We start from the raw sequence: 57671 nt of genomic DNA on the forward strand, positions 1-57671 counted from the left end.
CGGTAGCCGCCACCGACGAACTCGCACTGGTTTCGCTGTTCGTTGCCTGAGTTGCATTGTTGGCGCTGGCCTTCAGCCGGGCAAACCACGCGGCGGAATCCCCACCCGTGTGCCACATGGCGAGCGCAATCACGGCAACGATCACCGCGGCAACGCCCCATAACCAGGACCGGCGTCGCGGCGAACTGCCAAGCGGGACCGACACGCGGCCGCGCGGCAAACCCGCACCTGACGATGCCGGCAACGACAAATTCTGCTCGACCGGACCATTCGCGTGTCGCAGCGCGGCGGTGAACGGAGCCGGATCGGCGCCCATGATTTTCGCGTAACTGCGCACAATGCCCGTCGCGAAATTCCGGTCGGGGAAAAGGCTGAGATCGCCGCTCTCGAGCGCACGCAGCTTCTGCGGCGATACCTTCAGCCGCGCGGATACGTCGTCCAGAGACCAGTTCTTCGCTTCGCGAAGCTGCGTAAGTCGCGCACCGACTGCTGCGACCGAATCAAGACTCGCTGCCTGCTGAATGCCGCCCGGCGTGGTACTGGCGGCGCTCGCGACGTTCTCGGGCTGGCTTCCGGGCAAAGCTCCGGCCTGACTGCCTGATTGGCCACCTTTATGAGCGCCGAAAGGCGTCGGGTGCTGCGGCTCACTCATCCCAAATTCCTCGCATTGATTCTTTTTTGTCGCTGTTCAGCTTCGTTGCTGACCTTAGCGTCACCGCGGACACAGCCGAGTCGGCGTTGCAGACGGCTTTATAACAAAATGCACGGCATTGTGCGCCGTCTTCTATCATTTATTGCCGAATTTTCCGGTTTTTCCGCTGAATGAGTCGCCGCAGGTCGGCAGCACGACCCTCCCGCCGGAAGCTCAGACAGCGCGAACCTCGATGACCTTCGCGGACTTGCCCATGCGCTGGGCCAGCCGCGTACGATCCTGAACCTCGCCGGCCAACTGGCCGCATGCCGCATCGATGTCGTCGCCGCGCGTCTTGCGCACAGTTGTCACAACGCCAGCGTCCATCAGCACCTGCGCGAATCGCTTGATCTGTTCGTTGCTCGAGCGCGTCAAACCCGACTCGGGGAACGGATTGAACGGAATCAGGTTGAATTTGCACGGCACATCACGCGTAAGCGCAACCAGCTCGCGCGCGTGCGCTTCGCTGTCGTTCACGCCGTCGAGCATGCAATATTCGAATGTGACGAAATCGCGCGGCGCGACCAACAGGTAACGCTGGCACGCAGCCATCAATTCACGCAGCGGATATTTCTTGTTCAACGGCACCAGCATGTCGCGAAGCGAATCAGTGGGCGCATGCAGCGACACGGCAAGCGCCACCGGCAGATCCGCGCCGAGACGGTCCATCATGGGAACGACACCCGATGTGGACAACGTCACGCGGCGACGCGACAGTCCGTATGCGTTGTCGTCGAGCATCAGCCGCATGGCCGGCACGACGGCGTCGTAGTTGAGCAGGGGTTCGCCCATGCCCATCATCACGACGTTGGTCACGACGCGATCGGCCTTGCCGTTATTCGGTGCGCCGTAACTATCGCTTTTCGAGGCCCGCAGCGCAAACTCGGCCATGCGCAACTGGCCGATGATCTCGCCCGTGCTCAGATTGCGCGAAAAACCCTGCTTGCCGGTGGAACAAAACCGGCAATTCACGGCGCAGCCCGCTTGCGACGAAACGCAAAGCGTGCCGCGATTTTCTTCCGGGATGTACACGGTTTCGACCGCGTTGCTGTTGCCCACGTCGATCAGCCACTTGCGTGTGCCGTCTGTGGACACGTGATCGCGGACGATGGCGGGCATATCCAGGCTTGCCCGCCCTTTCAATTTTTCACGCAGCGATTTCGCCAGGTCCGTCATGCCGTCGAAGTCGTCGGCACCGAACTGATGAATCCAGCGTTGCAATTGCTTGGCGCGAAACGGCTTTTCGCCCAGGCTGTCGCAATAAGCGACGAGCCCGGCGGCATCGAGGTCCAGAAGGTTGACTGTTGCAGCTGTCATTTCGATTCTGCCATTTCCTTGCTGAGCGAAAAATGGAACGCGTTCTGAGCCGCACTCCAGCTATTTCGCGCCAATTCCTGCGATAAATCTACTCCCGAATCAACGCGAATAGACGTTCACTTCGGGGAAGAAGAAAGCGATTTCCTGACGTGCGGTTTCAGCCGCGTCCGAACCGTGGACCGCGTTAGCGTCGATGCTGTCGGCGAAATCCGCGCGGATCGTGCCCTTGTCAGCCTTCTTCGGGTCGGTTGCGCCCATCAGGTCACGATTCGTCAGGATGGCGTTTTCGCCTTCCAGCGCCTGGATCATCACGGGGCCCGAGATCATGAATTCGACCAGGTCCTTGAAGAACGGGCGGGCAGCGTGAACTGCGTAGAACTTTTCCGCGTCAGCGCGCGACAGGTGGACCATGCGAGCTGCGATGATCTTGAGGCCAGCTTGCTCAAAACGGCTGTAGATCTGGCCGATCACATTCTTTGCCACTGCATCCGGTTTAATAATCGACAGGGTGCGCTCGATCGCCATGAAAAACTCCAAAAAATGAACGGGTTACGAATATAAATGAATCGACAATTGTAGCACGAAGCATTGTATGATTGCGATGGAAACCTTACGACTTCGTAAGCGTCAAAGCAAGGAATGAATTGCAGTGCGGATTGCAGCGTGGGTATGAAACGCGCGGTAATTTTCCCGGTCTTCGTACTGCACAGCAACATCGTTGATTTCGGCGCAAGATAGCGCCATATTTTGTGTGGGAAGGGCCGTCGTGTCCGAAGCGTACAATGCAGCTAAAGGTCTTCGCGGCCAATCGTCCAACCAGGCCGCCTGACTGACAAAAGCCGTGTTTTCGCACGGTAGCGCCGGCGTTTTACGGCAAATCAAGCCGGTGTTTTTGAACCAGATGGCTTTACACAAGTTTAGGCAAGGAGAAACCATGAACGAATCCCCTTACGGTTTTGGCCGCAGCGGTAGCGTCACGTCGTCCGAAACCCGCAACCGCGTACTCCGGAACACCTACTGGCTGCTCGCGCTGTCCATGGTCCCAACCGTATTGGGCGCGTGGGTCGGCGTAGCAACGGGCTTCTCCCTGTTCGCGGCTACCAGCCCCGCCATGAGCTTCATCGCATTCATGGCAATTGCGTTCGGCTTCATGTTCGCCATCGAGCGCACCAAGAACAGCAGCATCGGCGTGTTCGTGCTGCTCGGCTTTACGTTCTTCATGGGCCTGATGCTGTCGCGTTTGCTGAGCTTCATTCTCGGCTACACGAACGGGCCGCAGCTCATCATGATGGCGTTTGGTGGCACTGGTGTGATCTTCGCTGCCATGGCGACTATCGCGACGGTCAGCAAGCGCGACTTTTCCGGTCTTGGCAAGTGGCTCTTCATGGGCGTACTGGTATTGCTGCTGGCCGCGTTCGCGAACGTGTTCCTGCACCTGCCGGCCTTGATGCTGACGGTATCGGTGCTGGCTATCGTGATCTTCTCGGCGTACATGCTGTTCGACGTCCAGCGCGTGGTGAATGGCGGCGAAACGAATTACATCAGCGCCGCGCTCGCGATCTATCTGGATTTGTACAACGTGTTCACGAACCTGTTGATGTTGCTCGGTATCTTTGGTGGCAACCGGAACTGATTGCGCGTTGATCGTGCTTCGCTCGTAAAAACCGGCCTTTTCGAAGGCCGGTTTTTTTGTGCTCGTTTTTTGTGCTCAGAAAGCTTGGGGATTCAAAGCCTGGGATTCAGTCGCGCTCAAACAGCGCAATCGATTCGACGTGCGATGTATGCGGAAACATGTTCACTACTCCCGCGCCCTTCATGCGATAACCGGCATCGCGCACGAGCACGCCCGCGTCTCGGGCGAGTGTTGCCGGATTGCAGGAGACGTACACAATCCGCTTGGGCAACACGCCCTCGCCGCTCTGAGCAATTTCCCCCAACGCCTTCGATACCGCCAGCGCGCCCTCACGCGGTGGATCAATGAGGATCTTGTCGAAGGGACCTAGCGCGCGAAAATCGTCTGCTGTGATCTCGAAGAGGTTTCGGCATGCGAACGATGTATGCTCATGAACGCCATTTGTCCTGGCATTTTCCAGCGCACGTTCGGTCAGGCCCGCGCTTCCCTCGATACCCACCACTTCACGCGCCATCCGCGCGAGCGGCAATGTGAAATTGCCGATACCGCAAAACAGATCCAGTACCCGATCCGTGCGCTGCGCGGCCAGCAGCCGCAACGCGCGGCTGACGAGTACCCGGTTGATCTGATGATTGACCTGGGTGAAATCGGTTGGCTTGAACGGCATGCGGATGCCGAATTCCGGCAGCGTGTAAGCCAGTTCCTGCCCCAGAGGATAAAACGGGTAAGCCGTCTCCGGCCCCTTTGGCTGCAGCCAGAACTGGACGCCATGGGCATCGGCGAAAATACGCAGCAGCGCTTCGTCCGCCTGCGTCAGTGGTTCAAGAATTCGCAGCACCAGTGCGGTTATCTCGGCCCCAACGGCCACTTCGATCTGCGGCAGCCGGTCGCGAATGGATAAATCGCGGACGAGCGCGCGCAGCGGCATCAACAGCGCCGACACATTCGGATGCAGGACGTCGCAAGTTTCCATATCGGCGACAAAACTGCTCTTTTTCTCGTGGAATCCCACCAGCGCGCCACCCTTTCCCGCGATCAGCCGCACAGCCAGCCGCGCCCGATACCGGTATCCCCACGACGGCCCGTGAATGGGCCGGTAGATCGTTTCCGCGTGGAGCTTGCCGATGTGCTGCAGGTCATCCTCGAGGACGCGTTGCTTGACGGCGATCTGCGCCCGCACGTCGAGGTGCTGCATGGAGCAGCCGCCGCATTTACTGAAATAAGGGCATTTCGGCCGCGTGCGCATGACGCTTTCACGCAGGATTTTAATTAGCAGCGCCTGCTCGAATGCGGCCTTCTTGCGAAAACTCGCATACAACACGCGTTCACCCGGCAGCGCGCCTTCCACGAAAATAACCTTGCCGTCCGAGCCGTCCGAGCCGTCCTCGGCCGTCGCGCGGCCGACACCTTGGGCATCCATATCGAGCGATTTGATTTCGATCTCGAGCGGCGCGGCCGAAGGGTCCAGAGGAACGATCCGAGTCGGCGGATTCCAGCGATTACGCGATTTTTTTCGAGCGTGAGACACCTGCGGACTTCCTGGCTAATGTGAAAAGATGAACAATCGGGAAGTGGAAAACGAAACGAAAAGCGGGGCCAAGACCCCGGAAAAGAGCATTGAAAGCGAGATTGTAGACGATGCCGGGAGAGCCCCGGCGCGGTGCTCAGTCGTCGAACGCGGCCAGATATTCAGCCCAGTGGGACGCCGGCTCAAGCGCGAGCGCATTCTTTACGAAGCTGATCTCGTCGGCATACTCTTCTGCGGAAAACCCACCGCGCATCAGTTGAAAACGGCAATACATCAGGTACGTGTTGACCACGTCCGTCTCGCAATAATTGCGGATTTCTTCTATGCGCCCTTCCGAGTACGCCTGCCAGACCATGCCGCCGTCCATGCCCAGCTTGCCTGGAAAACCACACAGCTTGGCGAGCGCATCGAGCGGCGCGTTCGCGCGCGCCTGGTACATCGCGAGCACGTCCATCAGGTCAGTGTGGCGCGCGTGATAACGGCTGATGTAGTTGTTGTAGCGGAACTCGCGATCGTCGTTGCCCTGGTCCCAGTAGCGGGACGCGGCCACGCCATGCACCATCGCGCGGTAGTGCAGCACGGGCAGATCGAAACCGCCGCCATTCCATGAAACGAGTTGCGGCGTATATTTTTCGATCACCCGAAAAAACGACTGGATCAGCGACGCCTCCGAATCCGTCGTCGTGCCGAGCGAACGGACGCGAAAACCCGTGTTATCACGAAACACGCACGAAATGGCGGCTATGCGCTGCAGATGATGCGGCAGGAAGTCGTTGCCCACCTTTTCGCGGCGTGCGGCGAACGCATGCTCCGCTACCTCGATGTCGGTCAGCGTGGCGGGAAGAGAATCGAGACGGCGAATACCGTCGACATCGGGAATCGTCTCGATGTCGAATACGAGAATGGGTGTCATTATTTTTTTAAGGACAGCGTTGCAAGGACGGCGCCTCGCCTACTAGAGCACGGCGTCTTTTCGCACACCGTTCGATGCGAAGAAACGCTTGAGCCGCACCAGCGCTTCTTGCTGGATCTGGCGTACGCGTTCGCGCGTCAGGCCCATTTCGTCGGCGAGTTCTTCGAGTGTGGCAGGCTCAATATGGTTCAGGCCGAAGCGGCGCTCGATCACGTGCCGGTGTTTGTCGGAGAGACGGGAAAGCCACAGCTTCGTGAGCGTTTCCAGTTCGCGATGCTGAACTTCCGAATCCGGAGACTGGCTTGCGTCGTCGGACAGCAGATCGAGCAGGCTGCTCGCCGGATCCAGATCCAACGGCGCATCGAGCGAGGCCGTGTGTTCGTTGAGCGCGAGGATGTCCGTGACTTCCTCGGGCGTTTTGCCGGTGAGATGCGCGATGTCATCAATACTCGCATCGCGCCGGTCCGGCGCAATGGCCGCCGTCGAATTCGCCGAGCTTTTTTCGAGATGACGTTTCGCGCGCAGCACCTGATTGAGTTCTCGAATCACGTGAACAGGCAGGCGCACCGTGCGCGCCTGATTCATGATCGCGCGCTCGATGCTCTGCCGGATCCACCACGTGGCATACGTCGAAAACCGGAAACCACGCGTGGGATCGAATTTTTCGATAGCGTGCATCAAACCAAGATTGCCCTCCTCGATCAGATCGAGCAGCGGCACGCCACGATTCAAATACCCCTTCGCGATACTGACCACCAGCCGCAGATTGCGCTCGATCATGACCTGACGCGCTTCGAATTCGCCGGCTTTCGCCAGCCGCGAATAGCGTTGCTCTTCCTCGACTGTCAGCAGCGGCTTCACGCTGATTCGATTCAGGTAATGCTGGATTGTGTCGGCCGTGAGTTCGGCCTGCAAAATAGACTTGAAGTCGTCGACGTCGGGTACGGATTCAGCCGCAGCCTCGACGGCATCCTTGCCGTTCGCGCCATTGTCTTCGTCTGAATCGAGCTCGGCGTCGGCCGTTTCGCCTTCAGATTCGTCTGCCTGGCTCGAAGCGCCGTCTTCCACCGTTGTCTGCGTGGGTCGGCTGATTGTCTCAGTCTCGGCTTGCGGCGGTTGGCGCTTCGATTTAGGCATGATGGCTTCGCTTATTGCGGCGGCAAATACTTCAGAGGGTCGACAGGTTTGCCCTGCCGGCGGACTTCGAAATGCAACATCACGCGGTCCGAATCGCTGTTGCCCATCTCGGCGATTTTCTGCCCTTTTGTCACCGCGTCTCCCTCTTTTACCATCAAAGCACTGTTATGTGCGTACGCGGTAAGAAAAGTTGCGTCGTGCTTGATGATGACGAGATTGCCATATCCGCGCAGACCGTTGCCGGAGTAGACGACCCGTCCGTCGGCGGCCGCATTGACCGGATCTCCCGTTGCGCCGCCAATGTTCAAGCCTTTGTTCTTCGCGTCATCGAACGTCCCGAGAATCGGTCCGCGCGCCGGCCAGATGAACGCCGGCTGCGCAGACGGAACCGCGGCCGCGCCGTTGTCAACACCCGTTCCCGGTGGCTGCGTCATGGCAAGTCCTGGCGCCGCTGTGCCCGGCATTGCTCCCATGCCGGACGACGTGCCGTAATTCGGCGCCGCCGGCGTGCCGCCATTTGCGTAGCCATTGGTGCCGGGAGCCCCAGACGGATTCGCTCCGTACGTATTGTTGAGCGGCTGGGCCTGCACCCCGCCGCCAACAATCGGAGCGGTAGAAACGCCCGGCGTTGCAGCCGCGAGATTGGCGCCCGGAGGCGCCACGCGCAACAACTGGTCGACTTCGATCTGGTTCGGGTTCGTCATGTTGTTCCATGACGCGATATCCCGATAATTCTGGCCGTTTTCCAGTGCGATCCGGTATAGGGTGTCACCCGGCTTCACTCGGTAGTAACCCGGTGGCGGCGGACCCGGCGGCAACACGGCTCCATCCTGGGCAGCCTGCGTGCCGATAGCGGATCCAGTCCGGTCGACGACGGGCGCCTGATCCATCCGGGTCGCGCAGGCGGCCAATGCGGACAGCGCCACGACGCATAAACCGCGCTGAACCACCGACAGACCGGGGTTCGCGCTCACTTCTCGTTTAGCACGCAACATACTCATCGGTGTCAAATCACTCCGGATTTTAAGGGTACAAAGAAAACCCGATCGAGCTGCGACTCGCGCCATTGAGTGGGCGAAACGCGCTCGACGAGCGTCAGTATCTGCGCTTGCGCCGTCTGGGATCCGACGGGCGCAACAAGTCTGCCGCCTACAGCGAGTTGATCGAGCAACGCTTGCGGAACGTCGAGTCCGGCACAAGCAATCACGATGGCGTCAAACGGCGCGACCGCCGGCAGTCCGAGGCGGCCATCGCCGTAATGCAGACGGATGTTCGGCACGCGCAACGGCCGCAGGTTCAGCTTTGCGCGCTCTGATAACGGCCGGATCCGTTCAATGGAATACACGTCGGTTGCGACCTGCGACAACACAGCCGCCTGATACCCGCAGCCCGTGCCAATTTCCAGCACATTCCTGAGCGTCCGTCCGGCCGCGACCAGCTCGATCATCCGCGCGACCACCGACGGCTTCGAGATAGTCTGATGATGACCGATCGGCAGCGCCGCATCCTCATAAGCCTGGGTGGCAAGTCCGGGATCGACGAACATATGGCGCGGCACTGCGGCCATGGCAGCGAGCACGCGTGCGTCCGTGATGCCGTTGGCACGCAGCCGTTCGACCATGCGCTCACGCACTCGTTCCGATGTCAGCGCATGAGTGCTTTGCTGCCCGGCCTGGGATGCAGCCTTTCGGACGTTCGATTTGACGTCGGGCTGCGGCGCCGGTTGCAGCTTCGCTGGTTGTAAATTCGCCGGTTGTGAATTCGATTTTGCATCCGGCTTCAAGTGCGTCCTGGACCTTGGCTGGGCATCGCGCGTTTCGTTCGGACGCGCACCCGAACGCAGCGCGCCGGGCTGATGATGCGTGACGACGGTGGAAGGTTTCGATGCAGTATGCAATCTTGGAGCCGGACGATGCCCCTCTCCCGTCGATGTAGCCGGGCTGCCCGCCACGCCTCGCGCCGCCGTATTGCCCGCGAGCGCCTTCAATTCAGGTTTCGCCACTGCACTCACCTTCGTGCCGGGATGCATGCCAGCCGACGGTTTTACTGCCCTTCCGCCCGCCAGTTTCGGCGCAACCGCAGAGGCCTTGTGCGCACCCGCCGCGGATTTCTGAACACCGCCGCCCGAAATCGCCTTCAATGCCGGCTTGCTGCGCGCATCGGGACGCGCAGCCGTCTTGCGTGGCTCGCGCACCAGGTCGGCGAGCGCCAGCGGAAAGCGTTTCGCGCGTTCGTCCGTCATGAACGGCGGCTCCGTGCCTCGGCCCACTCGCGCGTAGCGGGCAGCAGCTTCGTATGCGTCAGATCGAGTTGCAGCGGCGTGATCGAGATATGGCCGTTCGCCACCGCGTGGAAGTCCGTGCCTTCGCTTGCATCGAGCGCGTCGCCGGACGGCCCGATCCACCAGATCGGGTTACCGCGCGGATCGATTTGCCGAACGACCGGCTGCGATGGATGGCGCTTGCCCAGCCGCGTAATGCGCCACTCGCCCATCTCGTCATACGGCAGACTCGGAATGTTCACGCTGAGCAGCGGATGGCCGGGCATGGGGTGCGCGAGAAAGTGCGCAACGATGTCCGCCGCCACGCGCGCCGCGTCCTCCAGATGCAGCCAGTCGCGCCCGACCAGCGAAAACGCGATGGCCGGCACGCCGAACATGAACCCTTCCGTGGCAGCGGCGACCGTACCGGAATACAACGTGTCCTCGCCCATGTTCTGGCCATTGTTGATGCCCGATACCACCAGATCCGGCTGCTCGGCCAGCATGCCCGTGAGCGCGATGTGCACCGAGTCCGTTGGCGTGCCGTTCACGTAGTTGAAACCATTCGCCGCAGTGTGAATGGTGAGCGGCCGCGACAGCGTCAGTGAGTTCGAAGCGCCGCTGCAGTTTTGCTCGGGCGCCATCACGGTGACTTCGCCAAGCGGCTGCATGGCCACGTGCAGCACGTTGAGGCCGCGGGCCAGATAACCGTCGTCGTTGCTGAGTAGAATTCGCATCCGACGATTGTAACCGAGGACGGAAGGCCCGCGGATCGACGGCGGGACACTCGGCCAAACGGTCTGCTATAGCGCTTTACTGCGGGCAAGTCGCACGCGTTTTATAGACCTTTCGGCCAACGAGACAGGGACAGGCGCACGCTCATGCAGCCCTGATCTACACTGCCAGATCACGGTAATTTCACCCGGAGACACCATGCGCGCCATTCGATGCAACCAGTACGGCCCACCGGACTCCCTCGTTCTGGAAACACTCCCCGACCTCCAGCCCGGGCCGGGCCAGGTAGTGATCGACGTACGCGCCGCCAGCGTGAACTTCCCTGACGTCCTCGTGATCCAGAACAAGTACCAGATGAAGCCCGAACTGCCGTTCACGCCCGGTTCCGAGTTCGCGGGTGTGGTGCGGGCTGTAGGCCCTGACGTCAAGCGGTTGAAGGCCGGCATGCGGGTCGCCGCCTACACGGCGCAAGGTGCGTTCGCCGAGCAGGCGCTGGCAAGCGAGGCGGCATGTATGCCATTGCCCGACGACATCGACTTCGCCAGCGCCGCGGCCATTACGCTCGCGTACGGCACCTCGCACCACGCCGTGGTCGACCGGGGCGCACTGAAGGCCGGCGAAACCATGCTCGTGCTGGGCGCTGCGGGCGGCGTCGGGCTGGCTGCGGTGGAAATTGGCAAGGCGCTTGGTGCGCGCGTGATTGCGGCGGCGTCGAGTCCGGAAAAGCTCGCGTTGTGCGTGGAACATGGCGCGGACGCCACCATCGACTACACGAGTGAAAACCTGCGCGAACGGATCAAGGTGCTGACGGACGGGAACGGGCCCGACGTCATCTACGACCCGGTCGGCGGCGAGTATGCGGAACCGGCTTTTCGCAGCATCGGGTGGCGCGGCCGGTATCTCGTGGTCGGGTTTGCGAACGGCGAGATTCCGAAGCTGCCGCTCAACCTCGCGCTGCTCAAGGGCGCGAGTATTGTTGGCGTGTTTTGGGGCCAGCATATCCAGCGCGAGCCCGACCTGGCGAGCGCCGCGTTGCAGCAGATTTTCGGCTGGATCAAGGACGGCCGGGTACGGCCGCACGTCACGAAGCGCTACGCCCTTGCGCAGACCGCCGAGGCATTGAACGACATGGCCAGCCGGCGCGTGTCGGGAAAGATCGTGATCGAACCTTGACGAATCGCGAGGCGGTGGCTGGCATAAACCAAGACCGTGGAAACTTAAATCGCCTTGTTCGCCCGAAGCCGCGCAATCTCGTCAGGCTCATACCCGAGCGATTGCAGGACGTCGTCCGTGTGTTCGCCGAGTTGCGGGCCAAGCCAGCGTGTCTCGCCCGGCGTCTCCGACAACTTCGGCGTGACGTTCGGCAGCGCGATCTCCCGGCCATCCTGCCAGGGAAAATGCTGGATCATCTGGCGCGCGATGTATTGCGGATCGGTGAACATATCGGCCACGCTATAGATCCGGCCGGCAGGAACATCCGCGGCGTTCAGCACGGCAAGTGCCTCATCTATGGAGCGGGTGCAAAGCCATACGCGGATAGCGTCGTCAATTTCCCGTGTGCGCGGCACGCGCCCGTCATTCGATGCCAGCGTGGGATCGTTGCCCAGGTCTTCGCGGCCGATCGCGAGCATCAGCCGTTTGAAGATTGGATCGCTGTTGCCGCCAATCACAATACTGCCGTCGCGGCACGGATACGTGTTCGACGGCACGATGCCCGGCAGCGACGCACCCGTGCGCTCGCGGATCATGCCGTACACGCCGTATTCGGGTACGACGCTTTCCATCATGTTGAAGACGGCTTCGTACAGCGCGACATCGACCACTTGCCCCTTGCCGCCATTCGCTTGCCGATGATGCAGCGCCATCAACGCGCCGATCACGCCATGCAGCGCTGCAATGGAGTCGCCAATGGAAATGCCGATGCGTGGCGGCGGCAGGTCCGGATAACCGGTGATGTGGCGCAATCCGCCCATCGATTCAGCGATAGCGCCAAAGCCCGGCCGGTCGCGATACGGCCCGGTCTGCCCGTAACCCGACAGCCGCACCATCACGAGGCCGGGGTTCTCGGCAGACAACACCTCATAGCCCAGCCCGAGTTTCTCGAGCAAGCCCGGCCGGAAATTCTCGACGACGATATCGGCTTCCTTCGCCAGCCGCCGGACGATTTCCTTGCCTTCTGGAGACTTGAGATTGACCGTCACCGACTTTTTATTGCGTGCCTGAACGGCCCACCATAGCGATGTTCCGCCCACTTCCGGATACAGCTTGCGCCATTTGCGCAGTGGATCGCCGCCGTTCGGATCTTCGATCTTGATCACGTCGGCGCCAAACTCGCCCATGAAGCGCGAGGCGAACGGCCCGGCGATCAGCGTACCGAGTTCGAGCACCTTGACGCCGGCGAGCGGTCCCGTAGAAACGCTCATGGTGTCCCCTTCGTTGTCGTTTTCACAGCGGTTTTCAAAGTGGCTTTCACAGCGGCGTGAAGTGGCTTAAGTGGCCCGGAGGCGCCTTCAGCGACACACAGCCTTTACAGCGGAATGTCGAGCGCCTTGAACCGCGGCGAACCGTCGGCAAGCGTGCCATTGAACAGTTCCGCCGGACGCACCCACAGGCCATGATCGTGCGGCCAGAGATGCTCATAGACGATCATCGGCTCTTCCGTCTCTGAATGCCGCGCCACGCCGATCACGCGATATAAACCGCCCTTGTAATGCCGGTGCGTAGCGAGCGCCAATGCTTCTGCTTCGGTCATATCGTTGCCTTGTTGCGGTGTAACTGACGTCTACAAACTGCTGTCTAAACTGAGCGCCGATCCAGCATTGCACGCGCGATCGTGCCCGCGTCAACGTATTCGAGCTCGCCGCCTACCGGCACGCCGCGCGCAAGGCGCGTCACCTTCAGGCCCTTCGACTTGAGGGTCTGTGCGAGGTAATGCGCGGTCGCCTCACCTTCGTTCGTGAAGTTCGTGGCGAGCACGATTTCCTTCACAAGGCCGTCGGTGGCGCGCTGGATCAGACGATCGAAATGGATCTCTTTCGGCCCGATGCCGTCGAGCGGACTCAGCCGTCCCATCAGCACGAAATACAGTCCGCGATACGTCAGCGTCTGTTCGAGCATGATCTGGTCCGCGGGTGTTTCGACCACGCAGAGCAGTTCGGGATCGCGTTCGGGGTCGATGCAGACTTCGCAAATCGCCGCCTCGGTGAACGTATTGCACTTTTCGCAGTGTTGCAGATGCTCGGTGGCGAACATCAGCGACCGGCCGAGCTTTTCAGCGCCCGGCCGGTCGTGCTGCATCAGGTGATAGGCCATGCGCTGCGCCGACTTGGGACCCACGCCCGGCAGCGCGCGCAGCGCTTCGACGAGCGCCGACAAGGCGGAAGGTTGTTTCATGCGCTTGGAACCCTATGCTCTGAGGGTTGAGGTACTTAGAACGGCAGCTTGAAACCCGGCGGCATCGGCATGCCGGCCGTCATGCCGCTCATCTTTTCCTGCGTGGTGGCTTCGGCTTTACGCACGGCGTCGTTGAATGCAGCGGCAACGAGGTCTTCCAGCATGTCCTTGTCGTCGGCGAGCAGGCTCGGGTCGATGGTTACGCGGCGGACGTCGTTCTTGCACGTCATGGTCACTTTCACAAGACCTGCGCCGGACTGCCCTTCCACTTCGACCAGGGCGAGTTCGTCCTGCATCTTCTTCATGTTGTCCTGCATCTGCTGAGCTTGCTTCATCAAGCCGGCGAGTTGGTTCTTCATCATGGTCGGGCTCCTTGCTGGAAACGGGGTAAAGAGAATGAGTGCATGCCGCGCGGTTCGGGATCGGCCCGGGTTCGCGCCGGCTGTGAATGGGTAAGGTTGTTGCCTTGAATGCTTTATATGCTTTGCAGCAGGTGTTTCGATGTTCGTTCGAGCCGTCCGGCGTGAAGGGGGGTTCTCACCTCCGTGCTTGCGCAACTCTCTCGGTATGACGCTCTGACTCGTTCGCTGCGCGGGGGTTCTGGCTTTATCGCTTTCCAGGATTCTCACGGGCTGCGTAGCTTAACGATTTTCGGAGCCTGAGCACTGCGTGCTTGCCTGCAGTGCAGCGTCCGCGATGTTCCGCCGCCTGCCGCGCCAGCCTTTCCTCGCCCACAGAAAAAACGTCAGTTCACCGATGCCGAGTTCTGGCCGCCATCCTGTGCGCTACCCGATGCCAGCGGCTTGATCGAACCTTGCACGATACTCGCGCCAAAATCGCGGATCAGCGACTGCACGAATGGGTTCTGCGTAATCTCCTGCTCCGCCTCCTGCTGGCGCTGCGCGCGAGTGGCGGCATCGACCGCGGCGGCCGTGCGACGCGCCGGGCCGACATTCACGTTCACGTCGATCGGCCGGCCGAGCTTATCGGTTAATGCAGCCTTCAGCTTCGCGACCTGTGCGCTTTCGGCGTATTGCGGGACCGGCACGGCAAGCGTGATGGATGTGCCGTCGCACGCGGTCAGTTCGCTATTGAAAGCGAGTTGGTAAGCGATGCCCTTCAGCGGCAAATCCACGGCAAGCGTTGGCCAGTCACCGCTCACGCCAATGGCATCGAGCGGGACAGCCGGCGGCAGCGGGCGTGCATCGGCTCTGGGCGCTGGCTTGGCGGCAGGTGCATCGTTAAACCGCAGGTCGTCGGGACCGCTGTCAAACGCCGGCATGAAACCGTCGTCGGGCGGCATGAAATAGCCCTCTTCCGACGATACCGGTTGATAGTCGTCCAGCGGCATTTCTTCCCACGGAGGAGTTGCGCCGCCGGTGTTCTTGCTTGCGATGGCGCCAGTGCCGCCAGTGCCGTTAGCGCCGCGCGGCGCTCCGGTATTTGCATCATTGCCGTTCACGTTCGGCTGCGCACCGTTAAACCTTGAGTCGGCCGCGGGTGCTGCGCTTCGATCGGCCGAAGCAGCAGGCCGGCGTGGCACAGGAACCTGCACGGTCGGCGTCGCCTTCGCTGCGGGTTTGCGCACGGGTTCAGAAGGACGCGCCCCGCGATCCGACGATACCCGCATGCCCGCGCTGCGCAACACATCGAGCGCGGCGCTAGCACCGCCCGCCGCACGTGGCGATGGGGGTTTTTCAGCCGGCGGTAAAGCCCGGTTTTCGACCCGGTTCTCGACCCGATCGGTAGCGGCACGATCGACGAGTTCCTGGGCGGCTGCGGCCAGCGTCGCGGAGCCGGAATCCGCTTCTGGCTCAGGAATAGCCAAGACCTCATCCGGGGATGCATCAGAACTGGCAGATGACGAAGGCGCGTCGGCCCAAGGCTGCGGATCAGAAGATAGTGCCGCTACTTTAGGGGACCCCGCTCCAACAGGAGTGGTCGTCGGAGCGCTTTGCGCATCCGCTGCGTCGATCTTTGCGCCATCGTCATGCCGATCGTCGACAGATTTGTCCGTCAGCGCTTCAGTCTTCTCTTGCGCTGCATCTTCCGGATCGATGACACGAGCCTGGGCAACGGCGGGGATATCGATAACCTCAGCCGGTTGATCAGGCTCCGCGATCACCCTCGCCGTCGCAGCCGGCTCAACCGCGAGGCTTTGCGCTACATCGGCACTAGTCGCTGCAAGATTTTCGCGCGAGACGGATCCTGAGCCCGCCTCTGGCGTCGGAGCCGCATCGCGGCCATCCGCAGCCAGGCTGCGCTCGGACACCGCATCCGGCGCCGGCGGCGTTTTTTCGCGATCCGAACCCGTCGTGGCCGCTCCGGTAGAGACGTTATTGACTGCGCGCTTCACTGCCGGCGTCGCAACACCCGCGGCCGACAAACCCGTCCCACCAGCTACTACACCACTCGGCGCCACCTCACGTGTCCCGCCGACATTGGGCGCACCCACAACCGCCTGCCTCACTCGCGCGCCGCCTCCACCTGGACCACCCGCGGGTTCGAACGCAAGCATGCGCAACAGGGTCATGGTGAAACCGGCGTATTCGTCGGGCGCCAGACCCAGCTCGCCGCGACCGATCGTTGCAATCTGATAGAACAGTTGCACGTGCTCGGCGCTGAGCAAGTCGGCGAAACGGCGGATATCGGCGGCCTCCGGCCATTCGTCCAGTACCGAAGCCGGCGCGTACTGCGCCCACGCGATTCGATGCAACAACCCGGCCAAGTCCTGCAGCGCCGTGGAAAACGACAAACTGCGCAATGCCATCTCGTCCGCGATGCCAAGCACGCCCTGCCCGTCGCCGGCCGCGAGGGTATCGAGCAAGCGGATCAGATAACTCTGGTCGAGCGCGCCGAGCATGCCGCGCACGGCCTCCTCGGTGACCTGGTTTGCCGAATATGCAATGGCCTGGTCAGTGAGCGAAAGCGCGTCGCGCATGCTGCCGTCTGCGGCACGCGATAACAGCCGCAACGCTTGCAGCTCGAACGGGATCTGCTCTTCACCAAGCACATGTTCCAGATGCCCCACGATCTGCCCTGCCGGCATTTGCTTCAGATTGAACTGCAGGCAGCGCGACAGCACGGTGACCGGGATCTTCTGGGGATCAGTGGTGGCCAGGATGAACTTGACGTGTGCGGGCGGCTCTTCCAGCGTCTTCAACATGGCGTTGAACGCGTGGTTCGTGAGCATGTGCACTTCGTCGATCATGTAGACCTTGAAACGCGCATCGACGGGGGCGTACACCGCGCGCTCGAGCAACGCGGCCATTTCGTCCACGCCGCGATTACTGGCCGCGTCCATCTCCACATAATCGACAAACCGTCCCTCATCGATCTCCTTGCACGCCCGGCATACGCCGCACGGCGTGGATGTCACGCCGGTCTCGCAATTGAGCGCCTTGGCGAAGATCCGCGACAGCGTCGTCTTGCCGACACCACGGGTGCCGGTGAACAGATAGGCATGGTGCAGCCGTCCGCCGTCGAGCGCGTGCGTGAGCGCGCGTACCACGTGCTCCTGGCCAACGAGCGAAGCGAAAGATTTGGGCCGCCACTTGCGTGCGAGAACTTGATAGGTCATGCCGAAATTGTATCAGCAACGTCAAGAGGCAAAAGCGTTTCGCCAAGAGACTCACTCCCGTGGAAGCAGCGCGCAGAAACCTAGCCCGCATACCGGCAGAGTGGCTTTTTCAAGGGCGAAAAACGTGAAAAGTAAGCGTACGAAAAACGCAAACCTTAACAAGACGCGAGAAACCCGGAATACAGAAAGTGTGAAACGAGGGACAAAACGATGGCGAAACTACGGGGACGTGACGAAATAAGCGAATACAGCGAGGGACGGAGAACGACTAGACGATGACGAAAAACAAACACGAAAAGCGAAGGTGACGAGCCCGACCCTCGGCACTGGTAGAAAACGGCTGTGGCTGCTTCGTTCCCGACCTGACCAGGTTGACCGCGCCACCATGCGAGGAGGCCCGTCACGGAGAATCATATCAGAGAAGGATCGCCGCGCCCACCACCAGGGAGGGTGCTATTGCAATTCAGGCGCGCAATCGCAATATGCATGACCTGGGCATGACCTGGGAGCAGCAGCGTTGCGGCATGCACTGGCTGTATAAATACGCCGCAATATTGCGCGCTGGAGATTCATCCAGACGGGGCCTATCGGTACCCGGCAACAGATAGCAAAGTAAGCTAAGATGACAATTTGAAGCATCGGTTAATCACCGTGTGACGGGCAGAACGCGGCTTTTCCGGCAACGGTATGCGCCCACCCAAGCGAGCGGCTCTACACCCCGCAGCGCGGCGAACTATTTCCTGTTTTGGTGTATCGTGGCGAGCATTCAAACGCGGGCCTCGAATTCATAGAGGTATTCACATAATGAGCGAATCGATCAAACATATCAGCGACGCATCCTTTGACCAGGACGTCACGAAATCGGATAAACCTGTCCTGCTCGACTTCTGGGCGGAATGGTGCGGTCCCTGCAAGATGATTGCTCCGATCCTCGACGAAGTGGCCAAGGACTACGGCGACCGCCTGCAGATCGCGAAGATCAATGTGGACGAGCACCAGTCGACACCGGTCAAGTTCGGAGTGCGCGGTATCCCCACGCTGATCCTGTTCAAGAATGGCGCAGTCGCCGCGCAGAAGGTCGGCGCATTGTCCAAGTCGCAACTGACCGCGTTTCTGGACAGCAACCTGTGATTTGAAGCTGTGACTCGCAGTTGTGACTCGAAGCCGGAAAGCCCGCAACGGCATTTCCGGCTCTCGCGGAACAACTGCCTCCCAGCGGCACGACCCGGCGTCTGAGCCGCGTCTCATCCGGGCAGCATCGGCAAATACAAGTAAAGACAGCAAAAGCAGTTAGCTGCACGTGAGATTCCAGCAGATTGTTGTGAGGCCACAACATGAACAAATCACACTGTCACCATGGCCACCCGAGGCCCTGCCGGCATGTGCTATGCTAGAATCCTAAGACTGCAAGACGTTTCTTAAGACGGCAAGACGTTTAGGTCCTTGAGCGTTCAGCTCACTTCTCCTCCCAAATTCTCTGTTGTACCTCTTCTCCCTGGCGGGAAATCCGTATGCATTTATCCGAGCTCAAGTCTCAGCACGTCTCCGCATTGATCGAAATGGCCAATGGCCTGGAGATCGAAAACGCCAATCGACTGCGCAAGCAGGAATTGATGTTCGCGATTCTTAAAAAGCGCGCCAAGACCGGCGACACGATCTTCGGCGACGGCACGCTCGAAGTATTACCTGACGGCTTCGGCTTCCTCCGCTCGCCCGAGACTTCGTATCTCGCCAGCACAGACGACATCTACATCAGCCCGTCGCAGATCCGCCGCTTCAATCTGCACACAGGCGACACCATCGAAGGTGAAGTGCGTACGCCGAAAGACGGCGAGCGCTACTTTGCACTGGTCAAGGTGGACAAGGTCAACGGCCAGGCGCCGGAAGCCTCGAAGCACAAGATCATGTTCGAAAACCTGACGCCGCTGCATCCGAACAAACCGATGCCGCTCGAGCGCGAAATGCGCGGTGAAGAGAACGTGACAGGCCGGATCATCGACATGATCTCGCCTATCGGCAAGGGTCAGCGCGGGTTGCTGGTGGCATCGCCGAAATCGGGCAAGACCGTGATGCTGCAGCACATTGCGCATGCGATCAAATCGAACCACCCGGACATCGTGCTGTTCGTGCTGCTGATCGACGAACGGCCTGAAGAAGTGACGGAAATGCAGCGCTCGGTGGTCGGCGAAGTGATCGCTTCCACCTTCGACGAACCCGCCGCGCGCCACGTGCAAGTCGCGGAAATGGTGATCGAAAAGGCCAAGCGCCTGGTCGAAATGAAGCACGACGTCGTGATTCTGCTCGACTCCATCACCCGTCTTGCACGCGCCTACAACACGGTTGTGCCGGCGTCGGGCAAGGTGCTCACCGGCGGTGTGGACGCCAACGCGCTGCAACGTCCGAAGCGATTCTTCGGGGCGGCACGCAATATCGAGGAAGGCGGATCGCTGACCATCATCGGCACGGCGCTGATTGAAACCGGCAGCCGGATGGACGACGTGATCTACGAAGAGTTCAAGGGCACCGGCAACATGGAAGTGCATCTGGAACGCCGTCTCGCAGAAAAGCGCGTGTATCCGTCGATCAACCTGAACAAATCGGGCACGCGTCGCGAAGAACTGCTGATCAAGCCGGACCTGCTGCAAAAAGTCTGGGTGCTGCGCAAGTTCATTCACGACATGGACGAAGTCGAGTCCATGGAGTTCCTGCTCGACAAAATCCGTCAAACCAAGAACAACGCTGAATTCTTCGATCTGATGCGCCGCGGCGGTAGTTAATTCAACATAGTTGATCCAACGCGCTGGTTCGAAACATGAAAGCCGCCCGCATTCGCGGGCGGCTTTTTTTTGTTTGCCGAAACGAGTGACGCGATTGTAGACGTGAACGTTCACGTTCATGTTGGTCTATAATTTCGCGACATCATCATCCGCCGATAAACCCATCGGCCAGCACCATGTCCAGCGAACTGCTCACCGTACGGGACGCCGCCGAACGCCTCGGCGTCACCCCGCGCACGCTGAAATACTACGAAGAACGCGGTCTGCTTACGCCCAGCCGTAGCGAGGGGCGTTATCGCCTATATGACGAAAACGATCTCGAGCGCTTCGGGCGAATCTTGCGGCTGCGATCGCTGGGATTTTCGCTGCACGGCATTGTGGAAATGCTCAAGCGGCCGCTCGAAAAAACGGAAGCCGGTCAGAACCGCTATTCGCCGGATTCGCTGGCGGACATCCGCCAGGGTCTACAGCAGCAACTCGATGCGATCGATAGCCGTATCGAATCCGTGCGCCGCGAGCTAAAAGAAGCACAAGCGGTGCGCGCCGAACTGCGTCTCGACCTGGATTACGTGGAAGCGCGGCTCGCCGGTCAGCCTGCTGACGCGCTGCTTGAACGAAGATCGAAGGCGGGCGCGAAAGCCGGGAGCAAGAAGTAATGAGCGCGCGGGCGCCGGTGTTCACCGTCGAGCGGTTGCGCGGCGATTTTTTCCCGTGGGTCCTCGCGCTCGTGACCGGGCTGGATTACTTCGACAACGCCATCTTCTCGTTTTTCGCCAGCTACATTGCGGGCGGAATCAATGCGTCACCGGATGAGCTCGTGTGGTCATCGAGTGCTTACGCAGTCGCCGCCGTGCTCGGAATTTTGCAGCAGCAGTGGTGGGTGGACCGCCTCGGGCACCGCCGATATGTGGCCGGCTGCATGTTGCTGTACGCGTGCGGCGCGATGATGTCGGCGCTCACCGAAACCTCGCTGCAACTGATGTTCACGCGCGGTTTGCAAGGCTATTTCATCGGTCCGATGATGGGCGCCTGCCGCATCCTGATCCAGGTGAGCTTTACGCCGCAAAAACGCTCCGGCGCGACACGTGCGTTCCTGATCCTGATCGTGGGCAGCAGCGCGGTCGCGCCCTTGCTTGGCGGCTGGCTGGTGTCGCATTTCGACTGGCGCGCGTTGTTCGCCTGCACCGCGCCCGCAGGGCTCGCGTTTGCCGTGCTGGCAATGCTCGCGCTGCCTGACTCCGGCAATGTGGTGCGAGAGGAACGTGGCGCGACGAGTTTCTGGCCGTATCTATTATTTGCATTCGCGCAGGGCGCGCTGCAGATCGTGATGCAACAAGTGCGCTTCGTGCACTTCAGCACCTCGCCCGCGCTCGTGCTGCTGACGGTCGCGGGTATCGGCGCCCTCGTCTGGTTTGCGTGGCATCAATGGCATCACCCCGCACCGCTCGTGCGCCTTCACGCGCTGCGCCAACGCTCGTTTCAGGTCGGCCTTGTGCTGTACATGTTCTATTACTTCGAGTCGACGGGGTTCAGCTACCTGATCTCACGATTCCTCGAACAGGGACTCGGTTATCCGGTCGAAAACACGGGTCGGCTGGTCGGCATTACCTCGCTGATATCGGGTTCCGCGCTGTTTCTGTATTTCAGGTATACGAAGTACGTGAAGCGCAAGAAATGGATCATCGTGCCGGGTTTTGCGATTGCGGCGCTGGTCGGCTGGCTGATGACGCGAATGTCGCCGGACGTGGCTCAAAGCGATCTCGTCCTGCCCATGCTGCTGCGTGGATTGTTGCTGCTTTTCATCGTATTGCCCGTCGCGAATCTGACGTTCAGGATTTTCGAGATCGAGGAGTTTACGCATGGCTACCGCCTGAAGAATATCGTGCGGCAGTTGACGCTCTCGTTTGCGACGGCGGCGGTGATTATCGTTGAACAGCATCGGGAAGCGCTGCATCAGTCGCGCCTCGCCGAAGCCGTGAATCCGTACAATCCGGAGTTTCAGAACGCCGCGAATGCGCTGGCGAATGGCTTTGCCGCGGCAGGCCATTCAGCCGTCGATGCCCACGCGCTGGCTATAGCAACCATTGCCCGTACGGTCGCGCAACAGGCGAGTTTCCTGGCTTCGCTCGATGGCTTTTATTTCCTGATGGGCGTGGCGATTTGCGGCGGCGTATTCGCACTCTGGCAGAAACAGATCGATTGAGCGTGCGAGCAATTCGAGAGAACATCGAGAGAACAATACAAACCTCATGGCCAATTTCCTGACCCGGCTGATCAGCGGGAATCGTCGTGAAAGAGCGCTGCGCAAACACGCCATCGATAATACGCTCTGGCAAAACACGCTCGACCGCCTGCCGTTTTTCAGCCATCTTGACGACGCAGAACGCGCCCGGTTGCGCGAATGTACAACGTTGTTTATCGCGGAAAAGGAGTTTTCGACCGCCCACGATCTGACGCTCACCGACGCGATGATCGTCGCCATCGCGGTGCAGGCCTGCCTGCCCGTACTGAATCTGAGCCTGGAACTTTACCGCGGCTGGGTCGGCGTGATTGTGTATCCGGGCGAGTTCGTGATTCGCAAGACGGTCGAGGACGAGGCGGGCGTGGTGCACGAGATTGAACACGATGCGAGCGGCGAGGCATGGGAAGGCGGGCCGGTCGTGCTGTCGTGGGAAGACGCGCAGATGACCGATGGCGAGGACGCCTACAACGTGGTGATCCACGAGTTTGCGCACAAGATCGACATGCTCAATGGCGAGGCGGACGGCCATCCGCCGCTCTTTCGACGCTGGCACGCGCCGCTCGATTCCAATGCCTGGAACGACGTCTTCGATCACGCCTACGACCATTTCTGCGCTCAGGTCGATGCCGTTCCCCCGCGCCGCTGGGGCCGGTTTGAGCGTGAATCGTTGATCGATCCCTACGCCGCCGACCATCCGTCGGAGTTTTTTGCGGTCTGTAGCGAGGCGCTGTTTGTGCAGCCCGTGGCGTTCGAGCGTGAATATCCGGAGTTGTATCGCCTGCTTGCGCGATATTACCGGCAGGACCCGGCGGGTGTGGGCGCGCTGGCAGCCCTGGCCGCGCCGGGGCAGGAATGAACCCGATGCCTCAGTCCGGGTGCCCTGAAAACATGTCAAACGGCTGATTTTCTGGCATAATTGCCGCTTTTCGACCTCAGGCAAGTGGCTCGCGCTCGCAGGATCGGCTTGAAAAAATGCGCAAAACCCGCAAACCGGGTGGGCTGGCTACCAACAGATACCAAGGAAAGACCATGAAAGAAGGCATTCACCCGAATTACCGCGAAGTGCTGTTCGTCGACATGTCGAATGACTTCAAGTTCATCACACGTTCGACCATCAACACGCGCGAAACCGGCGAGTTCGAAGGCAAGACGTACCCGCTGGCAAAGATCGAAGTGTCGTCGGAATCGCATCCGTTCTACACCGGTAACCAAAAGATCATGGACACGGCCGGCCGCGTCGAGAAGTTCAACAAGAAGTTCGCAGCATTTTCGGCAAAGAAGTAACTAGTCGAGAAGGCAGCCAAGGCTGGATTCGAAAAAAGGCAGCGAAAGCTGCCTTTTTTTCGTCTGTGCCCCCGTCTCTGCCCAGGCATCGGGGCAATCTGGAGCCAATCGGGCGAACTCGCCCCCTCAAACCCCCACGCGAATAAGCACCGCAATGACGCGCGCGACGCCGCCCGTCTACAATGCCGGATTCGGTAAAAATCGCACGACCCGCCAAGGCACGAGATTCGCGTGTCATGCACGACCCAAGCGCCGCCGCATTGCTCCATCCGCGCTCCATCAGTTTCGTTCCATCGCCCAAACGCATGCGAAATGTCGTCCGTCTGACCGCCTCCGCCACCAACGCCCTGCCGCGCTGGCTGCTGCTCGCCATTTGTATCATCTACGCGTCGTTTGGACTGTTCGGCCGCGATCCATGGAAAAACGAGGACGCAGCGGGCTTCGGCGTGATGTGGACAATGGCCAACGGCAGCGTGAAAGACTGGCTGCTGCCGAATCTGGTCGGCAAGGCGCTCACCGGAGACGGCCCGTTCATGTACTGGTTCGGCGCGGGTTTTATCCGCCTGCTGAGCCCGTGGGTCGATGCAAGCAATGCATCGCGGGTGGTAACCGGATTGCTGTTCTGTATCGCCTGCGCGTTTGTCTGGTACACGGCGTATCTACTTGGCCGGCGCGACGAGGCACAACCGTTCAAATACGCCTTTGGCGGTGAGCCCGAGCCGCGCGACTACGGCCGCACACTCGCCGACGGCGCGCTGCTGATCTTGCTCGCGTGCTTCGGCCTGGCGGAGCGCGGCCACGAAACCACGCCCCAGCTTGCTCAGTTCGCCGGCACCGCCATGCTGCTCTACGGCCTCGTGCGCAGTTGCGACAAGCCGATCCAGGGCGCGCTCATCTGGGGCGCGGCTATTGGCTTCGTGGGTTTGTCGAGCAGCCCTGTGCTGGTGCTGGCACTGCTGATCTGCACGCTGGCCATGACTGTCATCGTGCGCGAGGTGCGGCCGTTCTATCTGGTTGTGCTCGGGGTGCCCGTCGCGGTCATCCTGATCGGCGCATGGGTGTGGCCGGTGCTGCACTTCTATCCGGACGACGGCGAATGGTGGCTGCGACAATGGTGGCGTAACAGCTTCGACTCGTTTTCCGGTTCGCCAATCCAGGCGCTCTCCTACGCCCTCAAGAACCTGCCGCTCTTCACGTGGCCCGCGTGGCCGCTCGCTATCTGGACCTTTGTGAGCTGGAGCGGACTGCGCCGCTCGCCACACGTGGCTGTGCCGCTATCGGTGATCGGGCCGCTGCTGGTGCTGGTGATCCTGCAAAGTCATCAGTCGAACCGCCTGTTCATGCTGTTGCTGCCGCCGTTGTCCGTGCTGGCCACGTTCGCGCTGCCCACGCTCAAGCGCGGGGCGATCAACGCCATCGACTGGTTCGCGATGTTGAGTTTCACCCTGCTCGCCACGTTCGTCTGGCTTGTCTGGACCGCGGGCCTGTTTAGTTTCCCCGCGCCGCTCGCGCGCAATCTCGCGCGTCTCGCACCGGGTTTCCAGCCCGAATTCAAGATCCTGTCGTTCGTGTGCGCGGTCGCCGTGACGATATGCTGGTTTTCGCTCGCGCGCTGGCGTCTCGCACGTCATCCGAAGGTGCTGTGGCGTAGCGTCGTGCTGTCGAGTGCGGGAACCACGCTGATGTGGGTGCTGCTGATGACGCTGTGGTTGCCGGTGGTGAACTACAGCCGGACGTATCGCGACGTGGCGGAGCAGATTGCCGATCATCTGCCGCCTGACTACACCTGCATTTCCCCGGTGCGTCTGGGCGATGCGCAGATTTCGACCTTCGCGTATTTCGGCGGCATGCATTTCGCCTTCGATGAAGACTGCGACGTCATCCTGCGCCAGGACACGCAAGATTACGGCGAACCGTCGTCGATCTCGCCGTTCGAGTGGAAGCTCGTGTGGGAAGGCCGGCGCGTGGCCGACCGGGACGAACGGTTCCGGCTGTATGTGCGCATCGAGCGGCCGGTGGCGCCGGTCAAGCGGGTGCGACCGAAGTCACTGCATCGCGGAAGCGACTGACCATGTGGCCGGATGTCCGCAAGATCGTGGCCCTGGCGTGGCCGGTGCTGATCGGGCAGTTGGCGATCATCGCGTTTGCCGTGATCGATACCGCCATGGTCGGACGCTATTCTGCGACGGATCTTGCAGCGCTCGGCCTGGGTTCGTCGATCTACATTTCCGTCTATATTGGCTTGACCGGCATTCTGACGGCGTTGCAGCCCATCGCAGGACAATTGTTCGGTGCGCGGCGCGAAGCCGAGATTGGCGAGGAAGTCCGGCAGGCGTTATGGCTGGCGGCGGTGTTATCGGTGATCGGCTTTGTCTGCCTGTATTTCCCGCAGCCTCTTCTGAGAATCGCCGATACCCCTCCCGCCCTGCACGATCGCACCCTCGCCTATTTGCGCATCCTTTCTTTTGGACTGCCCGCGGGTCTCGCGTTTCGTGTCTATAGCTCGCTCACGAACGCCGTCGGCAAACCACGCCTGGTCATGTTTCTGCAAATCGGCGCGCTGATGCTGAAGGTCCCGCTCAACCTGTGGTTCATCTTCGGCGGTTTCGGCGTGCCGGCGCTGGGTGGTCCGGGCTGTGCCATTGCAAGCACGATCATCAACTGGGTCATAGCCATTGTCGGCATAACGGTGCTTCTGCGTGTCGAGTTCTTCCGGCCGTTCGGCGTGTTTTCGCGCTTTTGCTGGCCCGTTTGGCAGCGTCAAAAGGCGTTGCTCAAACTCGGCATTCCGATGGGGTTGTCGTATCTGATCGAAGTGACGTCATACACCTTCATGGCGTTGTTCATCTCGCACTTTGGCACGACCACGCTGGCTGGACATCAGATCACCGGCAACATTGGCGCGGTGCTTTATATGACGCCGCTGTCCATTGGCGTGGCGTCCGCGACCCTTGTCTCGCAAGCACTCGGCGCTCAACGTTTCGATGCCGCCCGTTCGCTCGCCCGCCACGGCATTGCGCTGTCGTGCGGTATTGCGTGCGTGTACGGCGCGGCGCTGTTTGCACTGCGACCGTACTTGCTCGAGGCCTACACGCCTGACAGCCAGGTGATCGCGGCGGCAATGCCGCTGCTGGCCATTGTGGCGTTCTATCATTTTTTCGATGCCCTCCAGATCACCACGGCTTTCGTGCTGCGCGCCTACAAGGTGGCGGTCGTACCCACGGTGATCTACGCGGTTGCGCTGTGGGGCATCGGGCTGGGCGGCGGGTACATGCTCGGGTTCGACGTGGGCGGTTTTACGCCGGCATGGCTGCAAGGCGCACGCGGGTTCTGGGTAGCGAACTCGCTAAGTCTGGGCGTGGCGGGCGTAGGACTGTTTCTCTACTGGCGTCGGATCAGCACGCGGCACATTCCAAACGATCGCGTCCGCGCAGGGGCCGAGCCGATTTAGGTTCAACCGTCGCAACCGCGCACTCGATGCGATCAGTTCACATCGTCTTGTCATAAAATGAAAACAATTGGCAAGGATGACGTAACACTCCGGTAAAATCGCCAGCGTTTTGGTCACCCTGGAACGAGTGCGATGATCCGCGTCATAAAAAAACAACGCTGGCCGCTAGCCGCGCTTACCGCCCTCTCCTTGCTCGCAGTGGGCTTCCTGGGCGCCACGCATCGCGCGGACGCTGCCCGCACGGTGAGCGTATCGCCACAGGGCAAGGTGACGCAGGTGCGCCAGGTGGTCGTCAAGTTCGACGAAGCCATGATCGCGTTCGGAGACCCCGCAGCCAAAGCCCCGGCTCAGGTCCATTGCAGCGGGGGAGCATCGGCGGGTTCCGCTCATTGGATCGACGATAAAACCTGGGCCTTCGACTTCGGACAAGACCTCACGCCCGGCATGCGCTGCTCAGTCGCGCTGGAAGACGGGCTCAAATCCACCTCGGGCAACGCACTCACCGGTCCACGCCAGTTCCGCTTCGAAACCGGCGGCCCATTTGTCACGCAAGTCATGCCCGGCGGCGGCGAGATAGAAGAAAACCAGATCTTCGTGTTGCGCCTGAACGGCCCCGATACGGAAGCGTCGGCGTTGCAGGACATCTGGTGCGAATCGAATGGGTTGGGTAACCGGATTCCCGTCAAAACCGTCGACGCCAACGTACGAGCCAACCTCCTCAAACATTTCCGCCTCGAAAAAGACAGCGCACGCGTGCTCACGCTCGCCTGCCAGCAAACTCTGCCCTCCGCGACGAAAATGCAGCTCGTGTACGGCGCGGGTGTAGCCGGCCCGAGCGGCCTCGCGAACGACGTGGAGAAACGCTTCGACTTCGATGTCCGCGAACCCTTCACCGCGAATTTCTCGTGCGAACGTGAAAACGCGAAAGCACCCTGCACGCCCTTGCGCCCGCTGCGCATCCGCTTCAGCTCGCCCGTGCCGCGTGTGGATGCCCAACAAATCACGTTGCACGGCCCGGGGGGCAAGACCTCGCCCCAGTTCGATCCCGATGAAAAGGACAACGACATCACCAGCGTCCAGTTCGCGGCGCCGTTGCCCGAACACGCGGATTTATCGATAGAACTCCCGGCAGGACTCAAGGATTCCAGCGGACGCACGCTGTCGAATGCAGACATCTTTCCGCTGAAGACATCAACGGCGCCCATGCCGCCGCTTGCCAAGTTTTCATCGTCGACGTTCGGGATCATCGAGCGTTTCGCCGAGCCGAACATGCCCGCCATGTTGCCCGTTACGCTACGCCACGTGGAGGCCGACCTGAAAGTGAACGGGCTCAACGCGGGTTCATCGAGCGTGACGAAACTGCGTGTGGATGCCGACACCGAGATCCGTCGATGGATGAAAACCGTCGATCGTTTCGACGGCTTTTCGATGTCCGTCTCGCAGATCAAACAGGAGATGCCGCAAGCGCTGAGCAACGGCATCAAGCCCGTCTACGCGCAGAACAGCACGGCGAAAGATCCGCAAATCGATATCCGCTCGCTGTCGTTGCTGGCGAAACAACCGGGCGTTGAAACCCTGAGCGTGCCGCAGGCCGATCCCAAGTCGCTGCGGCCTTTTGAAGTGGTCGGCATTCCGCTCCCGAAACCCGGTTTCTATGTCGTCGAACTGGCATCGCCTGCGCTGGGTGCGTCGTTGCTCGGCAAACCGCAAGCCATGTATGTGCGTACCTCGGTGCTTGTGACCAACCTTGGCGTTCACTTTAAACAAGGCCGCGAAAACAGCATCGTCTGGGTGACCGCGCTCGATAGCGGCAAACCCGTGCCGAACGCGCAAGTGCGCGTCACGGATTGCAATGGCGATCAGATCGCCGTCGCCAAGACCGATCTTCATGGCATTGCGACGATCGGCAAGCCCTTGGCATCGGCGCGCTCTTGCGATGAAAACAGCCTCGACTATTCGGGCTTTTTCGTCTCGGCGCGTGTCGATGATCCGAAGACTGGCCCGGACATGGCGTTCGTGCGCTCGGACTGGAATCGCGGGATTGAGTCGTGGCGTTTCAACGTCCCGACCGATATGAGCCGCGATCAAACCACGCGCGCCACGACCGTGTTCGACCGGACATTGTTGCGCGCCGGCGAAACGGTATCGATGAAACATTTGATGCGCGAAGAAACGCTGAGCGGTTTTGCGTTCCCCTCGCATTTGCCATCTCGGGTGACTATCCGTCATGAGGGCAGCGGCCAGACCTATCACCTGCCGCTCAAATGGGCGGCCGATCGGAGCGCCGATTCGACCTTCCCGATTCCCGCCGCCGCGAAGCTCGGCGAGTACAGCGTGACGCTGGACGACGGCGCAACCAACTCGGACAACGAGAGCGATGACGCCGGTTCAGGGCACATGAGCATCGAAACCGGCAATTTCCGCGTGGAGGAATTCCGCCTGCCGGTGTTCAAGGGATCGATCGGCATTCGCGATCAGAAGACCGGCGCGCTGGTGGCCGCGACCACGGCGCCGCTGGCGGTACAGATTGAATATGTGTCGGGCGGACCGGCATCGAATCTGCCGGTGCAAGTGTCGGCGTTGATGAAGGACACGTCGCCGGATTTTGCTTCGCAGTTCGAATCGTTTAGCTTCGCGCCGTACAAGAAGCCCACCGATGACGGCGCCAGCGCGCCCGCAACCGAAGGTGAGGACGACAACAGCAACGCACAGGAAGATACGTCCACGGCCAAACTCATCGCCGATAAAACCGCGCTGACGCTCGACCGCAACGGTGCGGGGACCCTCACGCTGAAGTCGCTGCCCGTGGTGGAAGCGCCGAAGCAGCTTGCGCTGGAAGCGACCTTCGCGGACCCGAACGGCGAGATCCAGACGCTGCGCGGCAGCGCCACGCTCTGGCCTGCCGCTGTTGCCGCCGGTATCAAGGCGGGTGACTGGGTATCGGTCGGCAACGCAGTGCCGGTGCAGGCGCTCGCGGTCGACTTGCAAGGCAAACCGCGAGCGGGCGTTGCGCTGGAAATCCGCGGCGTTGCACGGACCATGACAAGCTCGCGCAAGCGCATGGTCGGCGGTTTCTACGCATACGATAACCACACGGAAACCAAGGACCTCGGCACGCTATGCAGCGGCAAAAGCGATGACCACGGCCTGCTTTCCTGCGAAGCAAAACTGAAGGAAGCAGGCAATGTCGACCTGATTGCCATTGCCAAGGATGGTGACGGACGTGTGGCGAACGCGACCACGTCGGTCTGGGTCACGCGTGAAGATCAACTCTGGTTCGGCGGCGAAAACACCGACCGGATCGACGTGCTGCCAGAAAAAACAAGCTACGAGCCCGGTGAAACAGCCCGCTTCCAGGTGCGCATGCCGTTCCGCTTCGCGACAGCGCTGGTGGCGGTGGAGCGCGAGGGTATCGTGGAAACGAAGGTCGTGGAACTCGATGGCAAGAACCCGACCGTCGAGTTGAAAGTACAGGAGTCGTGGGGGCCGAACGTGTATGTCTCCGTACTCGCGATCCGCGGGCGGATTCACGAAGTGCCGTGGTATTCGTTCTTCACGTGGGGCTGGAAATCGCCGCTCGATTGGGTACACGCGTTCTGGTACGAAGGGCGGCAATATGAAGCGCCTACGCCGCTGGTCGATTTGTCGAAGCCTGCGTTCCGTTACGGGCTCGGCGAGATCAAGGTCGGAACGGCGTCGCACAAGCTCGGCGTGACGGTCACGCCGGATGCCAAGTCGTATGCCGTGCGTTCGAAGGCGCATGTGAAAGTCCGCGTGACGCTGCCGGGTGGCAAGCCCGCGCCGGCCGGCACGCAAATCGCGCTCGCCGCCGTCGATGAAGCCCTGCTCGAACTGATGCCGAATCAAAGCTGGAACGTGCTCGACGCCATGCTGCAACGGCGCGCGTATGGCGTGGAGACGTCGACGGCGCAGATGGAGATCATCGGACGCCGTCACTTCGGGCGTAAAGCCGTGCCCGCCGGCGGTGGCGGCGGACATAGCGCGACACGCGAACTGTTCGATACGCTCTTGCTCTGGAACCCGCGCGTGACACTCGATGCGAACGGCGAAGCAACGGTGGATGTCCCGCTCAACGACGCGTTGACGAGCTTCCGCATTGTCGCAATCGGGGCGGTGGGAGCGGGTCAATTCGGCACCGGCAGTGCATCGATACGCAGCACGCAGGATCTGCAGTTGATCTCGGGCCTGCCGCCGCTCGTGCGTGTAGGCGACCAGTTCCGCGCGTTGTTCACGCTGCGCAATACGACCGCACGGACGATGCAGGTTGTCGTCACGCCGCGTGTTCCCACGGTCGATCTCCCCGCGCAAAACGTGACGTTGGCGCCGGATTCGTCGCAGGAGATCTCGTGGGACGTGAAGACGCCGGATGCCATCGGCATGGCGGCTACGGGCGCGTTGAACTGGGAGGTCAGCGCGGTGGAACAAGGCGGTCCGAAAGCCGCCGATGCCGTCAAACTCACCCAACGCGTAGTGGCCGCGATTCCCGTGACCGTGCAGCAAGCAACGATCACCCAGGTCGACGGTACATTCGCGTTGCCTGTGGCGCCGCCGGAGACCGCGGTGGCATCGGCTGATGGACAAATTCGCGGCGGCATTGCCGTGACGTTGCAGCCGAAACTCGCCGATGGCCTGCCGGGTGTGCGACGCTGGTTCGAACGTTATCCGTATAGCTGTCTCGAGCAGCAAACGTCGCGTGCGCTGGGTCTCGATGACCTCACGCAATGGCAGACGGTGATCGCGCGGATGCCTTCATATCTGGATAGCGATGGGCTCGCCAACTACTTTCCGCCCTCGGACGATTCGCGGCCTTACGGCAGTCCGGCGTTGTCGGCCTACCTGCTCGCGGTCAGCGACGAAGCATCGAAAGCGGATCCCCGCTTCGCGCTGCCCGACGATCTGCGCGACAAACTCGCAGGCGCGCTGACCAACTTCGTGGAAGGCAAGATCGAGCGAAAATTCTGGTCGCCGCGGCAGGATCTGGACTTCGTGAAACTGTCGGCGATTGAAGCGTTGTCGCGTTACGGGCTGGCCGCACCGCGCATGCTCGGTTCGATCACCATCGCGCCGAATCAATGGCCGACGTCCGCGCTGCTCGATTACTACTCGATCCTTTCGCGTGTCGATGGCATCGCGCAACGCGACGACCAACGCGCTCAGGTCGAGCAGATTTTACGGGCGCGCCTGACGTATTCGGGCACGCGCCTCACCTTCTCCACCGCCGCCGACGATGACCTCTACTGGCTCATGACCGGCCCCGAATCGAACGCGGCGCGCACGGCATTGCTCTTCGCCGATAACCCCGCGTGGAAAGATGAAATGCCGCGCCTGATCGGCGGTTTGCTCGCGTTGCAGACGAACGGCGCGTGGCAAACCACGACGTCGAACCTGTGGGGCAAGCTCGCCGTGCAGCGCTTTTCCAAGGTATTCGAAAGCACGCCGGTGAGCGGTCAAACGCGCATTGCGCTGGGCGCTACAGAAAAGGCTGTAACGTGGAGCGCGCCCGCCTCGCCTGCGAATCCTCGCAACGTGACGTTGCCGTGGACTTCCGGCACGCTAAACCTGACGCAAGAAGGCAGCGGCAAACCGTGGGCGACCATCGAGAGCCTCGCGGCCGTCGCGTTGAAAGCGCCGTTCGCGGCGGGTTATCGGATCACGAAAACCATCACGCCGATCGATCCGGCGGTCAAGGGCACGCTCTCGCGGGGTGACATCGTCCGTGTGCATCTCGACATCGATGCCCAAAGCGATATGACATGGGTCGTCGTCAATGATCCTATTCCGGCGGGTGCGACGATCCTCGGCTCGGGCCTCGGCCGCGACTCGGAAGCGGCGACCGAAGGCGAAAAGAGCCCGCAAGGCGCTTGGCCGGCGTTTGTCGAGCGTGGTTTCGATGGGTATCGCGCGTATTACGACTATCTGCCGAAGGGGAAATTGCAGGTGGAATACACCGTCCGGCTGAACAACGCGGGCACGTTCGGGTTGCCGCCTACGCGCGTGGAAGCGCTCTACGCGCCCTCCGTATTCGGCGCGATTCCCAACGCAACGATGGTCGTCGCGCCACTGGCCGCGGCCAAATAACGCGATGAAACGCGCCGCCCTCGCGCTTATCTTTTGCGTGCTTGCGAGCTCGGCGAATGCGCTGCCGAGCTTCGACGAAGTGCGCGCGAGTTGGCGCAGTTCCGACTGGGTGCTGCTCGCCCGCGATGGCGAGCCGCTGCAGCGCACGCGTATCGATACCACCGAGCGGCGCGGTGACTGGGTCTCGCTGCAGGATGTATCGCCGGCGTTGCGCGAGGCTATTGTCGTGTCGGAGGATAAGCGGTTCTACGAGCACAGCGGCGTGGATTGGCGTGGTGCTGCGGCCGCGGCCTGGGCAAACCTGTGGAACACGCGCACGCGCGGCGCGTCGACGGTGACCATGCAACTGACTGGTTTGATCGATGAAGATCGCCGGCCCGGACGCCGTTCGATAAGCGAGAAAGCGACGCAGACAGTCGGCGCGTTATGGCTCGATCACGCCTGGCGCAAGGATCAGATTCTCGAGGCCTATCTCAATCTCGTGCCGTTTCGCGGCGAGATCGTGGGGTTGTCGGCGCTGTCGCAGACTTTGTTCGGCAAGCTTCCGTCCGGGCTGAATGAGCGTGAAGCCGCGCTCACCGCCGCGCTGGTGCGTGCGCCGAATGCGAATTACGCGAAGGTATCGGCGCGAGCATGCGGCATTTTGAGGGACATGGACCGGGCGCGGCCATCGGCCACGGACCCTTGCGCGAACCTCGACAGCTATGTGCAATTGACGCTTACGCGCACCGCGTCCGCCTCGCCACGATCCTCGGATTACGACGCGCTCGCACCGCACTTCGCGCGACGTGTGGCCGGCGAAGTACATCCTGCAGCGGGCGCGCGTGTCCAGTCCACGCTCGACGCCGCGCTGCAGCGCTTCGCCCGTGACTCGCTCGCGCGAACCTTGCTCGAACTCAACTCGCGCGCGCATCAGCGCAATGTGCACGACGGCGCCGCGATCGTCATCGATAACCGCAGCGGCGAGATTCGCGCGTGGGTCGGCTCGGCGGGAGGGTTGTCGAACGCGCCGGAAGTCGATGCCGTCGTCGCCTTGCGCCAGGCTGGCTCGACGCTCAAGCCGTTCCTGTACGCTCAGGCTATCGACGAAAAGCGCCTCACGCCGGCCTCTCTACTCGATGACGCCCCGCTCGATCTCGCCACCGGCGGCGGCCTGTATATCCCGCAAAACTACGATCACGATTTCAAGGGCTGGGTGAGCATGCGCACGGCACTGGGGTCGTCGCTGAACGTGCCGGCCGTGCGCACGCTGGTGATGGTTACGCCCCACCGGTTCGCAAAAACACTGGTGTCGCTCGGCCTGCCGCTCACGCAAGCCGGCGATTACTACGGCTTCAGTCTTGCGCTCGGCAGCGCTGACGTGACGCTCGCGACACTCACGAACGCGTACCGGACGCTTGCGAACGGCGGTGTCACGGGGCCAATGTCCGACTTGCCGGCACATGCCCTCGCTACATCCGGCACACGCGTTTTCAGCCCGCAAGCCAGTTTTATCGTGACAAACATACTCGCCGATAACAACGCGCGCACGCGCACCTTCGGCTTCGACAGCGTCCTCGCCACGCGCTTTTTCAGCGCCGTTAAGACCGGCACGAGCAAGGACATGCGCGATAACTGGGCGGTCGGCTACACGTCGCGCTATACGGTCGGCGTGTGGGTGGGCAACGCGGACGGCGCACCGATGTGGGACGTCTCCGGCGTCACGGGCGCCGCGCCCGTGTGGGCCGCGCTGGTGAATTACCTGCATCGGCGCACACCAAGCCGGCCGCCGGTCGCGCCGCCGGGCGTGGTGCGCACGCAGATTGTTTATCAAAACGATATTGAGCCGGCGCGCGAGGACTGGTTCCTGAGCGGCACGCAAATGTCGCGGATCGCATTGTCGGCGAATGCCGAAGGCTCGGCCGTACGCAACGGCACGGCCCGGATCACCTCTCCCACCGACGGCACTATTTTCGCGCTCGATCCCGATATTCCCGCCGCGCGCCAGCGGATCTGGTTCGAGAGCGCGCAAAGTGCGCCGGCGGGCAGCGTGTGGCGGCTGGACGGCAAATTGGCCGGCCCTTCAACTAGCATGTCACGCATGGCATGGCTGCCGTGGCCGGGGCATCACACACTGGAACTGGTCGACCGCCAGGGCGTGGTGGTCGATTCCGTGAAATTCGAAGTACGCGGCGCGTTTGCGAAAATCAAGACAAAAGGTTAATGAGGATCAAACCCGATGAATCAGACCCGAAGAATCAAATCCGGGATAGCGTCGATTTCGACAAGCATATATCCGCGAAACGTTAAATCTGAACCGACCTGCCCCCATCCGCCATGAGTCTGGTGATAATCGCTAGATAGAATCGAAACCGGAGAGTGGATTGGGTACAACCGGCAAAATAATAGCCGGCAATGTTGTAAAAAATAATCCCGCCCGCACCGGATGGACCTCGCTGCCATTATGCTGACCCGCATTTTGTCCTATGCTAGTTGGGCTTTCTGGCCAGGCTTCCAGTAAGGCCGACATCGATTCCTCCTCTTGTTTTTCAACCTGGAGCACTTGTCATGCTTAAGAAGCTGTTGATGCTGTGTCTGGCCCTTGCGTTGTCGATAGGCGCCGCGTTCGCGGCCGTCGACGTGAATACGGCGGATCAAACCTCGCTTGAAGCGGTAAAGGGGCTTGGGCCGGTGAAGTCGAAGGCGATCATCGACGAACGGACGAAGAACGGCCCGTTCAAAGATGCCGACGATCTCGCCAACCGCGTGAAAGGACTCGGCACGAAGTCCGTGACGAATCTGGAGCAGGCCGGACTGACGGTTGGCGGTTCATCCGCACCGCCGACCGGGACAAAGGCCAGCAAGACGCCGGCCGCCACCAACGCAGGCACTGCCGCGCCCGCCAAATCGACGGTGAAGTCGTCCACGGCTGCAACGGCCGCCACGTCACCCGCCGCGACCACGGCCACGACGCCCGCAGTGACGCCGGCAACGACGGCTACAACGGCAGACGCGGCTTCTGCCACCAAGGGCAAGAAGGGTAAAAAAGCCAAGGCCAGTGCGGCGGCTAGTTCGAGTACGGCGACAACAGCAACAGCCGATGCAGCCTCGGGCGCGAGTGGCGCCAAGGCGTCGAAGAAGTCCAAGAAAAAGAAAGCCGCGAGCGACGCGGCAGCAACCTGAGGACGGCGACGCACTTCGGCGCCGAATTCCGGGCGTGGAATGGTCATCGCGCGCAGTTCGAATTCAAGCCGCCCAGGTCGCCTTGCAGCAGAAACACTTCGGCCATCCTTCACGGGACGGCATGTTTTCCGGCCGGCACAGGCAAACCAGCATGACGCCGGACGGTATTTAACCAGCATCGTTTTCAAGTGAGACAGCCATGAGCCTACTCGATACCCTCGCCTCTTCTTTCGGCAATTCGTCTCAAGGTGGCGGCGCGCAGTCCGGCCTAGTCGCCATTGCGATGGAGTTCGTCAATAACCAGCCCGGTGGCCTGACCGGCTTGATTCAGCGTTTCCACGAAAATGGCGCGGGCGACATCGTCTCGTCGTGGGTCGGCAACGGCGAAAACAAACCCATCAGCTCGGACACCGTGACCAACGTGCTCGGTTCGGACGCGGTCAGCCAAATGGCGCAGAAAGCTGGCCTGTCCGGCGACCAGGTGTCCGGCATTTTGGCTTCGGTGTTGCCGCATCTCGTGAACCACGCAACGCCGGACGGCCAGGTGCCGGCGAACGGCCAGCTCGACGTGAGCAGCTTGCTGGGATCGCTCGGCGGGATTGGCGGTCTGGCAGGCTTGCTCGGCGGCAAGAGCGAAGAACCGAAGGCGTAAGCGTTGTTCGCCTGATTTTTGGGCACTAGTAAAAAAGGGGCAACGGATCACTCCGTTGCCCCTTTTTGTTGGAACGAATGACGCCCGGCCGACTTCGCCGGGCGCCTTCAGCGCACGTCTTAATGCACGACGCGATCGAACACCAGCTCGCCATCCCGCATATCGACGGGGATCACGTCCTTCGGTCCGAACTTGCCGGCGAGGATCAGCTTCGCGACCGGGTTCTCGATCTGCTGCTGGATCGCGCGCTTCAACGGCCGTGCGCCAAACACCGGGTCGTAACCCACCTTGCCGATGTGTTCCAGCGCGGCATCGGACACGTCGAGTTGCATCTCCAGCTTCGCGAGCCGCTCATGCAGCCGCTGCAACTGGATCTTCGCGATCATCTGGATGTTCTCGCGGTCGAGCGAATGGAACACCACGACGTCGTCAATCCGGTTCAGGAATTCCGGCCGGAAGTGCAGCTTGACCTCCTCCCAGACCGCTTCCTTCACCGCTTCGTGCGGCTCGCCGACCATCGCCTGGATCACGTGCGAACCGAGATTCGACGTCATGACGATCACCGTGTTCTTGAAGTCCACGGTGCGCCCTTGCCCGTCGGTCATGCGGCCGTCGTCGAGCACTTGCAGCAGCACGTTGAACACGTCCGGATGCGCCTTCTCGATTTCATCGAGCAGGATCACGCTGTAGGGCTTGCGCCGCACCAGCTCGGTCAGGTAACCGCCTTCCTCATAACCGACATAACCCGGCGGCGCGCCAATCAAGCGCGCGACGCTGTGCTTCTCCATGAACTCGCTCATGTCGATACGGATCATGTGATCTTCAGAATCGAACAGGAACGAGGCGAGCGCCTTGCACAACTCGGTCTTGCCCACGCCCGTCGGCCCAAGGAACAGGAACGAACCATACGGACGATTCGGATCCGACAACCCCGCGCGTGACCGCCGGATAGCATCGGCCACCGCGCCGATCGCTTCATCCTGACCCACCACGCGGTCATGCAGCTTGCCTTCGATCTGCAGCAGTTTCTCGCGCTCGCCCTGCATCATCCGCGACACGGGAATGCCGGTGGAACGCGACACTACTTCCGCGATTTCCTCGGCGCCCACTTGCGTGCGCAACAAGCGCGGCCGCGTCGGGTTGCTTTGCTCCGCGGTCTCGGACTGCGTGACCTGCTTCAGTTGCGTTTCGAGTCCAGGCAACTTGCCGTACTGCAATTCGGCAACCTTCTCGAGCTTGCCTTCACGCTGCAAACGCACGATGTCCGCCCGCACTTTCTCGATCTCTTCCTTCAGCGTCGCGCTGCCCTGCACGGCGGCTTTCTCCGCCATCCAGATTTCCTCGAGGTCGGAATACTCGCGACCCAGACGCTCGATTTCTTCCTCGATCAACTGCAAGCGCTTCTGCGATGCCTCGTCCTTTTCCTTCTTGACGGCTTCGCGCTCGATCTTCAACTGGATCAAACGACGATCGAGCCGATCCATCTCTTCGGGCTTCGAATCGATTTCCATCTTGACCCTGGACGCAGCTTCGTCGATCAGGTCGATGGCTTTATCGGGGAGAAAACGGTCCGTGATATAGCGATGTGACAATTCCGCCGCCGCGACAATAGCCGGATCGGTGATTTCCACGCCGTGATGCAGTTCATACCGTTCCTTCAAGCCGCGCAGGATCGCGATGGTCGCTTCCACCGACGGTTCATCGACCAGCACCTTCTGGAACCGGCGCTCGAGCGCTGCGTCCTTTTCGATGTACTTGCGATACTCGTCAAGCGTCGTCGCGCCGATGCAATGCAGCTCGCCGCGCGAGAGCGCCGGCTTCAGCATGTTGCCCGCATCCATGGCGCCTTCGGCTTTACCGGCGCCGACCATGGTATGAATTTCGTCGATGAAAACGATGGTCTGGCCTTCGTCCTTGGCAATATCGCTGAGGACGGATTTGAGCCGCTCTTCGAATTCCCCGCGATACTTGGCGCCGGCCAGCAGCGCGGCCATGTCGAGCGACAACACGCGCTTGCTCTTGAGCGATTCCGGCACTTCGCCGTTCACGATCCGCTGCGCAAGACCTTCCACAATGGCCGTCTTGCCCACGCCCGGCTCACCAATCAGCACCGGGTTATTTTTCGTCCGGCGTTGCAGGATCTGGATTGAACGGCGAATTTCATCGTCCCGGCCGATCACCGGATCGAGCTTGCCCGCGCGAGCGCGTTCGGTCAGATCAACCGTGTATTTCTTCAGCGCGCCGCGCTGGCTTTCGGCGTCCTGGCTGTTCACCTGGCCCCCGCCGCGAACCGAATTGATCGCCGCTTCGAGCGCCTTGCGCGTGAGGCCGTGCTGCTTGGCGATACGGCCGGCTTCGCCCTTGTCATCGGCGATGGCGAGCAGGTACATCTCGCTTGCGATGAACGTGTCGTTGAGCTTTTGCGCCTCTTTGTCGGCGCTGTTCAGCAAGCCGGCGAGATCGCGGCTGACCTGGACGTTGCCGTCCGTGCCCTGGACTTGCGGCAGGCGCGTCATGGCGTCCTTGAGCGCGGTTTGCAGCGCCTGGACCTGCACGCCCGCCTGCGACAACAGCGAGCGCGCCGAACCGTCCTGCTGCGCAATCAGCGCGGCAAGCAAGTGAACCGGTTCGATATATTGATTGTCATTGCCGACGGCGAGACTCTGCGCGTCGGCCAGTGCTTCCTGGAACTTCGTGGTTAGCTTGTCGATTCTCATATTGAGACCTCCAAATCGGGATGTGTTCAAAATGAGGCGTGATCCGGCACTTTCAAGCGCTCCACTGCCCAAAAATCGCACTTTTCTGCAAAATGCCGATTGACGCGATTGATGGTGCCGAGCGGTTGGTAGCGCTCGTAATGCGCAAAAACGTCGAGTCGGGGGAACAACGTCGTTGGCGTCCGTCGAGCGTGGGCGTCTGGGACCATTGTGATCGGATCGCGATGGCGGTGGACTGATCCAGATCGAAGAACCAGCACGGGCTGCGCCTGGAATACGCGTGCGTCAGGAAGGTCAGTCAGGCACATCAGTCACTTCAATTACCAGTCGCTTCAATTACATAAGGCAGCTCAGTCAGCTATCTCCGGCGATACGACCGATGCCCGCCGCTGCCGGCATTAAACGCACGATGCCGAGCACGCTCGCCAGCTCATCAGCGGGCGACGCCAGATCGCCGACCGTATGCTGATCGAGTTCCGCGAGGAACGCATCGCGCGCGGCGGCGAACACCCCGCGCAGGCGGCAATGGGACTGGATCACGCAGTGCCGGTGAGCTTCGCTTTCATCGGCGAAACAGCCGACTATCGAAAAATCGTTCTCCGTCTTGCGCACGACCTCGCCGATGCTCAGCAACGGTGTGCGAGGATCGAGCCTCAGGCCGCCGTTACGGCCGCGCACGGTTTCCACCCAGCCCAGTTCCCCGAGCCGCTGCACCACCTTCATGAGATGGTTCTTGGAGATCCCGTAGGCGTCGGAGATCTCCTGGATGGTCGACAGCCCCTCGGACCGGACGGCCAGATAGAGCATGACGCGCAACGAATAGTCGGTGTAATCGGTCAGTCGCATGGGTGTTCGCGTAGTTCGCGTAATCAGTCGCATGAGCCGATCGCTTGGGTCACGTCGGTCCGCAGCGGAGTAAAAGCTTCAATCGCTCGGATACAGGGTGTGGCGGCAGGCGGCACGGATAGTCAGGGATGCGCTCGATCTGCACCAGGCCGTGCGCGCGCAGCCCAATCCGCTCATCCTCGCCGCGCAACGCCGGCAATATGGCCACGGCCGCTGCGGCCAGCCGCCGCTTGCGCCACCCACTGCATCACGATTAAACGTCGATTATCATGGACGCAGTCAGCCGGATGTCAATCAAACGTCATTTTGCTCATTTGCCGCGCGTACCGGTCGAACTGATCGGCCATCACTGATGGGCTTGGCTTATCGGCCAGAACTCTCTGGCCCCATTTACGGATGGCTCATATAACCGTGTTGGGTTCATGAGCCTGCTTTATAGGGTCACTTGCCGCTCGTAAGCCCACTTATAAGCCCATTCGTAAGCGCATTCGGCGATAGATTCGTACTTTATCCCGCCCGAGTCAAATTTCCATGGCGCGTGGCATCTTATTAATATCCGGTGGGTCGGAATTACATGCGCGGATTCGAGAGCCATTGTCAACCTCGTCAGCCAGACTAAATCCCCACTGAATCCTGTCATCGAATCTTATGAGCAAGCCCCTGATTGAGCCCTCCAGCAAGGCAGACATACCACCGGCGCCATTCGTGCGCATCGCGGAACCCGACGAAACCAATATCCGCGAACTGGTCGACGCGTTCTACCGGCGTGTGGACGATGACCTGCTGCTTGGCCCGATCTTCGCCCGCGAACTCGCTGGGCGCTGGGACGCGCATCTGGCGAAGATGACGACATTCTGGTCGAGCCTCGTGCTGGGCACGAAGGGATATAGGGGCAACGTTCAAGAGGCGCACCGGCCTCTTGGCGATATTGAACCCCAGCATTTTGCCCGCTGGCTCACGCTTTTCCTCGATACCGTCGATACCCGCTACGAGCCCGCCGCAGCCGTGCAGTTCATGGAGCCGGCGCTGCGCATTGCGCAAAGCCTGCAACTGAGCAAATTCGGCTGGGACTATGCCATTCCGGACGCGCAGCTCGCATTGATGGCGTCGCTCAAGCGCCTGCGAACAGGCCGCAGCGAGAACGAGTCGTCGACGGAGTTGCCCGAGCGCAGCCACGGCGAACCCTTTCCAGTCAGGCTGTCGGGTGTTGAAAACATCGAATTACGCAACCGATCGAGCGACGCATAAGCGCGAACTCCCGATCCGCCTGCCACACAACAGGCAAACAGCCGAACGGAGCGCGGTCGAGGCCACTTGCTGCCAGTTGTTTACGCCCCCGTCCCTTTTGGCGTCTCCAGATTCCATCGTGTCAGCGCGGCGTCGTCGGATTCACGGGCATCGACCCATTTCTCACCGTGTTCCGTCTTTTCCTTCTTCCAGAACGGCGCCTGCGTTTTCAGATAATCCATCACGAACGCACACGATTCGAACGCTTGCGCCCGGTGCATGGCGGTTGTCACAACCAGCACGATCTGGTCGAGCGGCAAGAGTTTTCCCACGCGATGGACGATCAGCACATCCGAACCCGGCCAGCGTTCCCGAGCCTGCGCAGCGATTGCCTCCAGTGCCTTTTCGGTCATGCCTGGATAGTGTTCCAGCTCCATTGCCTGAACGGTTTGGCCCTCGTTCAAATCCCGCACCGTGCCTACAAAACACGCCACCGCGCCTACCTTGGGATTGTCCGCGCGCAGCGCGGCAACTTCCGTGCTCAGATCGAAATCGGCTTCCTGCACGCGTACCCGGGTCATCTCAGCCTCCCGTGACTGGCGGGAAAAACGCGACTTCGCAGCCTTCCGTGATACGTCGCGACGGGTCCGTCATTTCGTGGTTGCACGCCATGCGCAACGAGCGGCCCTCGGCGAGCGTTTCCGCCCATTCACCGCCGCGCATGCGCAGCCAGGCGCGCACGTCGCCGACGCTGGACACGCTGTCCGGCACATCCACGCTCTCGTTCGCCACGCCGAGCGCTTCGCGCACGCTGGCAAAAAACCGTAATTCGACTTTCATGATTGCCTTCGACGCAAATCAACGCATCAGTTCTGAAAACGGGATAAACCGCACGGTCTCGCCGGCCTGGATAGCATGATTCGGTGGGTTATCGATCAGACCGTCGCCCCAGACCGTGGATGTCATTACGGCCGAACTTTGATTCCCGAAGATCTCCAGCCCGCCCGCTTCGTTCACCCGGGCACGCAGGAATTCGTTGCGCCGGTCGCCCTTTTTCTGCGAGAAATCGGCGCGCATGGCATACACGCGCGGTTCAACCGCCTCGACGCCCGCCAGCCGCAGGATAAATGGGCGTACGAACAGCAGGAACGTGCAGAAACTGGAGACCGGATTCCCCGGCAAGCCGATAAAAAACGCCTCGCCGCCGTTTTTATCGGCAGGTTGATCCACCGGCCCGCGCCGCACCGCGCCGAACGCGAGCGGCTTGCCGGGTTTCATCGCGATCTGCCACATGGAAATGCGCCCTTCGGCTTCCACAGCCGGTTTCACATGATCTTCCTCGCCAACCGACACGCCTCCGCACGTGAGGATCATGTCGTGATCACGTGCCGCGCGCCGCAGGGTTTCGCGGGTTGCGTCCAGACGGTCAGGCACGATACCGAGGTCGGTCACGTCGCAACCCAGTTCACCAAGCAACGCACGCAGCGTGAAACGATTCGAGTTGTAGATCGCGCCGGGGCGTAACGGCTCGCCGGGCATGGTGAGTTCGTCGCCGGTAAAAAACACCGCCACGTGCACTTTGCGCACCACGTCGAGCGCAGCGCTACCCACCGATGCCGCGAGCCCCAGCGCCTGCGGCGTAAGCCGCGTGCCGGCGGGGAGAATCACCGAGCCGCGACGGATATCGGCACCTTGCTGGGTGATCCATTCGCCCTCCGGCGGCACCTGCGAGAACGTTGCGCCAGCGTTGTCGGCGCGAACCATTTCCTGCATCACGATGGCGTCCGCACCCGGCGGCACGGTGGCGCCGGTGAAGATGCGCGCGACCGTGCCGGCCGCCAGCGGCTCGGCCGCCTGGCCAGCCGGCACACGCTGCGACACGGGCAGCGTCACAGCGCTCGCATCAGACGCGCCGGCGAGATCCGCGGCCCGCACCGCGTAGCCGTCCATGGAACTGGTGCGCATGGGCGGGACGTCGAGCGGCGACACGACCGCTGTGGCCAGCACGCGCCCGAGCGCTTCGAAGGTATCGACGGTTTGCGCGCCGTCCACCCGGCGCGCGGCCGCCAGCAAGGTAGCGAGTGCGTCGGCGGTGGACAGCATTGGCGGGCGTGGAGCGGCGGGCGTGGTGGACATCGTCGGAAGATTTGTATTGGCCGTGAAATGGCGGAATGGTGAAATGGGCAGCGCTAAAAAGCGCGGCATCCGAAGCACTTATTGTAGCGAGAAGCCAGCACCAAGCGTCCGCCCGGTTGCGCCCGATGCGGGCTCATCGGCCATCCGGACAAGTGCAGGACAATGGCGCACACCGTCGCCCCCCGGCTACGCGGCGCTTTTTTGCCCGGCGCCCGCGCCGCCGCTCGACGCGGGCTCGGTGATACACTCGCACGACACTTTCAGACTTCTCCCCTATGAAATTCTGTTCCGTCTGCGGCCACGAGGTCGGCCTGAGCATTCCGCCTGGCGACAATCGCCAGCGCTACGTCTGCGGCAATTGCGGCACGGTGCATTATCAGAATCCGCGCAACGTGGTCGGGACCGTGCCGGTCTGGGACGACAAGGTGCTGCTGTGCCGGCGCGCGATCGAACCGCGCTACGGCTACTGGACCTTGCCGGCGGGTTTCATGGAGATGGACGAAACCACCAGCGAAGGCGCCGCGCGCGAAACGCTCGAAGAAGCCGGCGCGCGCGTCGAAATCCAGAGCCTCTTCACGCTGCTGAACGTGCCGCACGTACATCAGGTGCATCTCTTCTATCTGGCACGGCTGCTGGATCTGGACATCGACGCAGGCGAGGAAAGTCTCGAAGTGAAGCTCTTCGACGAGAGCGAAATCCCTTGGGACGAAATCGCCTTCCCAACGGTCGGGCAGACGCTGCGCTTCTTTTTCGCCGACCGCGCCGCCGGCAACTACGCGCTGCATACCGGCGACATCTTCCGCTCGCTGCGCGAAGGCTGAGCGCCCCGAGAATCATGGTTCCCTGGCTCGCCTCCGACGATCCGTTCCCCCCCGTCGAGCGCGCGCTCGGCGAGGCGAGCGGCGCGCCCGGATTACTCGCGGCCAGCGCTGAATTGCAGAGCAGCCGTCTCGTGGATGCGTATCAGCGCGGCATTTTTCCGTGGTATTCCGATGGCCAGCCGGTGCTCTGGTGGAGTCCCGATCCTCGCATGGTGCTGATTCCCGACGAATTCAAAGTCTCCGATTCGCTGCGTAAAACGCTGCGGCGCGTGTTGCGCGAGGCATCGTGGGAAATTCGCGTGGACGAAGATTTTGCCGGTGTGATGCGTGCCTGCGCCCAGACGCCGCGCGAAGGCCAGCGCGGCACCTGGATCACGGGGGATATCGTGGAAGCGTATTCCTCGCTGCATCGCGAAGGACGGGCGCACAGCATTGAAACGTGGTTCGAGGGCAAGCGCGTGGGCGGTCTTTATGGCGTGTCGTTCGGGCGCATGTTTTTCGGCGAATCGATGTTCGCGCATCGCACCGATGCCTCGAAAATCGCGCTCGCGGCGCTCATCGGACACTTGCGTCGCCATAAAATAGAGATGATAGACTGCCAGCAGAATACGTCGCATCTGGCGTCGCTGGGCGGGCGGGAGATCTCCCGCAAGGCATTTGTGAGACATCTGCGCGGGGCTGTCGGCGAGCCGCCGGTGCCTTGGCAGTTCGACAAATACGCGCTGCTCGAAACGCTTCGGCCACCCGTATCGCCGGTGGAATGAACGAGGCAGGTTTTGAACGAGGCGTGAGATCCGGGACGCCAGCCGATGCATGCTTTGATATTCGCGAACGAATCCAGAACCATCGAATGTGATGGTCAGCAGGCAAGATAGCAACACAACCGAGGTTTTCCGCCCTGCATCGAACCGCTGCGGCACGGTTGGGACGGCAAGCAAGATAGACGGATAGACGCTTAGAACGAGAGCTGCCAACGTGACTCACCCCAATGAGCTGCCGCTTTCTCCGCTTTCGGCGTTGCAATTCTATGCAACGGCGCCGTACCCCTGCAGCTATCTGGATGGACGCATTGCGCGCTCCCAGGTGGCAACGCCCAGTCACCTGATCAACTCCGACGTCTACACCGAACTCGTCAAGGCGGGTTTCCGGCGCTCGGGGGTCTTCACGTATCGTCCGTATTGCGACGGTTGCCGCGCTTGCGTGCCGGTGCGCGTGGCCATCGACCACTTCCAGCCGAACCGCACCCAGCGTCGCGTCTGGAAGCAGCATGGCGGACTGGTAGCGAGCGTCGCACCGCTTCACTACGACGAAGAGCATTACGCGCTCTATATGCGCTATCAGTCGGCGCGGCACGCGGGCGGCGGCATGGATCGCGACAGCCGCGACCAGTACGAGCAATTTTTGCTGCAAAGCCGGATCAACTCGCGCCTGGTGGAATTCCGCGAGCCTCTTCCCGCCGGCAATCCCGCAAACCCCGGTAATTCCGACGCAAGCCTGCCCGTCAGTCTCGTCGACGATCCGCCCGAGCGCGGCACGCTGCGCATGATCAGCATGATCGATATTCTCGGCGACGGACTTTCGTCGGTTTATACATTTTTCGAACCCGGCCTGCCCCACACCAGCTTCGGCACTTACAACATCCTGTGGCAGATCGAACAGGCGCGCAGCCTGGATTTGCCTCACGTCTATCTTGGTTACTGGATCCGTGAGAGCGACAAAATGGCGTACAAGGCGAATTTCCGGCCGCTGGAGGGCTTGATCGACGGCCACTGGGGGTTACTCGATCCCGTTACCATGCACTCCGCCGGAACGCCGCCCATGCCCGGCAAGATGCCCACGGACAAACCGCGGCGCTGACCCGTACGGCAGGCTCCTGCAATAGCCTTTTTGGTGGTCCTGCCTGAGGCCCTTTTCATCCGCTTTTCATCGGTGTGTCATCGCTTTTCGGCGTGCCTCCTCAAAGCCGTTAAAATGGCGCGTCTCAATTTACGCCGCTCCGGCCTTTCCTCGTGTTCAGCTCCCTCTACCCGCTCGCCCGCGCGCAACTTTTTCGCATGGATGCGGAAGACGCCCATCATCTGACGCTGCGTATGCTGGGCGCCGCCGGCCGCACCGGCCTGGCCGGCATGTTTGCCGAGCGCGCCGCCGATTCGCCGCGTACCGTCATGGGCCTGAGCTTTCGCAATCCGGTCGGGCTCGCGGCAGGGCTGGACAAAGACGGTGCGTGTATCGATGGACTGGCCTCGCTCGGGTTTGGATTCATCGAAGTGGGAACGGTCACGCCGCGCGCGCAGCCCGGTAACCCGCGCCCGCGCATGTTTCGCCTGCCCGACGCGCAGGCGCTGATCAACCGGCTTGGTTTCAACAACCGCGGCGTCGATCAGTTCGTCGAGAACGTCCAGGCCGCGCGGTATCGCGGCGTGCTGGGGCTGAATATTGGCAAGAATGCCGATACCCCCATAGAACGCGCCGCCGAAGATTATTTGTATTGCCTCGAGCGTGTCTACCCGTTCGCGAGCTACGTGACGATCAACATCTCGTCGCCGAATACGAAAAACCTGCGCCAGTTGCAAGGCGCGGGCGAACTCGACGCGCTGCTCGGCGCACTGAAGGACAAACAACAACGTCTGTCCGACATGCACGGCAAACTTGTACCCCTCGCACTGAAGATCGCCCCCGATCTCGACGACGAGCAGATCAAGGAGATTGCCGCGACCTTGCTGCGCCACAAGATTGATGGCGTGATCGCGACCAACACCACGTTGTCGCGCACCGCTGTGACGGGCATGAAACACGGCGATGAAGCCGGCGGTTTGTCGGGCAAGCCGGTTTTCGAAGCATCGAATGCGGTGATCCGCAAGCTGCGCGCGGAGCTGGGCAGCGAGGTGCCGATCATCGGCGTGGGCGGCATCATGTCGGGCGACGACGCACGCGAGAAACTCGCAGCGGGCGCATCGCTCGTGCAGATCTACACCGGGCTGATCTATCGCGGCCCGGCGCTTGTGACGGAATGCGTCGAAGCACTGGCCCGCACGAGTGCCGCTGCATGATTGGGTCTCCCCTTTCGCTACGCTTGGGCTCAACCCCACATGAGCAAACGATCTGAAGACGGCATTGCGTTTTAGCTATCATCGCCGCACTTCAGATTACTCACAAAAACCCGGACAAAGGTAACGCAACTCATGAAACTGTCTCTCTTCAAGAAAGTGCTCGTAGCAGGTTTGATCGGCGCATCACTCTCGGCGGTCGCGCACGCGGAAGACCTGCTGGATTCGGTCAAGCAACGCGGTACGTTGCGCATTGGCCTGGAAGGTACTTTCCCGCCGTTCAACTCGAAGACGCCGCAAGGTGAACTGGTTGGCTTCGACGTGGATATCGCGAAGGCGGTTGCCGCGAAGCTCGGCGTGAAGCCAGTATTCGTGACGACCGAATGGAGCGGGATCATTGCGGGCTTGCAGGCTGACAAGTTCGATGTAATCGTGAATCAGGTCGGCATTACCGATGCCCGCAAGCAGACGCTTGATTTCTCGCCGGCGTACACGTATTCAAATGCGCAGTTGATTCAGCGCAAGGACGACACGCGGGACTTCAAGACGCTTGAGGACCTGAAGGGCAAGAAGCTTGGCGTGGGTCTGGGCACGAACTACATGGACATGGCGAAGGCTGTGCCGGGTATCGATGTAAAGACGTATCCGGGCGCGCCTGAGTACCTGCGCGATCTCGCTTCGAACCGTCTGGATGCTGCGTTGAACGACCGCCTGATGCTTGCGTACCTGATGAAGAATTCGCAGTTGCCGCTGCGCACGGGTGCGAATGTGGGCCCGGGCAATCCGTCGGGTATTCCGTTCAAGAAGGGCAATCCGAAGTTCGAGAAAGCCATTGATGACGCGATGACCCAGCTTGAAGCCGATGGTACGTTCACGAAGATCTCGGACAAGTGGTTCGGTATCGACGTGACGAAGCCGGCGAAGTAAGCCGGCACAGTCAATCCCGGACCCTCAAGCGTTCGGCATCGGGGCGGCTTCCAGGGAGATGCCGCCCTTTGCATTTCGCCCTTTGCATTTGATGCCCGCCTCCGACGTTACGCCTACTCTACTCATTCATGTCCACGACATCCCTGCTCGTTCAATCCATGCCGGCCCTCGCACAAGGCGCCGTTCTGACGATCAAGTTCGCGGTCTATTCGATGTTCTTTGGCCTGATCGCGGGCACGATACTCGCGATGATGGGCATCAGCCGAAGCCGAACACTGGTCGGCCTGGGGCGCGCTTATGTGAGTGTGATGCGTGGTACGCCGTTGCTGGTGCAGATCTTCGTGATCTATTACGGGTTGCCGAGTCTGGGTATTTCGCTTGATCCGACGCCAGCGGGGGTGATCGCGTTGTCGGCGAATGTGGCGGCTTATCTTTCCGAAAGCATGCGCGGCGCTATTCTCGGGATTCAGAGTGGGCAGTGGCTGGCGGCTTATAGCTTGGGTTTGTCGAGGATGCAGACGCTGCGGTATGTGATTGGTCCGCAGGCGCTGCGGATTGCTGTGCCCAGTCTTTCGAATAGTCTCATTAGCCTCATCAAGGATACGTCGCTGGTGTCCGTGATTACGGTTACTGAATTGCTACGCAGTGCGCAGGAAGTTATTGCCGCTACTTATCAGCCTTTGCCGTTGTATCTTGCTGCCGCTGTGGTGTATTGGGTGCTTTGTAGCGTGTTGGAGTTCGTGCAGCGGATGTTTGAGCGCAGGTTGGCGTTGCCGGGGAGGCATTAGGGGTTGGTCGGTTCTGGGGTTGGTGGTCGGTCGGGTTCATTGCCGGGTTGGTGCTTTCGGCGTTAGCGGTCTGCGAGAGTCGGATTTTCTCTTTATCACTGTTAGCCACTGTGCGTGGCGGCACGTCATTTCTTTGTCCAAAGCGACAAAGAAACGAAGCAAAGAAAACGCTTTAACCGCTCTACCCTAAGTGTCCACAGCGTGCAGTTTCTATTCATAGGTGCCCCAAAAGCACGGTGCTCGCCAGAGCGGAGGATGGTTGAACCCCTCCTTCTCGCGAATCCTGACACGAACACGCTTCGCCCCGTACGCTCTCGGGCAAGCACCATTGCTAAGGAATCCAAATGGCCTCACACGTATTTACGGCTTCGCTTTTTTGCTGGGTTGGCTCCCCAGTCTGCGCGGCCATATTCGTGCGTCACAGCCCGATGCGGATTTACTACTTCAGTTTTTGGTGAGTTTGCTGCGCGGCCTAGACAGTTATTTTCGTTGGATACCGCCTTACGTATTTTGGGGCTTCGTTTCCAGGCGGGTTGGCTACGTGGTCCGTCACGCGTACAAATTGGTGGTCGGTCGTCCGCGGATAGCGCGGGGTGCCCCTTGGGCAGGTTCAATCACTGGTGGCGAAGCGTGTGGGTATCCGTGTTCGGAGAAGGAGGGGTTCAAACATCCGTCGCTCTGGCGAGCACCGTGCTTTTGGGGCACCCATGAATGAAAACTGCACGCTGTGGACACTTAGGGTAGCGTGGTTTAAAAGCGTTTTCTTTGCTTCGTTTCTTTGTCGCTTTGGACAAAGAAATGACGTGCCGCCACGCACAGTGGCTAATAGTGATAAAGAGAAAATCCGACTCTCGCAGACCACTAACGCCGAAAGCACCAACCCGGCATAGACCCCGACCGCCAACCTCAGAACCTAGCCCCCTCAAGACCTGTCCACCACCGCGAGCGTCGCATCCTCGTCCAGCCTGGCCCCAAACCTGTCCATCCGCGGCAAATGATGCCGATCCGGATCAAGCGAATACGCCACCCGCCGAGCCCGTCCCATCAATTCGCTGCGTGGAAAAAAACCAAAATACCGCGAGTCCGCGCTGTCATCGCGGTTGTCCCCTAGCATCAAATACTCACCCTTAGGCACCGTCACCGGCCCAAACGAACGCCGCGGACTCGGCGCCAGCACCGACAACCTCACCACATGCGTAACATGCCCGAACTTCTCGTCGAGATACTCGCCAGGCGAAGACGCATCGCCCTCCACGCCCGTGATATCGACTGGCTGATAACCCGCCCGCTTGCCATCGATATAAAGCACGTTGTCGCGCATGGCAACCACATCACCCGGCACCCCGATCAGCCGCTTGACGATCAACTCATGCGCCGCCGATGAATCCACCGTCACAATGTCCCCTCGCTGGGGATCATGCAGGCGCGCAATCACAATGTGCGTGAACGGAATACGCAGGTCGTACGCCATCTTGTCGACGACAATCCGGTCACCCTCGCGAATAGTGGGGAGCATGGAACCGCTCGGCACCACATTCCAATCGGCAATGGCGCTGCGAAACAGCGTCATCAACACAAGAAACGCAATCAAGTTCCGATTTTCACGCCAGAGTCGGGGAAACAGTCGCATGGTGGGAATACCGGCGGTTAAGGACGACGCAGCTTAACGTTCAAACCTGAAATGACGCTTAAATTAAATCGACTGGTCAGCCCGCGCTTATTCGGTTTCGAAAGGAAACCGCACGCCAAGGTCGCGACGAGCAGCATCGGTGATGGAAATCATCTGCATGGATATGGCATGCCGCATGATCGGGCTCTCTGTCTCGCCGCCGCGCAGCAACTCGCAAAAGTGCGCAGTCTCATAGTTCAAGCCACCACCCTCAAAGGGCACATCAAGCTCAACGGTGCGGCCGTCCACATAGCGAACCGTCGCGCGCGCAGGGTTCCACCAGTTCTCGTGGATGCTCACCGTACCGCCGGTCGCAGCAAGCAGCGCATCGCCCTTGCCTTGCAGATCCAACCCGCAGAACAACTGCGCAACACCCCGTTCATGCCGCACATTCAAGCTCGCGAAAGTGTCCACGCCGGTCTGCCCGATGCGCCCGAAAGTCTGTACCTCAAGCGGCTCACCCAGCCAGTCCACCGCTAGAAACGCTTCGTAGATACCAATATCGAGCAACGCGCCGCCACCCATTTCCATCGAGTACGAAGGGTGCGAAAGCGGCACGTTCGCGATCGAACAACCGGCCCGAACCAGACCGATTTCACCAATAGGATCAGCCGCGAGATGGTCGCGCAACTGCCGGTAGAGCGGATAGAACGGCGGTTTCATCGCTTCCATGAACAGCAGCTTCGATGACCGCGCCACGTCGATCATCTCCTGCAACGCCCGCGCGTTGACAGCCGCCGGTTTCTCGCAAAGCACAGCGCGTCCCGCCTGGAAAGCACGCAGCGCATACTGAGGATGGCTGTCCTGCATGGTCGCAATGTACAACGCATCGATGTTGTCGAGCAGCGCATCGAAACTCTCATACGCCCTGGTATGAAACTGCCCGGCAAACGCGGCTGCCGACTCGGGCCTTCGCGACCAGACGCCGCCAAGCGTTGTGCCCGGCACAAAGGCCAGCCCCCCAGCGAACCTGTGCGCAATATTTCCCGCGCCAACGATGCCCCAACGGATCGTGCTCTGTGCGTTCATCTGTCCCACTCCCTGCATGCGTGGTGAATAGTCGGCCAAGGCCGGCGATGCGCACATTGTCCCCTACGCAAGCGGTCTGCGTGAAGCCTCGACGACGCATGCGCGATCATGCGCAACGTATGACGTTCCGATCACAAAACTCAAGGGAATACGTCGGGAGATTGTCGTTCGACGCACAGGCCATCACGCGTCGATGTCAGGCAGGGAGGTGAAGTGAAACGTTTGCGTAGGTAAAAACCCGAATAGGCGCTGCTCGCGCCCGGCCACGATGAACGTGACCAGAAACCTCGGGCCAGCTTCGCCACGCCGGAACCGTCCCGGACGCGAAGCTTAAGGCAGGTGTCAGGCGCCGGCCGATTCGGATTCACCGACCGGTGGGGACGAACTGTCCTCGCGGCGTTCAAGCGAAAAAGCCCGCCCGACTTCCTCCGCGGTGACATCGATCAGCGTGCTCATCGCGCGCTCGGCCACACCGGCATCGTGTGCCTCGATCGCCTCCACCACGCGGCGCTGCGCTTCGAGCGTCGCGTCGCGCATGGTCGCAATGCCCGCCACGATCGGATAGACCGTCACCAGCGCACCCCGCACGATAGCCGTCATCTGCTGGAAGAACTGGTTACCGCTCGCAGCCACAATGCGCGTATGCAGCGCGACATCGGCGGCCTGGTACTCGGGCTCGCTGCCGTTGAGCGACGCAAGCGCGTCGAATGCATCGCGAATCCCGCTTACTTCGTCCGGCGTTGCACGGGCCGCCGCCAATGCTGCCGCACGCGGCTCGATCAACATTCGAAACTCGATCACGTCACGCAGGAACGCTTGATCCGGCGTCGCCCGGAACCGCCAGCTCACCACGTCCTCATCGATCAGCCGCCAGTCGCTCATCGGCCGAATCCGCGTACCCGTCTTGGGGCGCACATCCAGCATGTGACGCGCGAGCAACATGCTCAAAGCCTCGCGCATCACGGTCCGACTCACGTCGAACTCCTTCGACAAGACGTCCTGCGGAGGCAGGATCGCGCCGTACTTCTGTTCAACGATGCCCGATACGAGCCCGTCCATCACCTTAGCCACCAGTGATCGCTCTTTGTTTTCGTCCATCACCCCTCTCCCCTTGCGCCCTGCATTGTGTCCCTGCGCATCCGGCGTGCTTCCCCAAGCTCGCCGAAAGGCCCGGTGAGTGCCGCCTATTCATCTGATCAATCAGATCGATCAGATGAATCAGCGGCCCCGCGCCGTGCACGATAAATTGCGTGTTCAGTACCGCTAGCGCCAGTCGGAATGTCCCTCTCAAGGGTTATCCCTTTGCCTTTGCGTCTTTACGTTTCGCGATACTGCTTCGGCAATCGCTGTATTAAGTACTTCTTGATATCTTTGGTTCAAGTGCTTCGTTTAAGTTCTCTCCAACGCCCGGTCTTCATGCTGATTGCCCGACAAATCGCCCTGCCTTCGAAAGGTGTTCAGCCCCCTGTTTTCTTCTCGGTCACGCGTCCGTACTGATCGTCGAAACGCACGATATCGTCCTCGCCCAGATACGTCCCCGATTGCACCTCGATCATTTCGAGCGGCGTTTTACCGGGGTTTTCAAGCCTGTGTGTCGTACCGAGGGGAATGAACGTGGACTGGTTTTCGCTCACCAGGAAAGTCTCTTCTCCGCGGGTCACGAGCGCCGTGCCGCGCACGACAATCCAGTGTTCCGCGCGATGGTGGTGCATCTGCAGCGAGAGCCGTTCGCCCGGCTTCACTACAATACGCTTTACCTGAAAACGCTCTCCATGATCGATGGAATCATAGAACCCCCAAGGCCGCTGAACCTTGCGATGATCCTGCGCCTCAGCGCCTTTGGCGGCTTTCAGACGCCCGACCATCGCTTTCACTTCCTGCACACGATCCTTCGATGCCACCAGGATTGCGTCCGCGGTTTCCACGACCACTACACCCGTCACTCCGACGCACGCCACCAGCCGGCCGTCGGAATGCGCGAAACTGTCTGCTGACCCTTCGAAGATCACGCGGCCTCGAGCAACGTTGCCGTCGTCGTCCTTGTTCGACATGTCCCATACGGCATCCCACGCGCCGACATCGGACCACCCGGCCACCAGGGGCACCACAACGCCCGGAAACGCCGGCTCGTAAGCAATCCGTTCCATAACGGCGAAATCGATTGAATCGGACGGGCATGCTTCGAACGCGTCGACATCGAGTTGCGTGAAGCCGTCCTGATGCAGGCCACGTTCAAACGCGATCACGCACGCGGCGTGAATAGCGGGCTGGAAGTGCTCGATGGCGGCAAGCCAGACCGAGGCCCGGCACACGAAAATGCTGCTGTTCCACCAGTATTCGCCAGACGCCAGATACTGTTCGGCAATTTCCCGCCGCGGCTTTTCGACGAACCGTTCGAGCACTCGCGCTTGAGGGGCGCCATCATCTGCAGTTCCCAGGGCCGCGCCGGCCTTGATATAACCGTAGCCCGTTTCGATCTTGTCCGGCACGATGCCAAGCGTAACGAGCGCGCCGCTTGCGGCGTGTCCGATCGCCTTGGCGATCGTGCGACGGAACGCATCAAGATCGGCCACGGCGTGATCAGCGGGCATGGCCACCAGCACCGGGTCGTCGCCGGATCCGGCAGCCACTGCCGCCAGCGCAGCGAGCGTCAGTGCCGGTGCAGTATTACGGGCGCAGGGCTCAAGCACAATGCGCGCTCGACGGCCATTACGCTCGATCTGCTGGGCAGTCAGCAACTTGTGTTCCGTGCCGCAGACCACAATCAGCTCATCGGCGCTCGCGAAGCGCATTCTGTCTTCGCCATGCGTTGCCACATCAAGTCCGTCGAGACCGTCAAGACGGCGCAGCGTGGCTTCGAGCAGCGATTGCGCGCCCATGAGCTCGATGAGCTGCTTGGGGAATTGCTGCCGCGATAACGGCCACAGACGCGTGCCGGACCCGCCGGCGAGAATGACCGGCTGCACGCGAACACTCGCAGCGCCCGTCTTGGCGGGGCCTGTAAGCGGATGGCGGGACACGTCCACGGTGACTCCTGAAGCGTTGAAGCTGATTGAGGGCCGAACGCGTCTTACAGGTGCGGACGCGTGAAAAACACGCATCGATTGATGCGCTATTTAAGCAGGCAAATCTATTTTGTTGTGTGCGCGTGCGAACGCCCGCACGCTATTCGGTCGACCGGCCGTTCAAGGCACCCTATTCATCCTCAGCCGGCGTTGGGCAGCAATCTTTGCCGGAGACGCGAGACGACCTCGCGCAGTTCGCTCGATTCGCAGAACGACCATGCGAGGTTGCCGGCAATCAGCGCGAAGGCAATCGCGGCCATCCCGCTGAGCGAGTCCATGGAGTCGGCGCACACGGTCGCAACCACCAGGAAAACCAGATGTCCGGCCATGTTTCGCACGATCGGCCGTGGCTTGAGCTTCGAGAAATAAAGGAACGCCGCATAGTCGAAGAACGCCTTCGCAACCACCGCCACGCCCGCGCCCAGCAGGCCATACCAGCGGATGCTCAGCCACAGCACGAGCGCGAAGACCGGCAAGCCGATCCAGCCGACCCGCGCGACCTGCGCCGGATTGGCCTTGGCCTGGATCAGCACTCCGATAATGCTCGACTGCCCCGCCAGCCATACGCCAATGACAAGGATGCGTCCGACAGGTGCGGACTGAACGGCCATCTCATGGCCGAGCCAGACGTTCAGGAACGGCGCCAGCGCGAACAACGCAACCACCACGCATGGCGTGAACGCGCAGTTCAGGAATGCGAGCGCCTGGTGCGAGAGTTCATCGGCGTGATCGCTTGCGGAGGCTGAAAAGCGCGGGAACAACGTGCGCAGCATGGCGCTCGGCAGCAGGTTCATGCGCGTGACGAGGTTTTGCGGCGTGGCGTAATACGCCACGTACCTGGCACCGAGCATGGAACCGATCACCACCCGGTCGAGTGTCGTTGCGATCATGTTTGCGCCAGAGAACAACAGCAGCCAGCGGCCATAATTAAAGAGTTCGCGAATCAGCGGCCATTCCGGCTTCGAGATGCGCTTGATGCCTATTGCACGGAACGTGCCGTAGCCAAGCAGCAGGGCCGCCAGAAACCGCGCAATGACGGCTGCCGGCACAACCACCGCCAGCGACGGCGAGATCAGGTACAGCGCGGCCAGCGGCAGCAACTGGAACAGGAACGTGCCGATGGTCTGGTTGGTATTGAACAGCGCGAACTTTTCCATGCCGCCGATCGCGCCGCTGAACACCCACGAGATGTTGGCGATGGGCACGGCCACCGCAATCCACGGCAGCGCATGCAGCACTTCGCGCTGAAACACCGGTTCGATGGTCGCTATATGAACGACATACACGTACGCGCCGAACCAGATCAGCACGGCGCCGACAAAACCTGTGGCCAGGTTGAGAAAAAATGCGCTCCAGAAGATGCGCTCGATGGTGCCGTCGTTGGACTGGCGCGCCTTGGCGATATGGTTTTCGGTCGCCATCGAAATACCGAGATCGAGCACGCTGAAATAACCGATCAACGCCCACACCAGGTTGATGACGCCGTAGCGTTCAATCCCCATGCCGTGGATGTAGGCGGGTACCGTCGCGAGTGAGACGAACACGGGCAGGATGAGCCCGGCGAAATTGATCGCTATGTTCCTGAGAAGACTTTTTTCCATTGAGCAACGGGCCGATTACAACAAACTCACACAGGATAAATCAAGGCACCGCGTCACAGCTTTGCGGTGAATGCAGGCACGTTGCAGCGCACAGGTGATGCACATTCAAGTGCACGCAGCGGGTGCCCGCCCGAAGGTCAGACGAATTAGATGCCAGAGTAAGGGGGTGCCGCATCAGGGTCTGTACGCAGACGAACGCATTGCGTAGCGGCTTTCGATCTCTTGCAATTCTTTGCATTCTTTCGATTCATCGCGATTCGAGCGCCTTGGCATGCATGTCGGTGGGCATCTCGTCGGGCCGGTTAGCATGGGCTATGGCATGGGCTGTAGCACGGGCCGTGAAGCGCGGCAGCAATGCACCCAGGCGCGCCCAGCCAATGCCGCCACGCGCCGCTTGCGGCGGCTCGCCTTGAACGAATTGAACGAACGACGCCATCATTTCCTCGCGCGCCGAATACGAAAAGCACGCGTGATCGAGGGTGTCGTGATGAACGGTTTCGACATTGCGCCACTTGCGCATCCGTCGTCCGCCCGCACCAAAAAACACGGCGAACTCGTCCATGCCAGGATCTCCGGCGCCATAGACGAAGCGAACCTTCACGTCGCGCTCACCCAGCTCGCGAACCATTGCGCGCACCCGGGAACCGGACGAATCCACGCCGATCGTGCGCTCGGCGAAATACGCCACGCTGGCCTTCAGGCGTGTGCCCGAGCGCCGCGCCAGCTCCTTCACGATTGGCGTCAGGCGCCGTTGGCCGCGCAACACGCGCTTCCATTTGCTCGCCGTCTTGAAGGAGCGCATGAAGGTACTGGTTGCCGTCTTCGGCCGATTGTCGTTCGCGGCGAACGACATGGGATCTTCCGGGAAACCGAACTTGGGCGCGTTCACAAGCACGAGCGAACGAATATGGGGACTCACCGGCGCCGCGTGCAGGCAAACGTAA

47 protein-coding genes and 1 other RNA gene (2 of these 48 running past the window's edge) are annotated in these 57671 nt (G+C 61.0%); 21 read left to right on the forward strand and 27 right to left on the reverse strand.

What is annotated here, in order from left to right; translation table 11 throughout:
* The 3 genes from HB376_RS00710 to ndk all read right to left on the reverse strand — a co-directional run.
* Window positions 1-652 carry the 5' portion of a RodZ domain-containing protein gene (locus tag HB376_RS00710; RefSeq protein WP_213761523.1) on the reverse strand. It extends 548 nt beyond the left edge of the window, so only the first 652 of its 1200 coding nucleotides appear in the window; its start codon is at window positions 650-652; its stop codon lies beyond the left edge, outside the window.
* A gap of 213 nt (window positions 653-865) precedes the next feature.
* Window positions 866-2008 carry a 23S rRNA (adenine(2503)-C(2))-methyltransferase RlmN gene (rlmN, locus tag HB376_RS00715; RefSeq protein WP_213761524.1) on the reverse strand — a complete coding sequence of 381 codons (1143 nt, stop codon included), beginning with the start codon at window positions 2006-2008 and terminating at the stop codon, window positions 866-868.
* Between the two features lie 99 nt (window positions 2009-2107).
* Window positions 2108-2533 (reverse strand): nucleoside-diphosphate kinase, encoded by a 426-nt coding sequence (gene ndk / locus HB376_RS00720; RefSeq protein WP_047897645.1) that lies wholly within the window; start codon window positions 2531-2533, stop codon window positions 2108-2110.
* A gap of 409 nt (window positions 2534-2942) precedes the next feature.
* Here ndk and HB376_RS00725 point away from each other — a divergent pair, with 409 nt between their 5' ends.
* The gene (locus tag HB376_RS00725) at window positions 2943-3641 is read left to right on the forward strand and encodes a Bax inhibitor-1/YccA family protein (protein WP_031356430.1); all 699 of its coding nucleotides are present in this window, start codon (window positions 2943-2945) and stop codon (window positions 3639-3641) included.
* 106 nt (window positions 3642-3747) lie between these two features.
* On the opposite strand, the gene rlmD is transcribed toward HB376_RS00725, so the two are convergent.
* The 6 genes from rlmD to surE form a co-directional block, all read right to left on the reverse strand.
* Window positions 3748-5118 (reverse strand): 23S rRNA (uracil(1939)-C(5))-methyltransferase RlmD, encoded by a 1371-nt coding sequence (gene rlmD / locus HB376_RS00730; protein WP_346730424.1) that lies wholly within the window; start codon window positions 5116-5118, stop codon window positions 3748-3750.
* Window positions 5119-5305: 187 nt separating this feature from the next.
* Window positions 5306-6082 carry a 3'-5' exonuclease gene (locus HB376_RS00735; protein WP_213761525.1) on the reverse strand — a complete coding sequence of 259 codons (777 nt, stop codon included), beginning with the start codon at window positions 6080-6082 and terminating at the stop codon, window positions 5306-5308.
* A 42-nt stretch (window positions 6083-6124) separates the two neighbouring features.
* A complete protein-coding gene (gene rpoS, locus HB376_RS00740; protein WP_213761526.1) occupies window positions 6125-7219 on the reverse strand; it encodes an RNA polymerase sigma factor RpoS in 1095 nt (364 codons plus the stop codon).
* Window positions 7220-7230: 11 nt separating this feature from the next.
* On the reverse strand, window positions 7231-8220 hold the full coding sequence (locus HB376_RS00745) for a peptidoglycan DD-metalloendopeptidase family protein (protein ID WP_213761527.1): 990 nt from the start codon (window positions 8218-8220) through the stop codon (window positions 7231-7233).
* 5 nt (window positions 8221-8225) lie between these two features.
* Window positions 8226-9461 carry a protein-L-isoaspartate(D-aspartate) O-methyltransferase gene (locus HB376_RS00750; RefSeq protein ID WP_213761528.1) on the reverse strand — a complete coding sequence of 412 codons (1236 nt, stop codon included), beginning with the start codon at window positions 9459-9461 and terminating at the stop codon, window positions 8226-8228.
* The gene (gene surE / locus HB376_RS00755; protein ID WP_213761529.1) at window positions 9458-10216 is read right to left on the reverse strand and encodes a 5'/3'-nucleotidase SurE; all 759 of its coding nucleotides are present in this window, start codon (window positions 10214-10216) and stop codon (window positions 9458-9460) included. Before surE ends, HB376_RS00750 begins: the two co-directional genes overlap by 4 nt.
* A gap of 196 nt (window positions 10217-10412) precedes the next feature.
* Between surE and HB376_RS00760 the strand changes: the two genes are divergently transcribed.
* A complete protein-coding gene (locus HB376_RS00760; protein WP_213761530.1) occupies window positions 10413-11387 on the forward strand; it encodes an NADPH:quinone oxidoreductase family protein in 975 nt (324 codons plus the stop codon).
* Between the two features lie 44 nt (window positions 11388-11431).
* On the opposite strand, the gene HB376_RS00765 is transcribed toward HB376_RS00760, so the two are convergent.
* From HB376_RS00765 to ffs, 6 genes are all read right to left on the reverse strand, one after another.
* A complete protein-coding gene (locus HB376_RS00765; RefSeq protein ID WP_213761531.1) occupies window positions 11432-12637 on the reverse strand; it encodes a CaiB/BaiF CoA-transferase family protein in 1206 nt (401 codons plus the stop codon).
* A gap of 104 nt (window positions 12638-12741) precedes the next feature.
* Window positions 12742-12966: a DUF1653 domain-containing protein gene (locus tag HB376_RS00770; protein ID WP_031356439.1), complete on the reverse strand. Its 225-nt coding sequence runs from the start codon at window positions 12964-12966 to the stop codon at window positions 12742-12744.
* Between the two features lie 44 nt (window positions 12967-13010).
* Window positions 13011-13607 (reverse strand): recombination mediator RecR, encoded by a 597-nt coding sequence (recR, locus tag HB376_RS00775; protein WP_031356440.1) that lies wholly within the window; start codon window positions 13605-13607, stop codon window positions 13011-13013.
* Between the two features lie 35 nt (window positions 13608-13642).
* Window positions 13643-13969, reverse strand: a complete 327-nt coding sequence (locus HB376_RS00780; RefSeq protein WP_158934461.1) for a YbaB/EbfC family nucleoid-associated protein — start codon at window positions 13967-13969, stop codon at window positions 13643-13645.
* A gap of 383 nt (window positions 13970-14352) precedes the next feature.
* Window positions 14353-17187, reverse strand: coding sequence for a DNA polymerase III subunit gamma/tau (dnaX, locus tag HB376_RS00785; protein WP_213761532.1), 2835 nt, complete (start codon window positions 17185-17187; stop codon window positions 14353-14355).
* Window positions 17188-17490: 303 nt separating this feature from the next.
* An RNA gene (ffs, locus tag HB376_RS00790) (signal recognition particle sRNA small type) lies at window positions 17491-17589 on the reverse strand.
* A gap of 402 nt (window positions 17590-17991) precedes the next feature.
* Here ffs and trxA point away from each other — a divergent pair.
* From trxA to pbpC, 10 genes are all read left to right on the forward strand, one after another.
* Complete coding sequence (gene trxA, locus HB376_RS00795; RefSeq protein ID WP_031356443.1) at window positions 17992-18318, forward strand: thioredoxin TrxA; 327 nt, start codon at window positions 17992-17994, stop codon at window positions 18316-18318.
* Window positions 18319-18698: 380 nt separating this feature from the next.
* On the forward strand, window positions 18699-19964 hold the full coding sequence (gene rho, locus HB376_RS00800; protein ID WP_031356444.1) for a transcription termination factor Rho: 1266 nt from the start codon (window positions 18699-18701) through the stop codon (window positions 19962-19964).
* Between the two features lie 176 nt (window positions 19965-20140).
* Window positions 20141-20620 (forward strand): MerR family transcriptional regulator, encoded by a 480-nt coding sequence (locus HB376_RS00805; protein ID WP_213761533.1) that lies wholly within the window; start codon window positions 20141-20143, stop codon window positions 20618-20620.
* Window positions 20620-22167 carry an MFS transporter gene (locus tag HB376_RS00810; protein ID WP_213761534.1) on the forward strand — a complete coding sequence of 516 codons (1548 nt, stop codon included), beginning with the start codon at window positions 20620-20622 and terminating at the stop codon, window positions 22165-22167. The genes HB376_RS00805 and HB376_RS00810 overlap by 1 nt, the downstream gene beginning before the upstream one ends.
* Window positions 22168-22213: 46 nt before the next feature.
* The gene (locus HB376_RS00815) at window positions 22214-23062 is read left to right on the forward strand and encodes a M90 family metallopeptidase (protein ID WP_213761535.1); all 849 of its coding nucleotides are present in this window, start codon (window positions 22214-22216) and stop codon (window positions 23060-23062) included.
* Window positions 23063-23235: 173 nt separating this feature from the next.
* Entirely contained in the window at window positions 23236-23490 is a 255-nt protein-coding gene (locus HB376_RS00820; RefSeq protein WP_031356448.1) for a type B 50S ribosomal protein L31, read from the forward strand.
* A 305-nt stretch (window positions 23491-23795) separates the two neighbouring features.
* Window positions 23796-25559 carry a glycosyltransferase family 39 protein gene (locus tag HB376_RS00825; RefSeq protein WP_213761879.1) on the forward strand — a complete coding sequence of 588 codons (1764 nt, stop codon included), beginning with the start codon at window positions 23796-23798 and terminating at the stop codon, window positions 25557-25559.
* A gap of 2 nt (window positions 25560-25561) precedes the next feature.
* Window positions 25562-26941 (forward strand): MATE family efflux transporter, encoded by a 1380-nt coding sequence (locus HB376_RS00830; RefSeq protein WP_213761536.1) that lies wholly within the window; start codon window positions 25562-25564, stop codon window positions 26939-26941.
* 132 nt (window positions 26942-27073) lie between these two features.
* Entirely contained in the window at window positions 27074-33040 is a 5967-nt protein-coding gene (locus HB376_RS00835; protein WP_213761537.1) for an Ig-like domain-containing alpha-2-macroglobulin family protein, read from the forward strand.
* A gap of 4 nt (window positions 33041-33044) precedes the next feature.
* A complete protein-coding gene (gene pbpC / locus HB376_RS00840; protein WP_213761538.1) occupies window positions 33045-35243 on the forward strand; it encodes a penicillin-binding protein 1C in 2199 nt (732 codons plus the stop codon).
* Between the two features lie 132 nt (window positions 35244-35375).
* Here the strand turns inward: pbpC and HB376_RS00845 are convergent, their stop codons facing one another.
* Window positions 35376-35549 (reverse strand): hypothetical protein, encoded by a 174-nt coding sequence (locus tag HB376_RS00845; RefSeq protein WP_213761539.1) that lies wholly within the window; start codon window positions 35547-35549, stop codon window positions 35376-35378.
* Between the two features lie 38 nt (window positions 35550-35587).
* Here HB376_RS00845 and HB376_RS00850 point away from each other — a divergent pair, with 38 nt between their 5' ends.
* Both HB376_RS00850 and HB376_RS00855 read left to right on the forward strand, forming a co-directional pair.
* Window positions 35588-36202, forward strand: coding sequence for a helix-hairpin-helix domain-containing protein (locus tag HB376_RS00850; RefSeq protein WP_213761540.1), 615 nt, complete (start codon window positions 35588-35590; stop codon window positions 36200-36202).
* A gap of 199 nt (window positions 36203-36401) precedes the next feature.
* On the forward strand, window positions 36402-36854 hold the full coding sequence (locus tag HB376_RS00855; protein ID WP_213761541.1) for a YidB family protein: 453 nt from the start codon (window positions 36402-36404) through the stop codon (window positions 36852-36854).
* Between the two features lie 119 nt (window positions 36855-36973).
* Here the strand turns inward: HB376_RS00855 and clpB are convergent, their stop codons facing one another.
* Both clpB and HB376_RS00865 read right to left on the reverse strand, forming a co-directional pair.
* Window positions 36974-39571, reverse strand: a complete 2598-nt coding sequence (gene clpB / locus HB376_RS00860; RefSeq protein ID WP_213761542.1) for an ATP-dependent chaperone ClpB — start codon at window positions 39569-39571, stop codon at window positions 36974-36976.
* A 354-nt stretch (window positions 39572-39925) separates the two neighbouring features.
* A complete protein-coding gene (locus tag HB376_RS00865; protein ID WP_213761543.1) occupies window positions 39926-40417 on the reverse strand; it encodes an Rrf2 family transcriptional regulator in 492 nt (163 codons plus the stop codon).
* Between the two features lie 648 nt (window positions 40418-41065).
* On the opposite strand from HB376_RS00865, the gene HB376_RS00870 reads away from it, so the two are divergent.
* Window positions 41066-41665 carry a group III truncated hemoglobin gene (locus tag HB376_RS00870; RefSeq protein ID WP_213761544.1) on the forward strand — a complete coding sequence of 200 codons (600 nt, stop codon included), beginning with the start codon at window positions 41066-41068 and terminating at the stop codon, window positions 41663-41665.
* Window positions 41666-41745: 80 nt separating this feature from the next.
* Here HB376_RS00870 and moaE read toward each other — a convergent pair whose 3' ends face one another.
* Genes moaE through glp form a run of 3 tightly spaced genes read right to left on the reverse strand, consistent with a single transcriptional unit; the run spans window position 41746 to window position 43780 of the window.
* Complete coding sequence (gene moaE, locus HB376_RS00875) at window positions 41746-42225, reverse strand: molybdopterin synthase catalytic subunit MoaE (RefSeq protein WP_213761545.1); 480 nt, start codon at window positions 42223-42225, stop codon at window positions 41746-41748.
* Between the two features lies 1 nt (window position 42226).
* On the reverse strand, window positions 42227-42484 hold the full coding sequence (gene moaD, locus HB376_RS00880) for a molybdopterin converting factor subunit 1 (protein ID WP_213761546.1): 258 nt from the start codon (window positions 42482-42484) through the stop codon (window positions 42227-42229).
* 18 nt (window positions 42485-42502) lie between these two features.
* Entirely contained in the window at window positions 42503-43780 is a 1278-nt protein-coding gene (gene glp / locus HB376_RS00885) for a gephyrin-like molybdotransferase Glp (RefSeq protein WP_255631091.1), read from the reverse strand.
* 275 nt (window positions 43781-44055) lie between these two features.
* On the opposite strand from glp, the gene HB376_RS00890 reads away from it, so the two are divergent.
* The 6 genes from HB376_RS00890 (at window position 44056) to HB376_RS00915 (ending at window position 49363) form a co-directional block, all read left to right on the forward strand.
* Window positions 44056-44601, forward strand: a complete 546-nt coding sequence (locus HB376_RS00890) for an NUDIX hydrolase (protein ID WP_213761547.1) — start codon at window positions 44056-44058, stop codon at window positions 44599-44601.
* A 14-nt stretch (window positions 44602-44615) separates the two neighbouring features.
* A complete protein-coding gene (gene aat / locus HB376_RS00895) occupies window positions 44616-45365 on the forward strand; it encodes a leucyl/phenylalanyl-tRNA--protein transferase (RefSeq protein ID WP_213761548.1) in 750 nt (249 codons plus the stop codon).
* Window positions 45366-45576: 211 nt separating this feature from the next.
* Window positions 45577-46458: an arginyltransferase gene (locus HB376_RS00900; RefSeq protein ID WP_213761549.1), complete on the forward strand. Its 882-nt coding sequence runs from the start codon at window positions 45577-45579 to the stop codon at window positions 46456-46458.
* 152 nt (window positions 46459-46610) lie between these two features.
* A complete protein-coding gene (locus tag HB376_RS00905) occupies window positions 46611-47651 on the forward strand; it encodes a quinone-dependent dihydroorotate dehydrogenase (RefSeq protein ID WP_213761550.1) in 1041 nt (346 codons plus the stop codon).
* A gap of 132 nt (window positions 47652-47783) precedes the next feature.
* Window positions 47784-48575, forward strand: coding sequence for a cystine ABC transporter substrate-binding protein (locus HB376_RS00910; protein ID WP_213761551.1), 792 nt, complete (start codon window positions 47784-47786; stop codon window positions 48573-48575).
* Window positions 48576-48703: 128 nt separating this feature from the next.
* Window positions 48704-49363: an amino acid ABC transporter permease gene (locus tag HB376_RS00915; RefSeq protein ID WP_213761552.1), complete on the forward strand. Its 660-nt coding sequence runs from the start codon at window positions 48704-48706 to the stop codon at window positions 49361-49363.
* A gap of 922 nt (window positions 49364-50285) precedes the next feature.
* Here HB376_RS00915 and lepB read toward each other — a convergent pair.
* From lepB to HB376_RS00945, 6 genes are all read right to left on the reverse strand, one after another.
* Entirely contained in the window at window positions 50286-50993 is a 708-nt protein-coding gene (lepB, locus tag HB376_RS00920; RefSeq protein WP_213761553.1) for a signal peptidase I, read from the reverse strand.
* A gap of 87 nt (window positions 50994-51080) precedes the next feature.
* On the reverse strand, window positions 51081-52061 hold the full coding sequence (locus tag HB376_RS00925) for a Gfo/Idh/MocA family oxidoreductase (RefSeq protein WP_255631092.1): 981 nt from the start codon (window positions 52059-52061) through the stop codon (window positions 51081-51083).
* A 342-nt stretch (window positions 52062-52403) separates the two neighbouring features.
* Entirely contained in the window at window positions 52404-53159 is a 756-nt protein-coding gene (locus HB376_RS00930; protein WP_213761554.1) for an FCD domain-containing protein, read from the reverse strand.
* 359 nt (window positions 53160-53518) lie between these two features.
* Window positions 53519-55087, reverse strand: coding sequence for a mannose-1-phosphate guanylyltransferase/mannose-6-phosphate isomerase (locus HB376_RS00935; RefSeq protein ID WP_346730415.1), 1569 nt, complete (start codon window positions 55085-55087; stop codon window positions 53519-53521).
* 179 nt (window positions 55088-55266) lie between these two features.
* Window positions 55267-56727, reverse strand: coding sequence for a flippase (locus tag HB376_RS00940; protein ID WP_213761556.1), 1461 nt, complete (start codon window positions 56725-56727; stop codon window positions 55267-55269).
* A gap of 247 nt (window positions 56728-56974) precedes the next feature.
* Window positions 56975-57671 carry the 3' end of an alpha/beta hydrolase gene (locus tag HB376_RS00945; RefSeq protein WP_213761557.1) on the reverse strand. Its footprint extends 1244 nt past the window's final position, so only the last 697 of its 1941 coding nucleotides appear in the window; its start codon lies off the right edge, out of view; it ends in the stop codon at window positions 56975-56977.

Source organism: Caballeronia sp. dw_19 (assembly GCF_018449515.1).
Taxonomy (GTDB): Bacteria; Pseudomonadota; Gammaproteobacteria; order Burkholderiales; family Burkholderiaceae; genus Caballeronia.

Bases quoted from the DNA above. Each gene is read 5' to 3' on its own strand.
- rlmN (WP_213761524.1), bottom strand. From the start codon at position 2,008: ATGACAGCTGCAACAGTCAACCTTCTGGACCTCGATGCCGCCGGGCTC.
- ndk (WP_047897645.1), bottom strand. From the start codon at position 2,533: ATGGCGATCGAGCGCACCCTGTCGATTATTAAACCGGATGCAGTGGCA.
- HB376_RS00725 (WP_031356430.1), top strand. From the start codon at position 2,943: ATGAACGAATCCCCTTACGGTTTTGGCCGCAGCGGTAGCGTCACGTCG.
- HB376_RS00735 (WP_213761525.1), bottom strand. From the start codon at position 6,082: ATGACACCCATTCTCGTATTCGACATCGAGACGATTCCCGATGTCGAC.
- rpoS (WP_213761526.1), bottom strand. From the start codon at position 7,219: ATGCCTAAATCGAAGCGCCAACCGCCGCAAGCCGAGACTGAGACAATC.
- HB376_RS00745 (WP_213761527.1), bottom strand. From the start codon at position 8,220: ATGAGTATGTTGCGTGCTAAACGAGAAGTGAGCGCGAACCCCGGTCTG.
- HB376_RS00750 (WP_213761528.1), bottom strand. From the start codon at position 9,461: ATGACGGACGAACGCGCGAAACGCTTTCCGCTGGCGCTCGCCGACCTG.
- surE (WP_213761529.1), bottom strand. From the start codon at position 10,216: ATGCGAATTCTACTCAGCAACGACGACGGTTATCTGGCCCGCGGCCTC.
- HB376_RS00760 (WP_213761530.1), top strand. From the start codon at position 10,413: ATGCGCGCCATTCGATGCAACCAGTACGGCCCACCGGACTCCCTCGTT.
- HB376_RS00765 (WP_213761531.1), bottom strand. From the start codon at position 12,637: ATGAGCGTTTCTACGGGACCGCTCGCCGGCGTCAAGGTGCTCGAACTC.
- HB376_RS00770 (WP_031356439.1), bottom strand. From the start codon at position 12,966: ATGACCGAAGCAGAAGCATTGGCGCTCGCTACGCACCGGCATTACAAG.
- recR (WP_031356440.1), bottom strand. From the start codon at position 13,607: ATGAAACAACCTTCCGCCTTGTCGGCGCTCGTCGAAGCGCTGCGCGCG.
- HB376_RS00780 (WP_158934461.1), bottom strand. From the start codon at position 13,969: ATGATGAAGAACCAACTCGCCGGCTTGATGAAGCAAGCTCAGCAGATG.
- dnaX (WP_213761532.1), bottom strand. From the start codon at position 17,187: ATGACCTATCAAGTTCTCGCACGCAAGTGGCGGCCCAAATCTTTCGCT.
- trxA (WP_031356443.1), top strand. From the start codon at position 17,992: ATGAGCGAATCGATCAAACATATCAGCGACGCATCCTTTGACCAGGAC.
- rho (WP_031356444.1), top strand. From the start codon at position 18,699: ATGCATTTATCCGAGCTCAAGTCTCAGCACGTCTCCGCATTGATCGAA.
- HB376_RS00805 (WP_213761533.1), top strand. From the start codon at position 20,141: ATGTCCAGCGAACTGCTCACCGTACGGGACGCCGCCGAACGCCTCGGC.
- HB376_RS00810 (WP_213761534.1), top strand. From the start codon at position 20,620: ATGAGCGCGCGGGCGCCGGTGTTCACCGTCGAGCGGTTGCGCGGCGAT.
- HB376_RS00815 (WP_213761535.1), top strand. From the start codon at position 22,214: ATGGCCAATTTCCTGACCCGGCTGATCAGCGGGAATCGTCGTGAAAGA.
- HB376_RS00820 (WP_031356448.1), top strand. From the start codon at position 23,236: ATGAAAGAAGGCATTCACCCGAATTACCGCGAAGTGCTGTTCGTCGAC.
- HB376_RS00825 (WP_213761879.1), top strand. From the start codon at position 23,796: ATGCGAAATGTCGTCCGTCTGACCGCCTCCGCCACCAACGCCCTGCCG.
- HB376_RS00830 (WP_213761536.1), top strand. From the start codon at position 25,562: ATGTGGCCGGATGTCCGCAAGATCGTGGCCCTGGCGTGGCCGGTGCTG.
- HB376_RS00835 (WP_213761537.1), top strand. From the start codon at position 27,074: ATGATCCGCGTCATAAAAAAACAACGCTGGCCGCTAGCCGCGCTTACC.
- pbpC (WP_213761538.1), top strand. From the start codon at position 33,045: ATGAAACGCGCCGCCCTCGCGCTTATCTTTTGCGTGCTTGCGAGCTCG.
- HB376_RS00845 (WP_213761539.1), bottom strand. From the start codon at position 35,549: ATGTCGGCCTTACTGGAAGCCTGGCCAGAAAGCCCAACTAGCATAGGA.
- HB376_RS00850 (WP_213761540.1), top strand. From the start codon at position 35,588: ATGCTTAAGAAGCTGTTGATGCTGTGTCTGGCCCTTGCGTTGTCGATA.
- HB376_RS00855 (WP_213761541.1), top strand. From the start codon at position 36,402: ATGAGCCTACTCGATACCCTCGCCTCTTCTTTCGGCAATTCGTCTCAA.
- clpB (WP_213761542.1), bottom strand. From the start codon at position 39,571: ATGAGAATCGACAAGCTAACCACGAAGTTCCAGGAAGCACTGGCCGAC.
- HB376_RS00865 (WP_213761543.1), bottom strand. From the start codon at position 40,417: ATGCGACTGACCGATTACACCGACTATTCGTTGCGCGTCATGCTCTAT.
- HB376_RS00870 (WP_213761544.1), top strand. From the start codon at position 41,066: ATGAGCAAGCCCCTGATTGAGCCCTCCAGCAAGGCAGACATACCACCG.
- moaE (WP_213761545.1), bottom strand. From the start codon at position 42,225: ATGACCCGGGTACGCGTGCAGGAAGCCGATTTCGATCTGAGCACGGAA.
- moaD (WP_213761546.1), bottom strand. From the start codon at position 42,484: ATGAAAGTCGAATTACGGTTTTTTGCCAGCGTGCGCGAAGCGCTCGGC.
- glp (WP_255631091.1), bottom strand. From the start codon at position 43,780: ATGTCCACCACGCCCGCCGCTCCACGCCCGCCAATGCTGTCCACCGCC.
- HB376_RS00890 (WP_213761547.1), top strand. From the start codon at position 44,056: ATGAAATTCTGTTCCGTCTGCGGCCACGAGGTCGGCCTGAGCATTCCG.
- aat (WP_213761548.1), top strand. From the start codon at position 44,616: ATGGTTCCCTGGCTCGCCTCCGACGATCCGTTCCCCCCCGTCGAGCGC.
- HB376_RS00910 (WP_213761551.1), top strand. From the start codon at position 47,784: ATGAAACTGTCTCTCTTCAAGAAAGTGCTCGTAGCAGGTTTGATCGGC.
- HB376_RS00915 (WP_213761552.1), top strand. From the start codon at position 48,704: ATGTCCACGACATCCCTGCTCGTTCAATCCATGCCGGCCCTCGCACAA.
- lepB (WP_213761553.1), bottom strand. From the start codon at position 50,993: ATGCGACTGTTTCCCCGACTCTGGCGTGAAAATCGGAACTTGATTGCG.
- HB376_RS00925 (WP_255631092.1), bottom strand. From the start codon at position 52,061: ATGAACGCACAGAGCACGATCCGTTGGGGCATCGTTGGCGCGGGAAAT.
- HB376_RS00930 (WP_213761554.1), bottom strand. From the start codon at position 53,159: ATGGACGAAAACAAAGAGCGATCACTGGTGGCTAAGGTGATGGACGGG.
- HB376_RS00940 (WP_213761556.1), bottom strand. From the start codon at position 56,727: ATGGAAAAAAGTCTTCTCAGGAACATAGCGATCAATTTCGCCGGGCTC.